Genomic DNA, 57671 nt, shown 5'->3' on the forward strand with positions numbered 1-57671 from the left:
ATAAGATATTCGCATCAAAATTACAGGCAATGGCAGCATGAATATTAGTTTTCATTATGGTTCAATATTAGCCCATACCGCAAGCAGGACATTCAGATGGAACCGAATTTGGATTTTGATTGGTCGGATTTGCCTGAGATTCAGGGTTTGCCTGTGCTTCCGAAGTAGGCTTAAAAGTTTCATTACTTTTTTTATTGCAGGATGTTACAGCCGTTTGCACTGTTACACCTACTAAAATAGCGCCCAATAAAGATTTTGAGAGTTTCATAATTGCATTTTTAAGTTTTATAAAAAAGTTTGATTATTATTTAATATCCGTAACCTCAATCCAGCCTTCATTTGAATGCAGCATCATACAGACAATTGCATCTTTGGCAGAACCGTTGCATTCAGCTAATTTCTTATAAGTTGCAGTTACAGCTGTTCTGTCCTGAAATGCAGCAACTTTTTCCAGGTTACATACCTGATAGTCTTTCCCGTCTATTTGCAAATAAGTACCTGTACAATCACGCACAACAATTGCATTTTTATTTGTCGCTTTGCTGCAACTTGTTAATACTAAATAGGAACTGACAACAACAATCAAGATTTTCTTCATTGGTTATAAATTTTAGAGTTTTTCCTTATTAGTATAGACGTAATGCATAAATGCGTTCTTAGTAAAATCGAGATTTTTTGAAATAAATAATCAGATATGAATAAATAAACTCGTTTGGCCTTTATTTTCAAAACACAAATTTGTAAAAACCGCTTAATAAATTATTTTTGCACCCTATTTGACCTTAGTGTCATTGAAAAACAACAAGCAATTATGAATTTTCAACTTTCAGAAGAACAATTAGCCGTACAAAAGGCTGCCCGCGATTTCGCTCAGACCGAATTATTACCGGGTGTTATCGAACGCGATGAACATCAAAAATTCCCTGCAGAACAAATTAAAATGTTGGGAGAATTGGGTTTCATGGGAATGATGGTAGATCCTAAATACGGTGGTTCCGGTATGGATGCCGTATCTTATGTATTGGCTATGGAAGAAATTTCCAAAATTGACGCTTCTGCTTCTGTTGTAATGAGTGTAAACAACTCTTTGGTTTGTTGGGGCCTGGAAACTTTCGGTAACGAAGAACAAAAGCAAAAATATCTGGTGCCATTGGCTTCCGGCCAAAAAATCGGTGCATTTCTTTTAAGTGAGCCTGAAGCCGGTTCTGATGCTACTTCTCAACGCACAACCGCTGAAGACAAAGGTGACCATTATGTAATCAACGGTATTAAAAACTGGATTACCAATGGTAACTCTGCTTCTACTTATTTAGTGATTGCACAAACGGATGTTGCTAAAAAACATAAAGGTATCAATGCTTTCATCGTAGATAAAGATACGCCCGGTGTAACTGTTGGTGCTAAAGAAAATAAATTGGGTATCCGCGGTAGTGATACACACAGTATTTCTTTTCAGGATGTAATTGTACCGAAAGAAAACAGAATCGGAGAAGATGGTTTCGGTTTCAACTTTGCAATGAAAACCCTGGGTGGCGGCCGTATCGGTATTGCTTCTCAGGCTTTGGGTATTGCAAGCGGTGCTTACGAATTGGCTTTGAAATATTCAAAAGAGCGTAAAGCTTTCGGAACTGAAATTATGAATCATCAGGCGGTTGCTTTCAAATTGGCTGACATGGCTACGCAGATTGAAACAGCGCGCATGCTTTGCCTTAAAGCTGCATGGTTGAAGGATCAGGGGCAAGATTACACTTTGGCCGCTTCAATGGCTAAATTGTATGCTTCTGAAATTGCACAAAGCGTTACTAACGAAGCGGTGCAGATTCACGGTGGTTATGGTTATGTAAAAGAATTCCATGTTGAACGTTTGATGCGCGATGCTAAAATCACGCAGATTTACGAAGGAACCAGCGAAGTTCAGAAAATCGTTATCAGCAGAACTATTTTGAAATAAAAATCAACGTTTTTTATAAAAATGAAAAGATTCAGGATTTAACCTGAATCTTTTTTTATTGTGCTGAAATGGGTTTTACAGATTGATAGTCCAGGTATTGGTCCCATTATTGACTGTCGCAGTTCCGTCGCAGGTGCCATCACCAAAATCAACAGTAATGTTGTGGTTATTGCGTACAATATGGGAAATGCCACTTACTATCTGATGACAAGCGTTTTTGTATAATAAAGGTGTTGTCTGATCGACCGTTCTTGAAATCTGAAGACCACTTGGTCGTTGAACATTCACTTGTCCCCATATAGTCAATGTATTATCGATAGGATGATTTGGAATTCCGACGAATTGAATACGTGTTTGGTTACCGTTTCTTGTATACACATCATTTCCGCCCGGATTCGTAATAGTTAGATGCTCCACAAGTTCAACAGTGCGAGAACTATCAGCAGCAACATGCGTAATATTCCTGGTGATGTTTCCGTCAATGTGGTAATCGTTTACATAATAATTATCGGTTGATAAGGTGCGGATAACATTTACCTGATTGAAATTTGTGGCAGTGGCTATTAATTTACCTTTTCTTGTTTTACCGTCGCTGCATACACAACCTGTGGCGCCATAATCAATGGTCAGGGTTTTCATGTTCCCGTTTTGAGTAAGTGTAACAGTAACGCAAGGCCCTAAAACCAGGCCATCGGTTGTTGCCATACCATTTTCTGCGTTGTTATAACCATCATCAAAAGCCTGCTCCATATCTGTGCTGATCTGGTCTGAACTTGTTATAAGCTGCACATTGTCTTTATCCGTACTAAGTGAATTAGTATCAGAATCCTTGTCTTTTTTGCTACAGGCAGCAAATAGAGAGATGGCGCAAATGGCGGCCATAATCGTTAATTTTGAAATAGATTTCATACAGGAATGGTTTTTTATATTTTAGAATGGCTGATTTAATAAGATGAGAGACAAACAATTGAAAAAGGTTAAAACCGTGAAATATTTCTTTTCATTTAACCTTCTTTCCTATTTGGCCTCTTATATAACTATACCGCTAAAAGGAAATGACAGCAACCGGCATTGACCAACAGATAATACAATATTGTGTGCAGAATAAGGATATGGACAAAGGCTTTGACTTGTTGATGAATGCTTATGGTAAAAGGTTATATGCACATATTCGCAGAATGGTCGCAGGCGAGCAGGATGCTGAAGATGTATTGCAGGAAACAATGATTAACGTGATAAAATCTATCAAAGATTTTAAAAATGAAAGCAAGCTTTATACATGGCTTTATACTATTGCCACGAGGGAATGCCTGAAATTTTTTAAACAGAAAAAAATAGTTTTGAAAGACTTTAATGAAGCAAACGAATGGCTCTCTAATTCGCTTTATGCGGAACAAAGTATAAAAGCGGAAACTATTTTAGTAAAATTCCACGCAGCCATTCTGACCTTGCCGGAGAAACAAAGACTTGTATTTAACCTTCGTTATTTTGACGAATTAAGTTACGAAGATATCAGCAAAATTACTGAGACGTCTGTATCAAGCCTGAAAACCAATTATCATTATGCATTTGAGAAAATTAAAAATCAATTAAGCAATGCCATATAATATAGAAGAACAGGAAGACTATTTGAAAAATAATTCACCTTATAAGATGAACGATACAGAATGGCGGGCTATGCAGGAAAGAATAAAAACAAATGTGCTTGCAGCTTCTGAAAAAGAATCCAAATCCCGTAAAGTGAAATTTACTTCCTGGAAAATAGCTGCTGCCGTCGCCGGTTTATTTTTTATCGGTGCCACCTGTTTTACATTTTGGCCTGCTCAAAAAACGATACAGTCCGGCAATATTGCCTACGATAAGGCAGAAAACCCTGAAAAACAATTGGATGCAGCCATTAATAATCTGAATGAATCGGAGTTGAACTGGGTACATCAATTAAATGAAAACGAAATAACAGAACAAAATGAATATTTTGAAAATTAAGACATGTGTCAAAGGCTTTTTCCTTTTAGGTTTGACTTCTTTATCCTTACAGACTATTGATGCACAAACACAAAGAAATCCTGTGCAACGTCAGAAAAGACAAGCTATGCGTCAGGAAGCTATCAATAGATTGCAGGAGGCTAAATGGAGCTTCATTATTTACAGGCTAAATCTGAGTGAAGAAAGAAGTAATCAGCTTTTACCTATTTATAAGGCCTTTGAAGCTGAAAAGAAGGATATTATGATGTCTGGAATGAGTCAATTTAAAGGCAATAAAGACAGTATGGACGATAGTCAGGCGGAAGCATTTATCAATGCCAGGCAGGAAAATGCACAGAAATTATTGGACTTAAGAGAAAAATACAAACCTAAATTTCTTACAGTATTGAGTGCCAAAGAATTATTGATACTTGTAACAGCCGAACAGGATTTTGCCATGAAAATAATGATGGAAAAACAACGAAGGAAAGCCAATGTAACTAATTAGGGTTATGCCAATTAATGTTTTCCACACTACGTTTAAAAAGAAATGCCTTTATTTTAGATTCTTTAATGGCCATTTCTTACTACTTTTGCGCCGACAAATAAATAAATAAAAAAAAATTTTGGATAAAGAAATAAAGGAATTACCTTTGCAGTCCAAAAAAATATTTAATTAACAGGAATGCCTACTATACAGCAATTAGTTCGTAAAGGACGTACTCAGATCAAAGCTAAATCAAAATCACCTGCATTAGATGATTGCCCTCAACGTCGCGGTGTATGTACCCGTGTATATACTACTACACCTAAGAAGCCAAACTCGGCTCTACGTAAGGTAGCTAAAGTACGTTTGACTAACAAAATTGAGGTTATCGCCTATATTCCTGGTGAAGGTCACAACCTGCAAGAACACAGTATCGTGTTGATTCGCGGTGGTCGTGTGAAAGATTTGCCGGGTGTACGTTACCACATCGTACGTGGCGCTTTGGATACTGCGGGTGTAAAAGACCGTAAACAAAGCCGCTCTAAATACGGTACTAAAAAGGAAAAAGCTAAAAAATAAGCTATCCTTAAGATAACAAGAGAAACATTTAAAAACTATATAATTGAGGCTGAGTAAAGTTTTAATACTTGAAGAAATTCAGTCTGAAATTAAAAATTAAAACCGATGAGAAAAGCGCAAGCTAAAAAACACCCTTTGGCACCGGATCCAAAGTTTAATGATAAACAAGTTACCCGCTTTGTAAATACAATGATGTGGGCTGGTAAAAAAACTACTGCTTTCAACATTTTTTACGATGCAATTGATAAAGTAAGTGCTACAACTTCAGAAGACGGTTACGAAATCTGGAAAAAAGCATTGCAAAACGTTACTCCTTCAGTAGAAGTTAGAAGCCGTCGTATTGGTGGTGCTACTTTCCAGATTCCTGCTGAAGTACGTGCAGATCGCAAAATTTCTTTAAGCATGAAATGGTTGATTCGTTTCAGCCGCGAACGTAACGGTAAAACAATGGCTGATAAATTAGCTAATGAAATCGTTGCAGCAAGCAAAGGTGAAGGTGGTGCTTTCAAAAAGAAAGAAGATACACACCGTATGGCTGATGCGAATAAAGCATTCGCTCACTTCAGAGTATAACACTCAGTTAATAAATTTTTTAGGTAGATATAAAAAATCCTGTAACGAAAGTTGCGGGATTTTTTTTGCTTTCCCGGTAAAGAAAGCTAAAACAATCTGTTAAACTTTGCTTGCAAAAGCTCCGGATTAAAGTTCAGGATGTGTCTGCCGGATATGATAAGATGTATATATTCTAAGGTGTTTTGATACCTTGCTTTCATTTGAACAGAATAGGTGCAAACGTTTGCGGGAATTTAAAAATAAGCTGAAATTTTCCTTCTCTTTTTCCAGTCAAAATAACTATTTTTGAGCCTTCAATTTAAAATAGACAATATAATATACTATGGCTGAAGTAATACGTATGCCGCTGTTGAGCGACACTATGAAAGAAGGCGTGATAGCGGAGTGGCATAAAAAGGTGGGTGATAAAGTTAAATCAGATGATGTAATTGCAGAAGTAGAAACCGACAAAGCCACCATGGAAGTGATGGCCTATGCTGAAGGTACCTTACTTTATATCGGTGTGGAAAAAGGACAGGCAGCACCTGTAAACGGCATTATAGCTATAGTAGGTAAAGAAGGTGAAGATTATAAAAGTCTTTTAGATAAAGAAGGTAATGCTCCGGCTGAAAACAATGCTCCAAAGGAAGAAGCCAAACCTGCTCCTAAAGCAGAAGAAACTTCTAAACTAGCAGAACAACCTAAAAAAGAAGCCCCTAAGTCAGGCGATGCAACTGTGGTCAGGATGCCATTGTTGAGCGATACAATGACGGAAGGCAAGATTGTATCCTGGTTGAAAAAAGTGGGTGATAAAGTAAAATCAGATGATGTACTTGCAGAAGTGGAAACCGATAAGGCGACTATGGAAGTGATGGGCTATGCAGAAGGTACATTGTTATATATTGGTGTAGAAGCAGGTTCATCCGTAAAAGTGAACGGCATCATTGCTATTGTTGGTAAAGAAGGAACAGATGTTACACCTTATCTGGATGATGATGGTGCTGCCCCTGTAACAGAGAAGAAAGCAGAAGAGGAACAACCTGTTAAGGCTGATGCTGCATCAACTGCACAACCTGTTGCTGAAACAGATAAAACAGCTTCTTCAAGCAGCGACGACCGCATGAAAATTTCTCCTTTAGCCCGTAAGATGGCTAAAGATAAAGGCATTCAACTGACGGAACTGGAAGGTAGCGGCGAAGGCGGGCGTATTATCAAACGTGATGTTGATAATTTTAAACCAAAGGCTGCAGCTCCTGCTGCTGCGAATCAAGCAAGTACTGCTTCAGTTCAAAACTTCAATACAAACTTAGGACAAGAAGGCCATACAGATCATCCCATTTCTCAGATGCGCAGCGTAGTAGCTCGTCGCCTGAGTGAAAGCATGTTTACAGCACCGCATTTCTATTTGCGCATGACCATCAAAATGGACAAGGCAATGGAGGCGCGTACTGCCATGAATGCCGTTTCCCCTGCAAAGATTTCTTTCAACGATTACATCATCAAAGCCTGTGCTATGGCTTTGCGTAAGCATCCCGCAGTTAACAGCAGCTGGATGGGCAATGCAATACGCGAGAATCATCATATCAGCATTGGTACGGCAGTTGCCATTGAAGATGGTTTAATTGTGCCTGTTATTAAATTTGCGGATCAAAAGTCATTGTCTCAAATTGCGGCAGAAGCGTCTGAACTGATTAAAAAAGCACGCAATAAAAAATTACAGCCACAGGAATTTACAGGTAACACCTTTACTGTTTCTAATCTGGGCATGATGGATATTGATGAATTTACAGCCATTATTAATCCACCGGATGCCTGTATTTTAGCTATCGGTAAAATTGAAGCTTCACCGGTTGTGGAAGATGGTGCAATCGTAGTCCGTAACTTGTTGAAGTTAACCTTGAGTTGTGACCATAGGGTAGTGGATGGTGCCGTAGGCGCAGCCTTCATGCAAACCCTGAAAGCTTACTTGGAAAATCCGGTAACAATGTTAGTGTAGGTTTTGAAAATTCAAAATAATAAAAAAAACAAATTCCAGATAATGGACAAGCCGAAGAAATCATCTTCGGCTTTGTCATTTATGTTAAGTGCTGATTCTTTGATTTTACAATCAGTAGTTGAATTTTCACCTTTAATTTTTGTTACCTGGAATTTGCAATTTGGGATTTCAACCCTGAATTCTCACATTTTATCCGTAAAAAAAGTCCTGTCTTTATCCTGGCTAAATTTTCCCTGATTAAAAGCAGAAGAACCGCCGCGGGCTATGGATAAAGTTTGCCATTCCTTGTTACGGATCATTTTTGCGAGATAAACAATTTGTCCGACATGATAGGCATAATGTGCTACTTGTCTTGTAATAGCTTCCAGTACTGTATGCCCTTCGTTACGGATATATACAATGTTCAGCATGCCTTCTGCATTCACACTATCTAATGCATTGAAAAGGCAGGCCCAGCCTTTTTCCCAGGCTTCGAGCATTTCCTGTTTGGAATTGTAGGTATCTTCAAATTCAGTGTCGCGATTGCGCCATTCCTTTTCTCCGTCAGTGGTAAGAAAATCTGTGAAACGGGAAAGCATATTACCTGACATGTGTTTCACGATAATAGCTATACTATTACTTTCTTCATTTGGTGTCAGATGAACTTCATCTTCGCTCAAAGTTGCCATAGACTTGTCCGCGAGGCCTTTGTAGTATTGAAACATCTTGCGGCTTATTTCTGAAAAATTATCTGCTGCGTTCATTGGATTTTTGATTTTAAGTTTCTTATTACATTTGGAATTTGCCTTTGGGGAAATTTATATTTTTACTGTAGGCTCAATGAATATTTCAAAATTTACGGAATTAGCCAGAAAACACATTTGATGCGCGCTGTGATGCAGGTCTATCGCAGTTTCTACCATCGCTGCTTCTGTAACTTCCACAACCGGATGTAATGTTATTTCCGAAAAATTACCGCTGCCATTTGCAAACGTTTGCATGATGCCATTTGGATTATCTGTGTAGCTTTTTACAATTACGCCATTGTCTGTACATAAGTGTAAATACCATAGCATGTGGCAAGAGGCAATGGAAGATAAAAATAAATCCTCCGGATTATACTTTGAAACATCACCCCTGAAAGGCGCGTCAGAAGAAGCCTCTATTACAATTTTATCCCCGGATTGAATAGTATGACTTCTTTCGTATGCTGTATAGCCTGAAGTGCCTGTCCCCTTATTGCCTGTCCACGTTATCTGAGTGGTGTAATGATGCTGCTTATTCATGGAAGAGAAATTTAAAATTATGAATTGGATCCTGAAGTTTGATTTTTGGAATTTGAGATTTGGAATTTTCTGACTATTGTTTGTAAACCACGCCGGGCCTGCTCATCAACCTTTCCAGCCATGGAAACATTTCAAAGCCCGATTGACGATATAAATCGTGAGCATCTTGTGTAGTCAGTAAAAACCTCCGTAATTGAAATTCATCAGCCATTTTGCAGAAGCCTTTCATCATTTCCTTGGAAAGCCCTTTGCCTCTGTGTGCCTTTATTACAAAAATATCTGCAAGGTAAGCAAACGTGGCGCGGTCTGTTATCATCCTGCCAAATCCAACCTGGTTACCGTTTTCATCATAAATGCCAATAGACAAGGAATATTGAATTGCACGTTTTACTGTTTCATAAGGAACGCCTTTTGCCCAGTAACTTTCTTTGTCTAAAAACTGATGAACAACTTCAGGTTGTACTTTTTCTTTATTGGTGGAAAAAAGATACCCCTCATATCGGTAATCAGGGAAAATGATGTCATTCTGGTGTGTCATACCACAAATTTAAAATTGTTCCTGCATTTATAAAAAAAGAAGATTAAATCAAAATTTAGTTACTGACAATTACCAATAAATAATAGGAAAATAACCGAAATAAATAAATCCGTAGCCCCTGTGGTTCAATGCAAATCGTTATCTTTGTCCTCGTTCATTATTTTACTTACTCAAAATTTTTTTTTATATTATGGGTTACATAAAGGACCTGTTTAAGGAAAAATCAACGGCTTTGAATGCAGACATTAAAAAAATGATTGCAGAGCACGGAGATTATAAAATAGGAGAAATTACTATTGCACAGGTTTATCAGGGAATGCGCGGTATGACCGGATTAATTACCGAAACTTCTTTGCTGGATTCAAATGAAGGTATCCGTTTTCGTGGCTATTCCATTCCGGAATTAAGAGAAAAATTGCCAAAAGCCGAAGGCGGAACAGAACCTTTGCCAGAAGGTTTATTTCACCTGATGTTAATAGGTGAGTTGCCTACAAAAGAAGATGTTGACCATTTGACAGCAGTTTGGGCGCGCCGTTCGCATGTTCCTAACTATGTATTTGATGTTATTGAATCATTGCCTGTAAATACACACCCGATGACGCAATTCAGCATCGGCATCATGGCATTACAACGTGAATCTATTTTTGCAAAAGAATACGAAAAAGGTATCAACAAAAAAGATCATTGGGATTTCATTTATGAAGATACAATGAACCTTATTGCACGTTTACCACGTGTTGCAGCATATATCTATCGCCGTAAATATAAAAACGGCGACCATATCCATCCTAATGGTATGTTGGATTGGGCAGGAAACTTTGCACACATGTTAGGTATTGAGGATAAAGGTTTCTGGGCTTTGATGCGTCTTTACATGACTATCCATGCTGACCATGAAGGTGGAAACGTTTCTGCACATACTACACACCTTGTTGGTTCTGCATTGAGCGATCCTTATCTGGCTCTTGCAGCAGGTATGAATGGTTTGGCAGGTCCTTTGCATGGTCTGGCAAACCAGGAAGTAATTCGCTGGATTGAAGAAATGCAACGTGAACTGGAAACAGAAGCTCCAAGCAAAGAGCAGATTGCTGATTATATCAGAAAAACTTTGTCTGAAGGTAAAGTTGTTCCGGGTTATGGTCATGCAGTATTACGCAAAACGGATCCCCGCTTTACAGCTCAAATGGAGTTCGGTAAAACCCATTGTCCTGATGATCCATTGGTTCAAACCGTTTGGAATATCTATGATGTTGCTCCGGGTATTTTAGGAGAAACAGGTAAAATCAAAAATCCGTGGCCGAATGTGGATGCGCATAGTGGTGCATTGTTGAAACATTATGGTTTGGTAGAAGAAGATTTCTACACTGTATTGTTCGGTGTAAGCCGTGCATTAGGTGTATTGGCAAGCCTTTGTTGGGACAGAGCTTTAGGTTTACCATTAGAGCGTCCAAAATCAGTTACTACAGAATATCTGAAGAAATTGGTTGTAGGTGAAGCAGTAGAAGAAGATTAAATCATTTGATAAATATAAACGATAAAGAGGCTGTCCGAAAAGGGCAGCCTCTTCTTTTAAATAAATTAAACAGTCGAAACTATTGCTTGGTAATTTTAATTGTCTGGCTTTGTTGCTCATCAGTATATTTAATAAAATAAATACCCGCTGCAAGATTCTTCACATCTATTTCCATTTCATTTTTAGTTACTTCTATAGTTTGTGACAGTTTACCGGCGACATCCATTATTGTAACTATTGCATTATTTTGGATAGTTCCATCAATTTTCAGGGCAACTTTATCTTGAGCAGGATTAGGATAAACATGAATTGCAAAGTCTGATAATGATTTTACTTCAGCGGACACAGTTTTGCTATAGATAAATGAACCATTTTCTGTCATCATTTTTAGCCTGTAGTAATTCATGCCCAATACTGCTTTTTCATCCCAATAAGTGTAAGCAGATGGCTGTCCATTAGCATTTATTTTTGCAATCTTTTTAAAGTTGCGTGCGTCTGTACTGCTTTCCAATTCGAAGTAATCTGCTTTGGTTTCTTTGGCAGTTGCCCAGTCAATTCTGTTTTTGTTACCTACATTTTTAGCTGTGATTGTTTCTAAATCTATTGCTAAAGGAGTGGAAGTTGGTATAGGAATTTCATCGGCGCCAATCGTTACAGGTGTGCCAACAATCGTACTTCTGCTATCGCCATCTATATCTGTACTAATCGTTGGTATGGCAATACCACGTCCATATACATTCCAGGCATTTACATGGTTGCCATCGATATGCAAGTCCGTAGCCGAAACAAATGTAACCGGAGCATTTATAGAATGAGCGTCTTTACTGGTACTTGCTTTCCACGATGTAAATGTATAGTATGTGTTTCCCGAAAGAGCAACAATACTATCTGCTGTAAATAGTAAGTTGTAATCACTTGTACTCCCACCCCCTATAATGGCAAAGCTTTTGAAGGACGGCGGCGCGAAGAAGCTTCCAACTCTTTTGTTGTTAAATATATTGTTCCTTAATATGGCATTTCCGCCAGAAAAAGCTGCAGACGTACCAGCATAAACAAAAGCAGAAACAGCAGAGCCAGTTATATTTACTGTATTGTTATAATAAGCATGCATTCCACTGCCTGTTTTCTTTATACCATATATATTTGCTGTCGGGCCAGATATTGCACCCAAATTAATAGTATTGTTATAAACTGTATCATTACCTCCGCCTCCTTCCTTAATACCGATAAGGTTATTGATATTGGGATTTGGAGGCTGATTATTACTATTGTATAGGTTGTAAATATAATCAATGTTATTATTGAAGATATTAGTAGTTGCTGTATTGGTGCTGATGTAGTTTATTCCTGTCACTGCAAAATAATACGCATTTATAATATTGCTTATTTTATTGTTTGAAATTTTATTTGTGGTTGCAGCTCCCGATAACTTAACGGATATTGCTATCGGTACACAACTGTCGGAAAAATTAGGATTCTGTACTGCATACACCGAACTAATGCTATCTATTACATTATGGTCAATGTTAAATTGACAACTACCGGATACAATTATTGCTCCAAATGTCGGAGGAGCAGTAACAGTGGCATTTGCTTGTCTTATTTTTCTAATAGTGTTATTGGTGATGGCGGCATTAGAAGAATTCATATTAATGGCTGCCAGATTTATAGATTCGAAACCACTAGCAGTTACAACAGTAAGATTGTTGATGAAATTACTATCTACAGTAGCATTTGAAGTTTGTAGGTTTATGCCATAGACAGAATGACCTATTATATTTGAAATCCTGTTTTGGCTAATCGATATAGGACTTGTCGCAGTTCCAGAACCGGATAAGGCAATTCCTGTTATCATAAAGTTATTAAGGTGGTCTGCAGATGCCACCTGCATTGGACCGCCACTTCTATCCGGAGCCTGCCCTCCAATATTATTTCCTGAAATAATGTGACCGTTTCCTACTATCGCCCGAACCCCATAAATGCTTGTAAGGATATTTGCTGTCGTACTTTGATAAAAAGCATTGTTCAATATCTTCCAATTGTCGCCAGTACCGGCGGCCAGGCCCATTGCTTCATTGCTCCAGTTAATAAATTCATTACCGGAGATAATGCAATTATCATTGGTGGCAGTAGTGGTTCCGACTGATCTTACCAGATTCTTTGGATAGCCTGTGGTATTGTCTTTGATGATGTTGTTCAGTATTGCTATAGAATCATTTCCTGTTCCTCCCGCAATATTGGTGGCACCGATCAAAATGACACTTTTATTAATAGTTGTATCAACTCCTTCAAAATAGCAATTCATAACAGTGTCACTTTTGCAATCATTCAGAAAAGCTAATGTATTGGCTTGTTTATTGGTACTTGTAAAACGCAGGAATTTGCCAGCTCCGGAGAAGCTACCATCGATTACGACGTTTCTTACGTTGGAAAGGTTAATCATATTTACGCCGCTTCCTGAAAGTACTCTTTCAGTTGTCCCATCAGGAACAATTCTGACCTGATAATTCCCGATGCCACTTTCAACCCATTTATTTAGAGTAACTGTGCCCGGTTCGGTAATATCAGAGGCGATCTGTGCTGTAAGATTTCCTGTAACCATACCTGTATTTATTGCATCAAACAGTCCTCCTGTTCCTGTGAGGGTTGTGTATGTTTGCCCTGTACCAATGTTTATTGTTCCGGTTAATTGGGCAAATCCCTTAGGAGCCATGAAAAGTACCGATAAAAAAAGAAAGATTCCTTTTGCGAAATTTTTTTTCATGTTGAAAGTCTCTTTATTGAATATGAGGATTGTATCTTTAAATTTAACATTCTAAATGTACTTATATTATTATTGCTAATGTAGTACAAAGCCTACATTTTCGCTATAATGGTCTTGAAAACGTTGTTTCTTTCTTGATAACGTTGAAATTAATAGAAAATGCCATTCCAATCGGAACGGCATTTTCTATTAATTTCAACACAAGATATCTAATATCTAAAGTCTAATATCTGACATCTGAAAGATTACAAATGTATCGCTTCGCCTAAAGCTACTTCGATAGCGTCTTTCACAGCTTCACTCATAGTAGGGTGAGGGAAGATAGTATCTAATTGTTCATGGTAAGTAGTTTCCAGTTTACGTGCAGTAACAGTTTCAGCAATGATTTCGGTTACGTTTGCACCGATTAAGTGCGCACCAAGCCATTCGCCGTATTTAGCATCCAAAACTACCTTTACGAAACCTTCGCTTGCACCTGCAGCGCTTGCTTTACCACTTGCAGAGAATGGGAATTTACCCACTTTCACTTCGTAGCCTGCATCTTTAGCCTGTTTTTCAGTCATGCCGACAGAAGCAATTTCAGGTGTGCAATAAGTACAACCCGGTACATTACCATAATCCAATGCTTCAGGAACATGTCCGTACTTGCCTTCTTTTTGTGCAATAGCTTCGATACAGATAACCGCTTCTTTCATAGCAACGTGTGCCAATGCTTGTCCCGGAACGATATCGCCGATTGCATAAATACCTTCTACATTAGTTTTGTAGTAATGGTCAACCGTTACTTTACCTTTATCTGTTGCAATGTTCAATGTTTCAATGCCAATATTTTCAAGATTGGTTGCAACACCTACTGCGCTTAATAAAACATCTGCTTCCAAAACGATATCGCCTGTTGCTGTTTTAACAGTAGCTTTCACACCCGCACCGGAAGTGTCAACTTTCTCAACAGAAGCATTAGTCATTACCGTAATGCCTTTTTTCTTGAATGATTTTTCCAGTTCTTTAGAAATATCTTCATCTTCTACAGGCACAATACGAGGCATGAATTCAACGATTGTTACCTGAGTGCCTAATGTATGATAGAAATAACCAAATTCAACACCAATAGCACCGCTACCCACTACAATCATAGATTTCGGCTGTTGCGGCAATACCATTGCTTCCCTGTAACCGATTATTTTTTTACCGTCGATAGGTAAAGTTGGCAATTCGCGACTGCGGCCACCTGTAGCCAGCACAACGTGCTTTGCCTGATGTGTAGTAACATTACCATCAGCACCCATTACTTCTACTTCTTTCTTTGCATTCACTTTGCCATGACCAACCAGCACATCAATCTTGTTTTTCTTCATAAGGAACTGAATTCCTTTGCTCATTTTATCAGCAACGCCACGGCTACGCTTAATTACTTTTTCAAAATCAACTTTTGAAGCGCCTACTTCAATACCGTAATCTTGTGCATGGCTGATGTATTCAAATACCTGCGCAGATTTCAATAATGCTTTAGTCGGGATACATCCCCAGTTAAGACAGATTCCACCAAGGCTTTCTTTTTCAACGATAGCTGTCTTGAAACCTAATTGTGAAGCACGGATAGCGGCAACATATCCGCCCGGGCCACTGCCTATTACGATCACATCGTATGCCATAAGAGTATAAATTGATTGTTTTTTCGAAATTTATAAAACAGGGCAAATGTAGTCAATAAAATGATAAAATCCTGTTTCCGGATGCCTTGATTCAAACTGCAGGCCTCAATGGCCTAAAACCCTAATTCATTAAAATTTCTTAAAATTAAAATATACCTCAACCATTTAACTGCTAAGGTGTTATTGTTTAAACGATAAATGAAAAATTGAACTATTCCTAAAGCTAAATATTAATGATAATTCTATGAACACACAAACACAAACTGCAGAGTTAGAGACTGTTCCTCATGTTGATCTTCAACGTTATTTGGGTAAATGGTATGATATAGCTCATTTTCCGCAGGCCTTTCAAAGTGGCTGTAGTTGTACTACTGCGGAATACAGACTGAATGATGACGGAACTCTGCAGGTTATAAACACGTGTAACAAAGACGGGAAAACAAAGATTTCGAAAGGTGTGGCAAAAGTGCAGGACAAGGGTATCAATGCAAAATTAGCCGTTACATTTTTCTGGCCGTTTGCCGGTAAATATTGGATTATTGATCTGGCGAGAGATTATAGTTATGCGGTTGTCGGTCATCCCAACAGAAATTATTTGTGGATTTTAAGCCGTACTGCTGAGTTGGATGCCAAAACCTATTCTGAGATTCTTTCAAGAGTGAAAAATAAAGGATACGACCTTTCGAAACTTGAAAAGACAATTCACATGAACAATTAAAGATGCGTTATATTTAGGTGATACAAACAAAAGAGGGGCTTTGCTCCTCTTTTTCTGTTTTACATTTCAGGTAACAGCTTCTTTCTTAAAATAATTGATAACTTTCCTGAGCAATTAAATTTAAGAATTCATCATTGACATAATAACAACATTATGAAAGTTATAATAACGGGTGCAACAGGCATGGTAGGAGAAGGTGTATTAATAGAATGCCTGGAAAATGAAATGGTAACAGAAATATTAATGGTCAACCGAAAGACATCTCCTGTTAAACATCCCAAGCTAAAAGAGTTATTGATTCCTGATTTTATGAGACCGGATGGTTATGAAGATGACTTAACAGGTTATGATGCCTGTTTTTATTGTGCAGGTATAAGCTCTGTAGGCATGAAGGAGGAAAAATATACGCTGATTACTTATGACACCACCATTGCATTTGCCGCTAAACTTGCGTCGCTGAATCCGGATATGGTTTTCAGCTTCGTTTCGGGTAGTCATACAGATAGCACAGAGAATGGAAGGATAATGTGGGCGCGTGTAAAAGGCAGGACAGAAAATGCTTTGATGAAACTACCTTTTAAGAAGGCCTATAACTTTCGGCCGGGTTTTATGAAGCCTTTTAAAGAGCAGAAAAATATAAAGTCATTTTTCAAGCCCCTAATTGCAATTTTTCCTGTACTATTTCCGAAGCGTTCATTAACCATGAAGCAAGTAGGTCAAGCTATGATAAATACCGTGAGGAAGGATTATCCTAAACAAATACTGGAGATTGAGGACATCAAAGCTTTAGCTGCGTTATAATACGATTTGAAATCAGTAAAAACCAATTCTTCATTTATCATAATAGCTGAACTTATTTCAATCTTTGAAATAAGCAAAGGATATCCCGGTAAGAGATATCCTTTACTTAAAACGAATCAAAAATTATTTTTTTGACTCTTTTGAACTGTGCTTTTCAGCATGTTTTTTAGAAGCCTCATTTGCATGTGTCTTTGCATTTTGGGCATGTCCTGTTGCAGCATGTGCATGGCTTGCAGCCGTGTCATCATTGTCTTCCATGTGAGCCTTGTGAGCGCTACGGTGATGCTTGGCTGCTGCTTCGTGATGGTTAGCCGCTTCTTCGTGGTGGCTATGTTTTGTATTAGGCATAATAAATTGTTTTTGAGCTATTATTACAACATAGCAGCGCCAATAGTTTAGACTCATTTTGTTAAATGAGAACACAATGCCCTTGTTTTATATTTAGCAATATATTATAGTTTGGTTATTAAAAGTTTTTGCTCAACAAAAAGTTCGTAAAGTAAGGCCGGGTAGAAAATTGTCCATCCAGAAACGTAAATGCTCCATTTTCTATCATCTGTTACAGTTGCAATTTTGCATTGTCAATAACAATTAAAACTTAAAAGAAATGACAAACACAAAATTCACAGTTCCTCAGAGAGAGGACGTATCAGCAAACAATCAGGTGATTTTTGACAACTTAAAAAAAGCAATTGGCTTTGTTCCTAATCTGTATGCTACAATTGCTTATAGCGATACCGCTTTGGAAAGTTATTTAAATTTTCAGAATAGTAAAACATCATTAAGCAAAAAAGAAAAAGAAGCTGTTAATCTGGTTGTGAGCCAGGTAAACAATTGTGCGTATTGCCTGTCTGCCCATACTGTATTAGGAAAGATGAATGGTTTTACTGAAGAACAAACTATTGAAATAAGAAAAGGAACCGCATCTTTTGATAATAAGCTGAATGCACTTGTAACATTTACTAAAGAAGCAACCATCAATAAAGGCAAGGTAAGTGAAACAATATTGAATAACTTTCTGGGGGCGGGTTATTCAAACGCAAGTATTATAGATGTAATCGCAGCCATTGCCGATAAAGTAATCATGAATTATATTCACAATCTTACTCAGGTTCCAATTGATTTTCCATTGGCAAGTTCTTTAAATTAATAACCAAAGGCAAAGCTGTAGATATTACTTATAGCTTTGCCCTAAATTTATAATATGAATCAGCAAAGACTTCCGATTCCACCCTTTACATTGGAAACAGCACAGCAAAAAGTACAATTAGCAGAAAATGCCTGGAACACCCGTAATCCCGAAATTATATGTGAGGCTTATACAATAGATACCGAATGGAGAAACCGTACTGAATTTATCAATGGGCGAGAGGCTGTAAAAGCATTTTTAAAAAGAAAATGGGAGAAGGAATTAGACTACAGATTGAAGAAAGAATTATGGGGATTTCGTGAAAACCGTATGGCGGTGGCTTTTCAATATGAATGGCACAATCACGAAGGACAATGGTTTAGAAGTTACGGAAACGAACTTTGGGAGTTTGATGAAAACGGATTGATGCGTAAACGTTTTGCAAGCATTAATGACTTGACTATTGCTGAAAATGAACGCACGCTCTTTTAAATAAAACAGATATGGTTACCACATTGATTAACCCGCAAAATGGAAACCTTGCCTTCAAGATCTTCGATTTTGAAAGTAATGAGCATTTTGATCATATTCAGCGCAACAATTATTATTCTTTAATTTTTGTGAAAGAGGGCGAAGGCATTGTGAAGGCTGATTTTACAAATTATGAGCTGAAAAGGAATACAGTTTTTGCTTTTTCGCCTTACCAACCCTTTATGTTTGTTCCGAAAGAAACCGTTAAAGGCTTTGCCATACAATTTCATCCCGATTTTTTCTGCATACACAGGCATCAGAATGAGGTGGCATGTAATGGTGTTCTGTTTAATAATATTTACCATCCGCCTCTTTTAGAAATCAATGATTTACAGGTACAGCAATTTGATATCATTGCCGGACAATTAAAAGAAGAAGCGCAGAACGTTGCTTTGGCACAATATGAACTCCTGGTATCTCAGTTAAAAATACTCCTGATTCATTTGTCAAGAATTAAAGTAGAACAACAACCGGACACAACTGCTGGTATTATCGATGGTAAACAGCCTTTTATTTTACAAAACCTGAAAGATGCCATTGAAAATAATTTCAAGACAAAACATTCGGCAGGAGACTATGCTGGTTTATTAAATATTTCTGCAAAAGCATTGGGCAGAATAACAAAGACACATTTCAACAAAACATTGACCGGACTGATATCAGAACGAATTATTATTGAAGCCAAACGGGAATTATATCTTACTTCAAAAACAATAAAAGAAATTGCCTATGAATTAGGGTATGACGATGAATTTTATTTTAGCCGTTTTTTTAAAGTTAATGCAGATGTGTCTCCTCAACTATATCGTGATACTGTCGGTTTTGCCGTGGCAGAGAAGTAACATATCAAGACAATCCTTTTACCCATTCATTCAGAATGCTTAATGATTGATATACATTTTTGTGTAGAAAAGGCTCTCTTAATATCAGGAGACGACAAAAAGACTGAAATTATGTTTACCTTAACATTTAAAATTCAGAAATTATATGAAACGTCTATTACTTCCTGTGCTTTTTTTAATGACCGGAGTAGCTGTCTTTGCACAAACTCCTCAAAATAAAAAACGTGTTGTCGTGTTTGATTTTTCAGACACCTGGTGCTCTCCTTGCGGTCAGTTTGGTGTAGCAGTTGCCGATACGGTTGATAATAAGCTTCAGGATGGCGACAAAGGCTATCTTATAGGAATAAAGGGATCCTTTGAGCCAAGTTCTCCTGCCTGGATCAATGCTTTGGGAGCCGGCACTCTTTTTGATAATTTCGGATTACAAGGTGTTCCCACACTTATGGTAGGTAATTACGAATCTCAGGCTACCACAGGTAACAATGCAGGTGATATTGCAGACATTATGAATGCAACCGCTACCTTCGATGCAAAACCGGTAGTTGCCAGTACTGCTGCAAATATGACCATTAATGGAAATGTGCTGACCGTCAATGCCAAAGCAAAATTCTGGGAAGATGCAACAGGTGAATACTATATGACAGCATTCCTTGCCGAAGATAATATTGTAGCAGCTCAGGCCAGCAATTTGGCTAATACCATTCACCATCATGTATTGAAAGGCGCTATGGCTACAACCGGTGCCGCATTAAACCCTGTTCCCTGGGGCGAGCAGATCGGTTCATCCTCCATTACTGCTAACACTGAATTTCCTAAAACCTATACGGTGAATATTGATACCGTATCAAACAAGGAAAATCTGGAAGTGTATATTCTTCTATTTAAAAAAAATGGCAGCACCTATGAATATATAAATGCAGAAAAAGCCAAGAAAGCTGTAACAGGTTTAAACGAAGCAATGGCAAACATAAGTCAGGTCAAGCTGTATCCTAATCCGACAAATAATGCTTCTTATTTAGAGCTGAATTTAACACGTCCTATGCAGGTAAACATAAATGTTACCGATGTATTGGGACGGCAGGTATATAAAGTAACTCAGTCTTTATATATTGGACAGAACACCATAGCTATTCCTTCATATAATTTTGAAGCAGGGCAATACAACGTTACTATTACAGACGAAAACCAGAGCCGCTTTAGCCGGAAACTAATAGTAAATGAATAACTACTCAGAAGCCCGAATTAAGGCATTGCAGTAACAGTATTTTTTCGAGTAAAAATACCGCTAAGAAATAAGCCCATAATTGAAAACTTATGGGCTTATTTCTTAGTGCTTCTTTTCTTTCCGCGCCTTATCTTCTTCCGGCGATGTTTTTTCAGCATTCTTTGCAGGATTATTAGGTAAAGGACTTGCATCCGGTTTACCCGCAGAGAAATTATCCCCGTTTTCAGGATATTCCTTTTCATATGCTTCGTTCTTCTTATTCTTTTTATCTGCCATGATCTTAAAGTTGGTTTCCTTAAAAACACAGGATAATCCTAATTGTTTCAAAATCTTTCAGATTCTCCTGTATGGGCGTTTAGAAAAATTAATTACTTGTCTAAATACAACTAATAACAAAGGCCCACAATTGCTTGTGAGCCTTTTCTGTTCGTCGGGACGACTGGATTTGAACCAGCGACCCCATGCACCCCATGCATGTACGCTACCGGGCTGCGCTACGTCCCGAACATCATTCCGTTTTTACGGGTTGCGAAAATAAATAAATTTTTGATTTTACAATGACCTAAAAAGAAATAATCTTTGCAGCTAAATCAGTTCATGCTTTCTATCAATACGCCATCACATCAAGACTTGTTTCAGCAATGCAATGCCTGCGTGCTGATACCTACTTACAATAATGCACAGACATTGGCGGCATTGATAAGCGATGTAGCGAACTATACACATAATATCATCGTTGTCAATGATGGTTCTACCGATAATACAGCAGCCATTTTAGCACAATATAATTTTATAAAAGTATTAAGTTACAGCCCCAACAGAGGCAAAGGCAATGCTCTGAAGAAGGGTTTCAGGATGGCATTGGAGTATGGATACCGATATGCCATAACAATAGACAGCGACGGACAGCATTATCCCAAAGATTTACCAAAATTTATAGATGCTATAATAGAAAGGCCGGACAGTCTTATAATTGGTGCGCGTAATATGGATCAGGCACATATTCCCGGTAAAAGCAGTTTTGGAAATAAATTCAGTAATTTCTGGTTTTGGGTGGAAACAGGTATCACCCTGCCTGATACGCAATCCGGTTATCGTTTATATCCTCTGGAATTTCTAAGAAAGATGAAATTCTTTACACGCAAATATGAATTCGAGATTGAGGTACCCGTAAGATTGGCATGGAAACGCGTGCCTGTATTTGCCATCCCCGTTTCGGTTTATTATCCGCCTGCATCCGAAAGAATAACGCATTTCAGGCCTTTCAAAGATTTTACACGCATCAGCATACTCAATACCTTTCTTACTTTTATTGCTTTGCTGTGGATTCATCCCCGCAATTTCATCCTGACCATTACAAGTCGTAAAGGGTTGAAAAAAATATGGCAGGAAATTGTTGTCAGAAGCGATGAAAGTAATTTTACCAAAGCCATCAGCATTGCTTTCGGCATTTTTATGGGTATCGTTCCTTTATGGGGTTTCCAATTGGCCATCGGTATTCCTTTGGCTGTATATTTCAGGATGAACAAAGCCTTATTTCTATTGGCCGCGAACATCAGTATTTTCCCGCCCATCTTCTGGGCATTAAGCCTTGTGACGGGCAAAATAATCTTAGGTTATGAAAACTGGAGCCTGAAATGGAATGATATTTCCCTGAATCAGGTAAAAGAAGCTGGCGCTGCCTTCTTTTTGGGCGGCACGGTTTTAGCCATTACAATGGGACTGTTTGCATTTCTACTCTCCTTTTTGCTATTAAAGATTTTCAGGAAGAAATCTTCCTTAACCAATTGAGTTGCGGCTTTTCAAAATATTAAACCCTGATAATACACATTAGCGTAGTTTCTAATCAAACTTTTAAGGCTATCTTTTGTTTGTCTGATAGATAAAACAAAAAATTATGAAACACCTTAAAATATGTGCAATGATATTTGCGCTTCTTCAAACAACGAATATCGTTATAGCGCAGACATCTTCAACAAAAACCACCGTTAAGACAATTACACAAACGGAAACTACTATAACAGATGCCGATACAACTGTGAAGGTAACGGAGAAATATGTGAGGCCTGCCGTTCCGGTAGTCGCTCCTTCGATTATGAAATACCTGGTGAATGCCTATCCGGAATACACCGTGCTTGTAAAAGCCATCAATGCCATTGAAATGAATGCAACCTTTGAAGCAAACGGCCCCGTCACTGTTTTTGCGCCACGCAACAGGGCATTCAGCAATATTCGTACATCAAACATTAACAAGATGCTGAAACCCGAAATGCGTGATTCGCTGAAAGGTATTCTTACTTATATGATAGTAGCCGGAAATTGGAAGACTGAAGATCTTACACAGAAAATAAAAGAAGGAGGCGGCAGCTATTCATTGCCTACTGTTGGCGGTACGGGTAATCTGAATTTTGTATTGAACGGAGATGTTGTTTTTATAAAAGATAACAGGGGAAATCAGTTTGCTTTAGGTAAGCCCGTTACAACAGGGACCGGAATAATATATCCTGTGGATAAACTATTGTTGCCGTAATTCCTCAAACTATTTGCAGGTAAAGGAATTCCCTTATGTAAATATGTTTGTTTCATTTAATAGCGTAATTTTGGAGAGCAGTTGTCAACTGCTCTTTTTTTATAATCCAATCAATCATTGTTGTGCAGACAAACGAATGTATTTCGGTATTCGATATTTTTAAGATAGGCATTGGCCCCAGCAGTTCGCATACATTGGGTCCGTGGAAGGCTGCATTGAGTTTTCTTAAAACGCTGGAGCAAAAATATACACTTGAAGATGTTGCAAGCGTAAAAGTTTTATTATACGGCTCATTAGCCAAAACAGGCCATGGGCATGGAACGGATGTTGCCGTTATGCTTGGGCTTTGCGGCGAAGACCCGGTTACCTTTGATGTGAATAAAATTGACAGCACCGTTTTTTCATTGAAAACCAATAAGAAGATGTTATTGGGCGGCAAAAAGGAAATTCCTTTCAATCCGCCTGTCGATATTGAATTTCTGATGAACGAATCGCTGCCTTATCATCCAAATGCCTTGACTTTCCTTTGTTCGTTTAATAATGGCGATTCTATTGCCGAAACATATTATTCTATAGGTGGCGGATTTGTAGAAAAAGAAGGTGATAAAAATAATAATTCAAATTCCGCCGATCTTTATTTTCCTATAGAAAACTCGCAGGATTTACTGCATTGGTGCATTAAAACCGGCCTGAGCATCTCAGAAATTGTAGGTGAGAATGAAAATGCCTGGAGACCGGAATCAGAAACGCGTGCAGGTATCCTTAAGATATGGCAGACGATGAAGGAATGTATCTATCGCGGTTGCCATAAAGAAGGTAAACTGCCCGGAGGGCTGGATGTGTCGCGCAGGGCAGCTCCGTTGAATAAAAGATTGTTGAAAGGCAAAACCTATTCCAACTATGATGAATGGCTGGCAGCTATAAGAGAAGGTGGCAGCAGCTTTCAGTACATTCTGGATTGGGTGAGCTGTTTTGCATTGGCTGTAAATGAAGAAAATGCTTCCTTCAGTCGCGTGGTTACAGCGCCTACTAATGGCGCTGCGGGTGTAATTCCGGCTGTACTGCAATACTTTGTTGCTTTCTGTGACGGCAATGATGAAGATAAAATCATACAATTCATTTTATGCGCTTCCGAAATAGGAAGTATATTTAAAAAAGGTGCAACAATATCCGCAGCTATGGGTGGTTGCCAGGCAGAGATCGGTGTTTCCTCAGCTATGGCTGCCGCCGCACTTACGGAATGTTTGGGTGGTAGTATTCGTCAATGCTTGATGGCCTCCGAAATTGCGATGGAACATCATTTGGGCTTAACCTGTGACCCTGTTGCCGGTCTGGTACAAGTGCCATGTATAGAACGCAATACAATGGGAGCTATTAAAGCTATTACGGCAGCTCAATTGGCTTTACAAAGCAATCCTTATCAGGCAAGAGTTTCATTGGATGCCGTTGTAAAAACAATGTGGGAAACCGCGTTGGATATGAACACCAAATACAAAGAAACCGCTGACGGTGGCCTCGCTATTAATATTCCTTTGGGGCTGAGCGAATGTTAGCCATTTGAATTTTACATGTACAAAAAAGAAGAAGCATCCCAGGTCAGACAAGCCTTTTGGAAAGCCTATGGTATGTATATGGCTTTGCAGCTTTCTGCCGAAGGCCTAAAAATAAACTGGATTAATTATAAGACAGGTGTTAAATACCTGAACTTTAAAATGGATGCGGATAAAAAGCATGCTTATATCCACATCCATTTGTCGCATCCGGATATAGAGATTCAGCAAATGATGATGGAGCAATTCAAAGCTGTTGAAAAGCTTTTACAGCTTCATATTCAGGAAGAATGGGAATGGAAACTGCATGAAACGGATGAACATGGAAATATTTACAGTTTCATCGGTATATCGATTGATAATGTCAATATATTTAACCAGGATGACTGGCCGAAGTTGATCCAGTTTTTTAAACCGCGCATGATTGCCCTTGATGCCTTCTGGAGCGAAGCTCAATATGCATTTGATTTGTTTAAATGACGTTTTAGGTATCCGGCACCTCTGAGATGCCGACACTTAAAACACACTAATACTATCGATTAAAAAATGATTGACTACGAAAACGCAGAGATAAAACATATTGCTGTTCACAAAGTCGGTAACAAGCTTACGGATGACGGCATGCATCTTTCAAAAGAAGCAGTCCGTTTTGAAGATGCTTATACGCCAACGGTTTTGCTGAAATATTTCATTCATTCTTTTAATACGGATGAATTGTTTCGTTTTGTGCATCCGACAGATTTATCGCTGAATGAAATCTATACTTTTGTTTCAAAAATATTTGAACAGCCGGAAGTATTACATCAACAATCCATCGAGATTGCGAAGCATTTATATGAGCAATCTGTGCATCCTAAAATCAGTTCGGGAGAGCTGTGTGTTGTTTATTTCGCAGGATTGATTGTTGATGAAAGAAGTGTACGTGCTATTGGTATTTTCAAATCGGAAAATAAAGATACTTTCCTGAAGGTGAATACGGAAAGCGATGATTTTAAAATAAGTTATGATGATGGCATCAATGTAAATAAAGTAGAAAAAGGCTGTCTGATATTTGATGATGAAAGATCAGATGGTTTCAGGCTTTGTATGATTGATTCGCAGCGTTCCGGCGATGCCCAGTATTGGAAAGAACATTTCCTGAATATACAGCCTATCAGCAACGACTATCATAATACCAAAGACTTTTTAAGTATAGCAAAAGACTTTGTTACGAAGCAATTGGTTGAGGATTTCGAAGTTTCAAAAGCAGACCAGATAGATTTTCTGAATCGTTCGGTAAATTATTTCAAGCATAACGAGACTTTTGAGAAAGATGATTTTGTAGAAGCTGTTTTTCAGGATAAAGGCATTATTGAGTCTTTTAATTCCTTTGATGAAACCTACAGGATGGAGCATGATATCCAGATGAATGACTCTTTTGAAATATCGCCTATGGCTGTTAAGAAACAAGCGCGTATTTTTAAAAGCGTATTGAAGTTGGATAAGAATTTTCACATTTATATTCATGGCGACAGAGATTTGATAGAGCAGGGCATTGATAATGACGGAAGGAAATATTATAAAATTTATTTTGATGAAGAGTCATGATTATCCAACAGCGGAATTGTCTTCGTTTAGTGTTAATATGTGATTGTTAAATATTATAAGGTTTGGCCTTATAGCACAAGGTTTGAGCCGAAATCGGGAATATGGGCGTATATTTGGCGACCAAAAATCATGTTATGAAAAAGATACTTGTAACCGGGGGATGTGGATATATTGGAAGCCATACTATTGTTGATTTGATTAACAATGGATATGAAGTTATTTCAATTGATAATCTTTCACGTGGATTTCAGCAAACCATTAATGGCGTAAGCGCTATCGTCGGTAAAACAGTTAAGAATTACATTGTTGATATCTGCAATCTGGAAGATGTGCGTGCCGTGTTTGAAGAAAATCTGGATATAGTAGGCATCATTCACTTTGCAGCCTATAAATCTGTTCCCGAGTCTGTAAGCCAGCCATTGGAATATTTCAGAAATAACATTACCTCGTTGTTGAATATCCTGGAATGTGCGAAGGAATATGACGTAAAAAATATTGTCTTCTCTTCTTCCTGTTCGGTATATGGAAATGCAGACGTATTACCGGTTACGGAAGCCACTCCTTTAAAAGAAGTACAATCGCCTTATGCAAGAACGAAAGTGATGGGCGAGGAAATCTGCGGGGATTATATCAAAGCTAACCCAGGGTTTAAAGTTATCCTGCTTCGTTATTTTAATCCTGTCGGCGCGCATCCTACTTCATTAATCGGCGAACTGAATCAAAAACCGGAAAATCTGGTTCCGATTATTACGCAAACGGCTATAGGCAAGCGGGATAGCATGACTGTGTTTGGAAATGATTATGATACCAGAGACGGTTCCTGCATTCGTGATTATATCCATGTAATGGACATTGCAAATGCACATACAAAAGCAGTAACAAAATCTATAGCAGATGAATTGCCTTCCGATTGTGAATTATACAATCTTGGTACAGGTAATGGCGTTACTGTTTTAGAGCTTATCAAAACCTTTGAAGAAGTTTCAAAAACAAAATTGAATTATACCATTGGTGGTCGCAGGGAAGGTGATATAATTGCCGTTTATGCAAATAATGATAAAGCCAAAAATGAGTTAGGCTGGAACTGCCAATACAATGTGGAAGCCATGATGGACACTGCCTGGAAGTGGGAGTTACAATTGGCAAGCACTGCCAAGAAAGTGTTATTAAACTAAAATGAACATACAGCAAAACGAGAATAAGGCAATCGTGCTTTTTGATGGTGTTTGTAATCTTTGTAATACCTGGGTTCAAAGAATTATCAAAAATGACGCACATGATTATTTTCGTTTTGCTTCCCTTCAATCCGATATTGGTAAAAGTATTCTGAAACAATATCAGGTTTCATTGCCTCCTGATGCTGAAAGTGTTATACTGATTGAATCCGGTAAAACATATCTCTATTCTACAGCGGCTTTGCGAATTGCAGGCAAGCTTTCAGGCGCTTACAAACTATTATACCCCCTTTTGATTCTTCCCGAATTTTTACGTAACCCGCTTTATAAATTCATTGCCCGTAACCGTTACCGCTGGTGGGGTAAACAGGAAAGTTGTATGATGCCCTCAGAAAAGCTAAAGTCTAAGTTTCTGTAATGCTTTTGTCATAATTTAAGATTTCGTCGTTTTTATTACGCTTGTTTGGTATTTTTGATGTACATAAAATACTAAATAATGATAAGGCATACAATTTTTACATGCTTCTTTTTTGCATCAGCAACCATCCTGAATGCCCAGCCCAATGCAGAACTTCCTAATAATGAGTTTGACAATTGGTCAAGTCTTTACAATCCTGATGGTTGGGGAACTATTGAAAGTGCTTTCCAGTCAGACTTTGGAATTACTGTGAAAGATACAGATGACAAAAAGAACGGAGCCGCTTCTTTAAAATTAATCACCAGTGAATTAAATGGTTCTAAGCAGTATGGGCTTGCAGCAGTTGGCAGGACCTGGTATAGGACCAATCCGCATGGTATCCGCATTCAGGGCATACCTTATACTTCAAGGCCGGATACCTTATGGCTGCTTTATAAATATACTACACCCGGGTCAGATACAGCCGCAGTTCAGATGGGACTTTATGCAAATCCGACAGGCGCTCAACAAGAATTTTCGCTGCAGGTTATTTATGCTATTTCACCAAAAACCGAATGGACATTGCGTCCATTCAAACTGTCTTCAAAATACAGCAGCACCCAAACACCTGACAGCATTATATTCAACTTGTATTCCAGCTATACCAATGCTAACAGAACCATAGGATCTACATTACAGGTGGATGGCGTTTATTTCAATAGCCCGGGGAATGTTACATCTATTCACGATATGGACAAAGCAGGTGCCGACCTTAAAATTTATCCTAATCCGGCAAACGGTAAATTTATTTCTCTGAAAACAGAAGCGGATTTAAAGGGTTGTCAATTTGAAGTACATAGTATTTCCGGTAAAGATGTTATTCGCTTTAAACTTGACGGTTCGAAACGTTCGTTTGATATTTCATCATTGAGCTCCGGTCCTTATTTATGGCTATTAGTTGATAAGGCCGGAGGAATTGTAAACAAAGGGAAACTGATTAAGACTAATTAAGTTTAAACGTATCTGTTTATTAAAGCCGTCTTCTCATGCTCGTTGTGAGAGACGGCTTTTTATTTTACAGATTCATTCTTTGTCTTTATTATTTCTGTCCGTATTTTTTCACCGAAAACTATTCACCGCTTACCTATTTGCTTATAGTGTTAGCCTAAATTCGGTTTCTCACTGTGCTGATGCGGCATAATTTTGTAATCAATAAGTTAAACACTTTAATCGCAATTTATGAACCAGGCAATTATCCACAATAACAATAAACCTATAATTTCTATACTGGCTCCGGGTGATAAGATTCAGCATTATTCAAAAGATGCCATGTTACTGGTGAATGATAAGCTTCCTAATCAAAATTTTAATCAGGATGATTTTGTATTGATAAAAGGAGTAGTAAGAAATCCGGAACATCACTGTAATGAGATGTTTCACATGTTGGAAGAGGGTAGGGTTATAGCTTTGGAGCAAGGCCGTGGCAGCTCATTTGAACATATGAAGGATGAAAGCGTATTGTTCCATGCATTGATACCGAAACAAACAAATTCTGAATACAAAGAAGTATTATTAAAAGGAAAGGAATGGTTGCGCAAAGCCTTTGCAGGTTGGCACCATGCTTACCACGAAGTATTTGCCGCTGCTCAGGTAATAGCTATTCAGGCTTTGTAAAAATCCAAACGCTATAAGGACTTTAAGCCCTTATAGCGTTGATTGTAAATTGTACTTACCACTTCACTTGGAGTTTAAAAGAATCTGTATCAATATCAGGAAACAGCCGGAATATCTTCCGCCAGCATTTCATTGCCTGCTTTATCGTAATAGATACATTTCATTTTGACCATATCCACAATCCACTTTTCAACGCCTGCATTTGCAGATTGCTGGCAAAAGGTCGGATAATCTGTTTTTCCTAACTGATGCACTTTTAAGGCATGTTCAAGGTTTTCGGGAGAAGCAGGCGCCGCAATTTCTTTTGCAAGCCATTTGGCATTTGCGTCAATACTGAAATTATCCTGCCCTTTATATAATATATGCCCGTCCGAAACATAATGCTCGTAAGAGGTAACGCCTAAGGATTTCATCTCCTGAACATACTTTGGGAAATCCGCTCCGCTTTTTACCTTGGCGTGTGCCGATTGTATTTGCTCTAATGTGAACATGGTTTAATAGTTTTATTGTTGTATGGTTGATACACATTTGATGATATAATAGTATTCAATTTTGAAGTTGTATAATCTTATAGGTTTTTAAAACCTATAAGATTTGCTTCCAGATAATGGATTGCTTCATCTATAATTTAGTTCATGCAATCTGCCATGCTCTTCAAACTTTACATACACAGGATATCTTACCGCTTTTGTATCGGTAGGAAACCAATTTCTTTCATTGCCTGAAATTACAAATAATCCTTCGCTGCTTCCCAGGGCACAGAAATTCTCTCTCGGTGGCTGTTTTTCGTAATACGGCAGATCGTAACGTTCGCTGAGTGCTTCGCCAAACTGCAATACATTTTCATTTACAAGACCAACTTCACTGATATTTAAAATGGTTGCTGTACTAAATGCATCATTGCTTTTAATATCATTATCAAATCTCAGGATAAATTCGAGTATATTTTGATTGTCGTCATAGAAATAAACAGATTTGGCATTCCAGTTTTCAAAATCTACAATGACGTTGTGGTTTTCAAAAGGTATTAATGCAATGCTGCGGCTTAACCATTCAATGGCTTCGTTCAGCTTATTGCAGGGAATTTCAAAAGCAATATGGTAAACGGGTTGTAATGTTTCTGTAATCCGGAAAGTAAGCCGGGAATGCCCTGCGTTATAGCTTATGCTTTGTTCGTCTTTATGAACCGTATTTAATTGCAGTTTGTTACTATAAAATTTTTCAATTGATTGCAGGTCTGCCGTTAATAGTTCGACTTCCAGGATTTTCATCGCTTTCAGGTTTCATCATTCTCGATTAAGAAATTGCTCTTGTTGCCAAAAAATGCCACGTTCTCCAAATATTCCATTACCATCAAGGTATTTGTCAATAAACTCAAATATAGAATTACTGAAAATTATATCTGCGCTCGATGAATGGTCATTGTTTATTATCTGATAAGAATCTTCAGAAATATTGATTTCCCACGTGTCCGAGTAAATCATATATTCTGCAAAATAAATCCTGTTACTTGGTAATTCAGCTTTGTATTCTGAGATCTCTTCAAGTGGAATAATCCTAAAAAGATAATCAAGTGTCTCAAAGCCGTTAGCTGTCAAATAGAACTCTTTTATTTCAAATGGCAATTTAATATTTACTCTTTCTTCAAATGTTTTGATTTCCTCTATTGTAGCAGGTGGATTGAGTGCTATACCCAGTTCTATACTTTGTTTTTTGTATTTTTCTAATAAGAATTCTAATTTGTTCATGATAAGAGATTATTTCAAAATTTATCTCAAACTCATCTCCATCTCATATTGCACTACCGGTTTCTGTAATCCCATATTTTCTAAAAAAGCATTGGTTGCTATATCTTTATCATCCACATTAATCATTGCCATTTCGGCCGTATAATCAACAGCTATAACATTCAAAAGTTGACTTGCTATTCGATGTCTTCTGTATTCCTTACCCACAGCCAGTTGCTGTATTCTTTTAGTATTCGGATTGTAAATGATATAACCTGTTAATGCATCTTGTTTATAAGCTCCCAATGCGATATTGCTTTCTTTCAGTTGTTCGATTGCCATAAAAGAATTGGACCAGGATGGCTGCCAGTCCCAAAACGATTGTAGTTTTTCCCTGTCATAACGTTCCAGTGTTTTAATGTTTATATCTGATGTTGTATTGCCGGTATGGACAGTTCCTTTGTAGCAATTCAAAGTTCGGGAAATCTTAAAACCGGTAGCTTCATAAATCTTTATTGCAGGTTTATTTATAGTGATGACTTCTAAAATTATTTTATCAAAACCTTTTGCTATGAGCACCGGTATAATAAACTTATACATCTGCATGGTAAGTTTCTGTCCACGCATTTCAGGAATCACTCCGGTGCCGCCGTTATAAGCGTAAAGTTGTTTATTAATGATGTCCTGACCATGTAATATATAGCCCACCAATTTCCCATCTTCAAAAGCGCCGACAGAAATTTCCGGATTCAGGTTTTCACTTTTTATTTTGCCTTCCAATTGTTCGAGGCTCAATTTGAACGGCACTACATAATCGGAGAATGCTTCGTTAAATGTATCAAGAATGGTTGTGAAAGGCACACCTTGTAATGTCCGGAAAGTCATATTAATATTTGGAGTTGATAATCTAAGCCAGGTTATGGTTGGTAAATCGTCTTATTTAAAATAATACGTCGGCTATTTCGGGTGTCTTGTCAAAAACGCTTTTTGCAAAAGGGCATAAAGGCAATATTTTGATATTGCTTTCCCTTGCAAAGGCAACTGCCTGCATTACCAGCTTTTTACCTACGCCTTGTCCTCCGAATGCAGGATTAACTTCGGTATGGTCTATTATTAACTTGGTATCGCCGGCCCATGTATAGGTCATTAAACCTGCTTCGGTGTCATTTTCTAAGGCACGGAAATAGCCGTTTTTTTCGTGATTTACTTGTTCTATATGCATTTTCGTTTTTTGAGATTTTGTTTGATTAACTGTTTTACACAAAAAATGTTTAAAGGTTTGAAAATAAAGGTAGGGCATTTCGCTTTATCTGCAAGTGTTGAAAAAACAACATAGAATAGGTAGGTGAATCGCGCTTTTAGCTTCCTCATTTTTCTTCAAAGAGGGGAACGCGTAAGAAAAAATGGTTTTTAAAAAAGCACAGATGTACCATTATTTGGCATGATTGTCCTATGGCTTACTTACATGCTTTTCCGTCTTTAGTTATAGCAATAGGTGTTTTATGGAAAACAAAGTATCTGGTCGGACCGGAAAAGTATGGAGATTATTCGCCGCCCTGTTTTTATTGATGGTTGTGGTTCCCGGAGCGGACGCACAGCAATATACATTGGAATGGCAAAAGGCTTATGACTGGGATAGCCAGATGTCAACTGGAGATCAGGCTTTTGATATTCAGGCTACCAATGATAACGGATATATACTTGCAGGCAGAACAAACCTGGATATTTTGTGGGATGCAAAAGGGCGTGTAACAAAACTGAACAGCGCAGGTGCAGTGGAATGGGATAAAATGTATGGAGACAGTACAGCCACTTGTTATCTGAATTCGATAAGGCAAACACAGGATGGTGGGTATATTGCCCTGGGAAGCATGACGGCAATGAACACTACAACCGGAATGGCAAGCGGCTGGCATGGCAGTTATGATCTTCTTGTTCTGAAGCTGGATGCATCGGGAAATGTTCAGTGGCATAAATGTTTAGGCGGTTCTTCTGATGAAGAGCCGGGAGCAATCAGGCAGACGGCTGACGGAGGCTATATTGTTTCGGGAAGTACTGCTTCCGATGATGGTGATGTTCCTGACAACAACCATTTTGATATAAATAATCCTTCTTTTGATTTATGGCTGATAAAGCTGAATGCATCGGGTAATATTGTCTGGCAGCATACTTATGGCGGCTCTTCGGACGAGATTGCGGCTGGAACAGAGGTATTGTCTGATGGCAGTTTTATTGTATGTGGTAATACAAGTTCTAATGACGGCGATGTAAGCGGCAGCCACGGTTTGTATCCCGACGGATGGATCCTGAAAGTAACTTCCAACGGAACTTTTTTATGGCAAAGATGTTTCGGAAGCTCCGGTGAAGAACGATTTTTTAATATAGTCTCCACCACCGACAATGGCTTTATGGCAGCGGGTTATACTTCTGATAACGGCGGCAATGTAACAGGCTTTCATGGAGGCTTCTATGATGCATGGGTAGTTAAAATAAATAGCGCAGGTAATCAGGAATGGCAAAGAACCATTGGCGGCAGCGGCACTGAAATGGCGGGTGCTGTAAAGCAATTACCTGATGGTGGATATGCAGTAGCGGGTGAAGGAAATTCTGCTGACGGTGATGTGCCGGCTTTATCGGGTGAAAGGGATGTATGGGTTTGCTATCTTTCCAATGATGGCGGCATTACAGGTTCGCAGGATTTTGGGGGCATTAATAATGATGGATATTACGGCGGATGGTCTGCCATGTATTTAGGTGTCAATATAACCACCACAATTGACAATGGGCTTGCCGTAACGGCCAGTACTCAGTCTCCCGACATACCCGGATTTGTTGACAACAGTGAGTTTTATGTGATAAAACTTAAAGGAAAGCCAGGCTGCGATACAACCGTAACGGTATCGGACACTGTTATCTGCAACAGCGATCCTTTTCTTGTAACACTGCACAGTACCATTATGGGCGGTGACAGTTACCGTTGGGTCAATTCGGTTCCGGGGCCGGCTATTACGGTTGTTTTACCGGGTACTTATTTCTGTAATGTATTGACAGGATGTAATTTTCATACGGATACGATACATGTATTACTGCCGGTCGCGTTGCCGCAAAGCCTGGGATTAGATAATGTCAATGTATGTAAAGGCAGCGATTTCATAATCGGAAATAAAGAAAGTATAAAGGGTATTCAGTACTTATGGAATACAGGAGAGCGACAATCTTTCATTCATCCTGAAAAAGAAGGTGTTTATACACTTTCGGTATCGAACGGCTGTGACAGCAGGGATGATTCGGCTAATGTTACGTTTATGGAATGCAATCAGTGCTTATTTGTTCCCAATGCATTTTCGCCTGATGGAGATGGGTTGAACGATGTTTTCGGTGCAAGGAATTTGTGTGAGATTAAAAGCTTTCAGATACAGGTTTATAACCGTTGGGGGCAGCTTGTATTCAACGCAAATAACATTGCTGAAAAGTGGGACGGCACTTATAATAATGGTGTTGCAGATGTCGGGGCTTATTTTTATCAGATATCTTTTACATCGGCTGATAACACGATACAGTATAGAAAAGGCGAAATTATGTTGATAAGATAACAGGCATAGTATGAATCAGTACGGGCCTGTGTTTCTACATGGGCCTTTGTTTTTCAGGTTTGAAACTTTTTGTTTTGTGAATATTAATTATCCTGACTAAAGGTTTCATTGCCTTTTATGAGTGTATAAACGGCCATGTCGCTGAATTTTTCCTTGAAATAGATACGATCCGTATAATGGGCTTCTTTTTTGAAACCCAATTGTTCAAGAAGGAAAACAGAACCTCTATTGTTTGGTGAAACTTTTGCTTCTATTGTATGTAAGCTCATTGTTCCCAATCCAAATTTGAGAATGGCTTCAACGGCTTCTATTGCAATGTTCTTGCCCCAGTAATCAACGGAAAGCTCGCCACCTATTTCTGCACGGAAATTGGGAATGTCGATATTATTAAACCCGCATGTACCGATAATCGTTTTATTGTCACGTAATATTCCCGCCCAGGCAATGGCTTGTTTATTTTGATATGCAAGTGTTACTCTTTCTACAAGTTTTACAGCGCTTTCGCGGTCTTCCATGTTGTGTCTTGCAATGAATTGATTGACACGACCGCTTGCCCTCATTTTAAAGATCTCTTCCGCATCATCTTGTGTAATAGCACGAAGCGTAAGCCTCTTTGTTTTTAAGACCGGAAATGTATCAAAAATATTTTGGTTCAGTTGCATTATGCGATCAGATAGGTTATTGGTAAATATACATCTTGTTTTGTTGCAAATCAATACGGACAATTGACTAACATTTAACTTAAAGGATACTTAAATCACAATACAATCACATAAACAAGGCAACTTTTCTGTTGTTGTTATAAGACATCCGGTAATGATTACTTACCGGTGTTTTTCTCATCTTTTAAAACTTACGATTATGATTCATTTAGACTTTAACTTTTACCGGCCGTTCAGAACCGTTTTGTTGCTCTCTTTTTTTGTTGGGGCAGTAAGTAAGACAGATGCACAACCTGTTCTGAGTCTTACGCCTGTAATATCTACAGGACTCAATCAGCCTATGCAATTTGTAAATGCAGGAGACGGCAGTAACAGAATTTTTATTCCCCAGAAAGGCGGAACTATTAGGGTTTATGATGCTACTTTCAATTATCTGTCCGATTTTCTGACTGTTGCTCCTATTGATGCTAATGGAGAGAGAGGCTTGCTGAGTATGGCTTTTCATCCGAACTACAGTACCAATGGTTTGTTTTATGTTTATTATACAACAACAGCGGGCGACCTGGAACTGGCGCGCTATCAGGTAAGCAGTGGTAATACAAATGTTGCAGATCCTGCGTCAAAGGTGGTTTTGATTACTATACCGCATCCTACCAATACAAATCATAACGGAGGCGAGTTACATTTTGGCAGCGATGGCTATTTGTATTTATCCACCGGCGATGGCGGTGGTGGGGGCGATGTTCCCAATAATGCACAAAGTACCACCGTATTATTAGGTAAAATGCTTCGTTTCAACGTAAATACAAGTGCAACTGCACCTTATTATACTATTCCTCCGGGCAATCCTTACAGTAATGAAATATATGATTTGGGTTTGCGCAATCCCTATCGCTGGAGCTTTGACAGACTTACCGGAGATATGTGGATCGGCGATGTGGGACAGGATTCATGGGAGGAATTTAATTTCAGGGCGAGCGCTGCAACGGCTAATGTAAATTACGGTTGGCGTTGTTATGAAGGCAATGCAACTTATAACACCACGGGTTGCGCACCTGCATCAAGTTATGTTTTCCCTGCTTATACTTATGCGTCTCAAAATCCTTCGGCAAGCGTAACGGGTGGGGTAGTTTACAGAGGAACGGCTTGGCCGTTATTGCAAGGCTGGTACATCGGTGCGGATTTTTATTCCGGCATCTTTTATAAAATATTGCCGGATGGGCTTGGCGGTTGGAATGTAAGCACGCAAACCATTGCCCCTACGGGTATTGTTGATTTCGGGGAAACTGAAAACGGAGAAGCTTATGCTGTTTCTCTTACAGGCAATAGTGTTTTCAATATAGGTTCCAGCACTGTTTTGCCCTTATCATTAATATCTTTCACTGCTACTGCGGAAAGGAACGGTACAGAATTGAACTGGAAAACAGCAAGAGAGGAGAACCTGATTCAGTTCGATATTGAATACAGTATGGATGGCAATGCTTTTCGTTATCTGAATACGGTTATGGCAAAAAATAGTGTAACCGGCAGCAAATACAGTTTTAACCATAACATTGCTTATTCGGGAAGTATCTTTTACAGGTTAAAAATGAAGGACAAAGATGGTAGTTTCAGCTATTCAGGTACTGTTCAGGTTAAAATGGATAACGCTGCTGCGGGTATTATAACGCCCAATTTTATTACAGATGGCATGCTGCATCTGGACTTTAAGGGAGTCAATAATTATCATACGCTGGAATTGCTGAGCATGGACGGTAAAGTGATCATGAAGGAAAGTATTGCAGGTGCAACTAACAATATTGATTTTGACATCAGTAACCTTTCCGCAGGCTTATACCTGACAAGGCTTTCCGGTGCAGGAAGTTCGCATGTTCAGAAAATATTTGTTCAATAAAGCTTGTCAGTTAAGTGAAAGAGCTGTGTCGATTTGTTGACACAGCTCTTTTTTTATCAAAATTTTTAATGGAGATAGATTGTCCGTTTCGCATTTATCTGTTCCAGGAAATATTCATCATGCGATACAACGATTAATGTGCCTTTGTATTCATTAATGGCAGCAGTCAGTATTTCTATGTTTTGGATATCCAGGTTGTTGGTGGGTTCATCTAATATAATGATGTCCGGTGATTGATTGCTGATGGTCAGGCAGCAAAGCATGAGGCGCATTTTTTCTCCGCCACTCAATGCTGCAATTGGTTTGTTCCAGTCTTCCCTGGTAAATAAAAACCTGTGCAGCCTGATTTTGATTTCATGTTCTTCCAGCGCAGCAGTATTGAATTGTTGCGCCTGTTCATACACACTCAGCTTATTGTCAACGAGTGAGTAATCCTGATCTATATATACTGAGCTGTCAGCCGCAATGAAAACTGTTCCTGTAGCCGGCTCAAGCTTCCCGAGCATTATTTTTATCAATGTTGTCTTTCCCGATCCGTTCAGGCCTTTTAATGCAATTCTTTCACCACTGTTAATTTGCAGGTTAAGATTTTCTTTCCAGAGCATGTGATTGTTATAGCTGAAATTGAGATCCCTTGCAGTAAACAATACTTTGCCGGTATGCAATGACGAATCGTCAAAACCGAATTTCATTTTATCTATATCAGGTATTTCTTTTCTTAAAGCTTGTAATTCCCTCGAAATATCTCCGATCTTTTCAGCATGAACTCCTTTTATTTTGGCGGTGCTTTTTTCAGCATTGTTTCTCAATGTGTTCATAGCAATGGTTGGAATGCCTGCTTTTTCCTGTTTCTTTTTTCCCCTTGCATCCAGCTTTTGCTGTCTTTCCAATGTTTCCCGTTCTTTTTCTTTTTCTTTTCTTAAAGCTTTTTCTTTGTTTTTTACATCCTGCTCGAGAGCGTTGTTCTCCATGAGTTTTTGTGCCGCGTAAAAATCATAATTGCCGCCATAAACGGTAATGCCTTTTTTAGTAAGTTCAAAAACTGTATTTAAAAGATTCAACAGCTTTCTGTCATGACTTACAACTATTATGGAACAGGAGGCGGAACTTATAAAATCATATAACAATTCCCGTCCTGCAATATCCAGATGATTGCTTGGCTCATCTAATAAAACGAGTTTAGGCTGATGTATAGAAATACTTGCCAGAAAGACTTTTGTTTTATGACCACCGCTAAGTGTTTCCATTTTTTGTGTCAAATCAAGATCTTTCAATTGCCAGTATTCCATAGCCTCATTGCAACGTTCTTCAATGGTCCAGTCATCTTCGAGCATATTCATATTGGCTTCGGTAACATTACCTTCCAGTATTGCTTTTAATGCATGGAGCTTGACTTCTATACCCAAAGCCTCTGCAATGGTAAGATGATTGTATTGGCCGAATAGCTGAGGCACATAAAAAGGCCGGACACCGGCATTGATTTGTCCTGCGGCAGGTTGTAATGTCCCTGCAATTATTTTTAGTAATGTGGATTTACCAACGCCGTTATTGCCTGTTAAAGCAACTTTGTCATTATCGCGAAGGTTAAGATGAATATTATCGAACAACAAATCCTTATCAGGATGCCTGTATATTATATTTTGCAGAATAAGCATAATTCCTTTCTTTAGAGATGAATAAACATAGCATACCTGTATGGGTTGCTATTTATTTTGGTCTGAAAGAAAGATTATTCTACATTAATTTGTTGTTGTGATTGAAGATTGCAAAAATAAGGTTTTTATATTTTTATGACAAAACCGGAGGATGGGATTTCATCCCGTTCTTTTGTATGTCGTCTTTTCAGGGTTTATTAATGTATTTCCCCAATCGTATATAAACAAAAGAAGTCAGGGTTTTGAAATCCTGACTTCTTTAACAATGTTACTAAATCTTATCTGCTGTAATTCGGAGCTTCTTTAGTGATTACAATATCATGCGGATGGCTTTCTGCCATACTTGCTGCTGTAATACGTATGAATTGTGCTTCTTCCTGCAATGTCTTAATGTCTTTTGCACCGCAATAACCCATTCCTGCTCTTAAGCCGCCAACGAATTGCTGAACTACTTCTTTCAATGTGCCTTTATATGGAACGCGGCCTACAATTCCTTCCGGAACTAATTTTTTGATATCGTCTTCTGCATCCTGGAAATAACGGTCTTTAGAACCTTCCTGCATGGCATCGATGGAACCCATACCGCGGTAAGATTTGAACTTACGGCCTTCGTAAATAATAGTATCGCCGGGACTCTCTTCTGTTCCTGCAAAAATAGAACCTGCCATAATGGTATTTGCACCGGCAACCAATGCTTTTACCATATCGCCTGTATAACGGATACCGCCATCGGCAATAATAGGAATACCCATTTTCTTTAATGCTGCGGAACATTCCATAACAGCTGTCAGTTGAGGAGCGCCTGCACCTGTAACGACACGTGTCGTACAGATAGAACCCGGTCCAACACCTACTTTCACGGCATCGGCACCGGCTGTTGCCAATGCTTTTGCACCTGCTGCAGTTGCGACGTTACCTGCTATAACCTGCAGGTTTTTAAAATTCTTTTTTACCAGTTTCACGCAATCAATAACGCCTTTGGAATGACCATGCGCGCTATCCATCGTTATAACATCCACACCTGCATTTACCAAAGCTTCTACTCTGTCCAGAACATCTGCAGTAATGCCGACGGCTGCGCCTACCAATAAACGGCCAAAGCTGTCTTTGCCCGCATTCGGATGGCTTTTGAACTGAAGTATATCTCTGAATGTAATCAGTCCGATCAGTTTACCTGTTTTGTCAACCACAGGTAATTTTTCGATTTTATGTTGTTGTAATATTTTTTCTGCTTTTACAAGATTGGTGCCGTGAGGAGCGGTTACCAGATTGGTTCCGGTCATTACCTCAGATACTTTTCTTTTCAGATTCTTTTCAAAGCGTAAATCGCGATTGGTAAGGATACCTGCTAATTTATGGCCTGCTTCTACAATAGGGATGCCACCGATTTTATTATCCTTCATCAACTTTAATGCTTCCGAAACAGTAGCATCAGGATGAAGTGTAATAGGGTCGAGAATAAGGCCGCTTTCGGAACGTTTTACGCGGCGCACCTGTTCGGCCTGTTGCGCAATGGTCATGTTTTTATGCAACATGCCAATACCGCCTTCACGGGCTAAAGCAATGGCCAGTTCCCTCTCCGTAACCGTGTCCATAGCAGCGGACAACAACGGAAGGTTGAGCGTAATCTCTTTTGTAAGTTGAGTGGAAATGTTTACTTCACGCGGAAGTACTTCGGAATAAGCAGGGGCAAGAAGCACGTCATCAAATGTGAGTCCTTCGCCGTAGAACTTAGATTTTGCAGCCATGTGCAAAGGTATCGCAACATTTTTAAATTATCAAAATGCCGGTGTGATTTTTTTTGCGCATTATCAATTTTGAATATAGGCAGATTGATGGATTTACAATTCTGATACGGGTAAACCTTTATTATTCGCTGCTTCTTTTATACCTGATTTCATTTGCCAATGATTCTTCTCCTTCAGGTGTTATATTATAAGAAGTGATTACCAAAGTATCGGCATCTTCCAGTTCCATCTTTGTGCGCCAGCCCCATATCTGATCTTCCTTATTATAATGTACTTCATAGCCGCCAAGGACATTGAAAAGACTATCTTCTGTTTTGTCTTTTGAAAACATAATACCGGTTCCCATGTGAAAACTGTCAATCCAGGCTGATTGGTAGGAGCGTGTATTTAAATCGTAGCCGAAAATGGTAATGCCTTCCAATGGATTTCCCGTAAAGGAGCTTTTGTATTCGTGCATCATTAAGCGGCCTCCTAACACTGGTTTTATGGTGCCTTCAATGGTTGCTTCATTGGCTACTTTATCAGGTTCAAACCATGTCCTTGCAATTCCCTTTCATCAAATTCAGTTGCCGGTGTGGCCCTTCCTCAATAGAATTTTCGAATTTGGTAATCATTTTTTGTGGCATTGATGACATGTAAAGTTAAGGCTTTCGGGAAAATCAGTTTTATAGTGCCTTTCATTATTTATTAAGCAAATGAAGGGTCATTTTGCATTTTTGGCTTTCAGAGAAATCTATCTATCCATAATTATTGGCTATTCAGGTTTTTAAACTATTTTTACGCGATTTTATAGATAAACCGTATGGCACAACTACAATTACAACGACCTATTGCATTCTTCGACCTTGAAACAACCGGTGTGGATGCCGCAAAAGATCGTATTGTAGAAATTGCTGTTATTAAATTAATACCGGATGGAAGCCGTCATTCATGGGTTAAAAGAATCAATCCTGAAATGCCCATTCCTGCTGAATCTTCGGCTATTCATGGTATCTATGATGCGGATATTGCGGACGCCCCGACTTTTAAGGATATTGCACATGAGTTGAAACAGTTTTTGCATAACTGTGATTTGGGCGGCTATAATTCCAATAAATTTGATATTCCTGCACTGGCAGAAGCTTTTTTAAGAGTGAATATCCCGGTTGATTTTAAGACGAGGAAGCTGGTGGATGTGCAGCAGGTGTTTTTTAAGAAAGAAGCACGTACTTTGAGCGCAGCTTATTCGTTCTATTGCAACAAGGATTTGATTAATGCCCATAGCGCGGAAGCCGATGTGATAGCAACGATTGACGTATTAGAAGCCCAGCTGGATAAATACGCGGATTTGGGCAAGGATGTCAATGCTTTGCATGATTTTACGGGTGGCGATGATTTTGTGGATTATGCGCGCAGAATGGTTTTGAAAAATGGTGTTCCTGTTTTTAATTTCGGGAAATATAAAGGTCAGGCGGTTGAAGATGTTTTTCGTAAAGAACCACAATATTATGATTGGATGATGAATGCGGATTTTGCATTGCATACCAAGCAAATGATTTCGGAGATACTCAATAAAATGTTATTGAAGAATAAATAGGACTTGAATTAATACGGCACATCTAAAATATAACAAAACCCGCAGCTTGGACAAGTTAGTAATAATACCCACTTATAACGAAAAGGAAAATATTGAAAATATTATCAGGAAGGTGTGTTCACTTGAAGGTAATTTTCATATCCTTATTGTAGATGATGGTTCACCCGATGGTACTGCCGCTATTGTAAAATCATTGCAAACCGAATTTTCCGACAGGCTGCATATTGCAGAAAGAAGCGGGAAACAAGGTTTGGGCACGGCCTATATTTTTGGTTTCAAATGGGCATTGGGAAAAGGCTATCAGTATATATTTGAAATGGATGCGGATTTTTCTCATAATCCGGACGATCTCATCCGCTTGTATGATGCTTGTAAAAACGGTGCAGATGTTTCTGTAGGTTCGCGTTATACTTCTGGCGGTAAAATAAAAAACTGGCCTTTCGACAGGATTTTTATTTCCTTTGGCGCCTCGGTTTATGTACGAATGATTACATGGATGCCCGTAAAAGACTGCACAGCGGGGTTTGTATGTTATAAAAGAGAGGTATTGGAAAAATTACCGCTGGACAAGGTTCAGTTTATAGGTTATGCTTTCCAGATTGAAATGAAATACCGGGCCTGGAAATTGGGTTTCAAAATAAAAGAAGTTCCCATCACTTTCGTTGACAGAAAAGAAGGGGTTTCCAAAATGTCAAAAGGAATTGTAAAAGAAGCTATTTTCGGAGTTTGGAAAATGAGAAGTTTCTCCAACTAATGTAATAATATTTAAAGAGCGCTGTCGGTATTTGACAGCGCTCTTTGTAATTTAGGAGGTTGATACGACCGATAACAAGGCCTCTTTAAAGCTGTTACCCAGCGGCACTTCCGCTTTTTCTTTGTCAAGGAAAATAATATTGCCTTCAATCGCTTTTATCGCATTCAGTGCAATGATATAAGACTTATGTACACGCATGAATTTGTCGGAAGGTAATTGCTCTTCCATTGCCTTCATCGTATAATGCGTTACAATCATGCCGGTCGTAGTGTGTATTTTTAAATAATCCTTCATGCCTTCAATGAATTTGATATCGGCATAATTCACCTTCACCAATTTACCGTCTGCCTTTATGAAAAAGTACTGTTTGTCCGTTGCCGCAGCCGGTTGTACCGCATGACTTGCATTAGGTATATGTTCTTCCGTAATATGCTGAATCTGTTTTCCGCTCAATTGCAGCTTTGCTATAGCTTTATTTACCGCCTTCAAAAAACGGTCGAACGGAATCGGCTTTAATAAGTAATCAATGACATCGAGTTCATAACCTTCCAACGCATATTCGGTATAAGCTGTTGTAAGAATTACCGCAGGCGGGTCCTTCAGGGAACGAAGAAAACTTAATCCGCTCATTACAGGCATATTGATATCGAGGAATAAAAGGTCGATATGATTCTTATGAATGGCTTCGAATGCTTCGATAGCATTGTTGCTTTTCTGAATCAGATGTAATTGAGGTACTTTGCCGATATGGTTTGCCAGCACATCCTGGGCTAAAGGCTCGTCGTCAACAATTAAGCAATTGAGTTTTTGAATGTCGGTATGCATGTTCGCAGGCTATAGTTATTTTGATCTTTTTCCAACGTAAAGTTAATGCCCTCATGAGTCAGTTGCTCCAAATCTTTCTTTATTCTTTCAAATTGAAGATCCAAAGCAGGTGAAGGACTGGCGCTTAATTCTATTGCAACCTGTATTTCATGCTGTTCTATCAGCAAATACATCAGCAATGATATATTTTCCGTTGTGTTTTTGATGTTGAACAAAGGCTCAACCAATGTTATTAATGACAGCGGAACAATCCTTCCTTCATGGATGCTGCCTTCAATTTCCAGGTTACAGCTGCAGTCCTGTTTCGACAGGTTATGTTGCAGCCGGAACAAGTTTTGAAGCTGTGTTATTTCCTGTTCAATAGCTACCAGCCTGTTTTTGCTTTTATACAACCTATATCTTAATACATCTGAAAACTGAATGACTGCTTCTGCTGCACGGTTGTCTCCGGCCTCTGCCAGATCTATAATGCCATCTAATGAAGCCGACATGAATGCAGGATTGATTTGCGTTTTAATTCTATTCAACGCTGCCATATAATGCTCTCTGTTATGTTGTTCTGTTTCTTTAACAGTGCTTATTTCCTCCAGCAGTTCACAGAAGTAAAGCATAGCTGTCAGGAGCGCAAAGCTCGACAGGAAGGAAATGTAAGTCTTTGCTATATTTTCGGGGATACCGATTCCCACAAAATCTTTGGCAAGAGAAGGCAAACTGTCTTTTATATTCCATTGTATGTAAAAGTCGATGGCAGGGAATATTAATAATAGCAGCGTGAGTTGTATCCAGAACTTTTTATAATGCTGTAATTTGAAACAATAGGGTAGCAGGTAAAGGCAGTAATAATAAAAGAATATCAAAAACGGAATGATGGTCAGGGATGCTTTTGCAACTTTAACAAAGGTGAAGTCTTTTGAACTGTCAATACATTCGGCCAGACTCACGACAGAGAACATCAGGATAAGTACGACATGCATTATCCAACGGTAATGCTTGAAGTAGATACCTTTGTTTTTGTTAATAATCTGGCGATCTATATAATTGGTCAAACTCATAATTACAGCTCTATGGATAATAAAACAAGATACTCATTCGGGTTATTCTGAATAGCAAGTTTATAACGGCCGGGATACAAAATATCCAGCCTTCTCTTCACGTTTGCAATACCGATGCCGCTGTCTTCTTTAATACTTTTGTTCTCCGTTTCAAGACGTGGCGGTTTGCTGTTTTCCATCTGGAGTATAAGCTTATTTGCTTTAATCTCCAATACGATGCTTACATAAGATTCATTGAAACCGGCTTTAACGCCATGTTTGAAAGCATTCTCCAGAAAGTTAATCAATAGTAAGGGTGCAATTTCCTTACCTTCTGCATCACCGGTTACGATTAGCCTGATATTAACCTGATCTTCCCTGTTCCTTAATTTTTCAAGATTGATATAGTTTTTCAGAAATGTGATTTCATCTGTAAGCTTCACTTTTTCTTTGGAACAGTCTTCCAGGATGTACTGCGTCATGTTCTTCAATTCCTTTGTGATAAAGACTGCGTCCGGTGACTGACTCAACAACAGCGCATAAATATTATTAAGGGTATTGAACAGAAAATGCGGGTTGATTTGATGCAGTAAAAAAGCCGTTTCTGCTTCTATACGTTTTGTCAGCGCTTCTTTATAAGTGAATAATTGCCTGCTCTGGTCGTACAGGTCTATGAAATAATAAAGTGCAAAAAAGCCGCCGGCCACAATGCCGGAGAATATGGTGGATATGAGTCCCGATAAAAACAAATTGTCTTTATTAAGCTGCTTGTCTATATTGCCATGTGTTCCCGTTGTGGTCAGGCCAAGCATCATTGCTGTGAGGATAATTATCGTAACCCAGAATGCAGCATTGCTTATCAATCCAATCCACAGGAATCTTTTCTGTTTCTTTAAACGGGCATATGGAATAAAAAATAGCAGAAAACTGTAAACCATTATAGCTGCGGTAATGACGGTAAAGATGCAGATATAAACAGCAGGGAGGCTGCTGATAGGCACGCTGTTTACCGTACTTTGTGCGGAGGCCGTTTTCATTCCGTCCTTTACACCCTTGTCAAAAACATCTCCCAATATTTCAAAGGAAAGATAACAGGCTGCGATAAGCCATATCAGGATATGAAACCAGAATCTTCCGTTTCGGAAAAGGTTTTTGCGTTGTGCGCTCAATGCCTGTTTAAGCGGCGATATATTTGCTGGTTTGGTCAAAATTCAAAAGAAATATTCAGAAAATGCAATGTTGCTCAAAACTAAGATTATAACCTGCAAAATGAAATACTTTTCGTCCAAATGAAAACAGTATCGACAAACCTTGCCTTTTGTTCGACGAATTAAATCCCGTAAAGCAAAAGCGACAGGAACATTGTGTTGTTCCTGTCGCTTTAATATTTATTTTCTTTAAATCAGATTTCCTTATTCTGTAACTACAACACCTGTAGCAATTAATTCAAAAACATTTTTCGGTGCTGTGATTCTTGCGATTTCGCCCTGGCTTGCACCTTTGTCTTCCAAAAGGTGTTTTTGCTCTTCAACAGATTGTGTTGTTTTTTTAAGGTTACCGTTTACAACAACGTGTTTGCCGTTAAGGTCTTTAGGAACTTTGAATGAGTGATCTTTCATTCTTACCATAAGCGGATCTGCGCCGTTGTCTGTGCTAAGCACCAACCAGCAACCTTCTTTCTGGCAAACTTCTGTAACTTTTCCTTCAAACTGAACATTTTCAACCACATCTTTTTCAGAAGTAACACCTGCTGCTCTGGTAGTTGATAACACCTGAGTGCTTGTAAATGCTTTACCATAAATGGCACCTTTTTTTGCCGTTTGTGCAATAACTCCCGTACTGCATAATGTTAAGGCTAAGGAAGAAAGGAATAGTAATTTTCTCATTTTTTTGATTATTTAGGAATTACGATTGGATGTTTTGAATACACAATTTAGGCATTCTTACCCAAAAGACAGTAATAAATTTGTTTTTGGTTGGGAATTAGTAACTGACGTCCTTTTTCCTTTTGAAATCGCCGCGTTTCCATGAATTGAAAAAATCGTTCCATTTTAAAGGATTGAATATATTTATCTGCTGTTGCTGGCCATAATAATAACCCTGTTTTGCCTGATTGGCCTGATAATAGCTTTGGTTTTCAGGTCCGTTTTTAGGCGTATTTGCCCTTAAATAAGCCATCGCTCTTTCGCTTGTATTCTTTTGGGCAACAGCATATTTATCGTCGGGAATATTCCAGTATTTGAAAGCATAATCAAATTCATCGCCGTAAGGCAAGGCCCTGATAATTGTTTCTGGAAGGTAAAAAGTGTCCTGAACCATTAACTGAACTACATTGAAAAAACGTCCGTTCAGGTCCATCGGCACTACATATTGTTTGTCTTTATAACCTACAGCACTGAAATTTAAAGTATCGCCTTTGCTGCATACCAGTGAAAATACACCGAACATATTGGAATAAGTTCCCTGATCTTTATGTTTTACCTCAATTGTTACATCCGAAACGGCTTTTAAGCTATCGGCCGTCATGGTGGCTCCTGTTATCTGAATAATATTGCTCCATACTTTATTTTGCGCATGAGACATCAGGAATACGGAACAACAAAAAATAGTTGCGGACAGGTATTTATACATACAGTTCATTAATTACAAAAGTAAGGCAAAGAAGGTTAAAATGTATAGAAGCATCATTATTTCCAATACAATTATTAAGAGCTAATTTCTCAAAACCGATTGTTAAAGCTTAACTTCGCTGCGCAAAAATCAAACCTCCTTCAGGAGCATATAAACGTAGCAATTGTAATAATATTATAAAGATGATAACAGAAGCAGCCGTATTAAAAGCCCTTTCAAATGTTGATGATCCGGATTTGGGTAAAGACCTTGTGACGCTGAATATGATTAAGGATATTGAAATCAGGGATAAATTGGTTTCGTTTACGGTAGAATTGACAACACCGGCCTGTCCTATGAAGGATATGATTAAAAAAGCCTGTGTAAATGCCGTAAAAATATTTGTGGACAGAGAGGCGGAAGTGGTAGTTAATATGACTGCGCGTGTTAATTCCAACCGACAGGACCCCGGTACTATTCTGCCAAATGTGAAAAATATTATAGCAGTAGCTTCCGGAAAGGGTGGGGTCGGTAAATCGACTGTGGCAAGCAATCTGGCGCTGGCACTGGCGCAGGAAGGCGCAAAAGTGGGTATTATGGATGCCGATATTTACGGTCCTTCCACGCCTATGATGTTCGGCATTCAAGGTGAAAGGCCTATGATGCGAGATGTGGATGGCAAAGGCATGATTGAACCTATTGAAAGGTTTGGCGTAAAAGTGATGTCCATAGGTTTGCTGGTTGATGAAAAGCAGGCTGTTATCTGGCGCGGGCCGATGGCTACCTCCGCTATCCGTCAGTTTATAAACGATGTTTACTGGGGTGAGCTGGATTACCTTATTCTGGATTTACCTCCGGGTACAGGCGATATCCACCTGACTTTGGTGCAGACCGTTCCGATTACAGGTGCTGTGGTTGTCACCACGCCGCAGGCGGTTGCCATGGCCGATGCCAAAAAAGGTATGATGATGTTTAAGCAAGGCCAAATCAATGTTCCTATACTGGGTGTGGTTGAAAATATGTCATATTTTACGCCTGCAGAATTGCCTGAGAATAAATATTACATTTTCGGTAAGAACGGTGGCCGGGAATTGGCAGAACAATTTGAAGTGCCGTTTCTTGGCGAAATCCCGATTGTTCAAAGCATAAGAGAAGGTGGCGATAAAGGGTTTCCTGCTGTATTGAATGACGAACCTGTTTCTAAAAAAGCATTTCTGGATCTTGCCGCAAACGTTGCCCGTAGCGTAGCGATGCGCAATGCCAATCTTGATCCGACACAGGTTTTGACAATGAAATTGTAAGAATTATTCAAGTAAATAATAAGCTGTCGGTATTTAATACCCGACAGCTTTTTTTAATGCTTAAAGGCGGATATATATTTGTTGAGGGTATATTTACAAGTCCTGTAAGGACAACACAAAATAGGATAGGGAAGCCTGAGTTTAAGATAACCATAACCCTAATTTTAAGCTTGCAGAGCCTAAGTTTAGGGTCACGAAGCCTGATTTTAGATTATGGGCCCTTGTCAGTCCCTTGACAGGCAGTAAATGCGGTAAAATATCTTTTACTTTGGCATAATTATCAGCAATTATTCATGACAGACAAAAAGAAAGTATTAGCCATCTCCGGAAGCACAAGAACAAATTCTTCCAATGAAAGATTAATTAAAAAAATTGCTGCATTGGCAATTGCAGATATTGAACTGACACTTTTTGAATCTATAAGCGAATTGCCGCATTTTAATCCTGATTTGGATAATACAGATAAACTTCCTTCAGCCGTCATTGCTTTCCGTCAACAAATTGCAGCGGCAGACGGAATACTAATCTGTACGCCGGAATATGTTTTTACCTTGCCCGGAAGCCTGAAAAATGCTTTGGAATGGTGTGTTTCAACTACTTTATTTTCTCAAAAGCCTGCCGGACTTATTACGGCTTCTGCTTCGGGGGAGAAAGGGCATGAGGCGCTTCAACTGGTGATGAAAACGATTGAGGCAAAATTCAATGGAGCAACATTATTGCTGATAAAAGGAATAAAAAGTAAAATTGATATGGACGGAAATATAACCGACGATAAAACTTTACAGGAGGTGCAGACTTTTACGGCTTCTTTTGTAAAGCTTTTGAATTAATAGTGTTGTTGAACCTTTTTATAGAAATAATGCCCTTGCTTTTCTCAGAAGACAAGGGCATTATTTTATTCAGTAGCAAGGTTCTCTTTGAGCCATTCATCCATTTTTCCGGATTCAATGCTTTTTATCAGCTCCTCCATATTTTTATCTTTTTTGATTCCTTTTCCTGATTTATATACTGTCATCAGGTCAATAAGAGCTGTTTTGTATTTGGCTCTTTTGTCTTTAGAATATTTATTCTCCAGTACAAAACGGGCCGAAGATGCCATGTATATTGTTAACATACCGGGATTCTTTTTCTCAAAATCCATTATAGCCGGGGTTATTTCCACATTTACAGTCGGACTACCGTTAATCCATTGCATCACGAATTTTGAAACTTCCGCCCTTTTTTGAGCTTGCTCATCAAGTGGTGTGGCTTTAAGCCAGTTTGCAGCCGCTATAATATCTTTTTCATATTTGGTGTAATCTTCTGCTGCCACTAAGGTGTAATTTTTAGGACATTCAAATTCCTGTGCATGTACAGTAGTCGTTGCAAGGGCAAAGGCACCGATAAGAAGAAGCCTGGTAATTTTCATAACGATAGTTTTAAAACTGTTTAAAGTATTAGTAGATGTTTATCCATAACAATATTACAATTCCAAAATAATAAATACAAGAACATTCTTGTGGCTACGATATTCAAAATAAAAAAGAAGCCGGACTTTCAAAGCCAGGCTTCTTTGTAGTTATTCAGAAAAGCTTACCTGATAAGCGTTATATCGCCTTTGTAATGGTTTTCCGTATTATTGGTACACTTGCTGTAAACTTTGAAATAGTAAGTGCCCATATCTACCGGTTTGCCGTTAAAAGTACCATCCCATTTATCGCTGATGCTGTTACCCGTATATAATAATTGTCCGAACCTGTTATAGATACGCATTTCAAAATTCAAAGGATTGCCTATTGTTTCCACACCGAATTTATCATTGACTCCATCGCCGTTAGGGCTGAAAGCATTTGGCAGGAACATATCGCAGCAAGGTCTTGTTTCTATTGTTACGGTTGCTTTACTTTCACAACCGTTGGCATCCGTTCCGGTAACTTTTATAACATTGGACGGAAGGCTGACTACTATATCCATATTGGCATCAGAACCTATATTGAGGTCATTCATTTGCCATAAATAAGCATTGACGCCGGATGCGTAAAGATGTATAGTGTCGTCGCTGCAAGGAATGTCCTGCAAATCGTTTTGAATTGCTACCTGCGTCAGAGGCCATACAGTCAGGTCAAGTGTTGCCAATGAATCGCAGCCTCCTGTAGTATTGAAATGATGCGAATATTTACCGGTCTGGTTGTAGGTCTGCCCATTCCATGTATAAGTTTGATTAGCGCAGACAGATGCTGTAATGGTATCGTTAAACGAATGGTTCACAACAATATTCACTGCCTGATAGGCGCTGTCACAGCCGTTTTGATTGAACAGAGTATCAGATAATGTTGTGTTATTTGAATAGATATTGCCTTTGTAGGAAACGGATCCGCAACCTATGGAATCTTTGTTAGGTAAATGCACAGGCGCTCCGGAAATATTCAGGTGCAAGGTGACAATACTGTCGCACAGGTTAGCTGCATTCGTGGTATAAGTATAAGTTCCGGATGCGCTGTAATTTTGTCCGTTCCAATGAAAAGGTGATTGGCCGAAGCAAATGCTTGTATCTGTTGTTGTATGCGCTACAGGTTTCACGACAAGACTTAACGTGGTAACGCTGTCGCAGCCATTAGAACCGGGACTGTAAAAATTAGCCGCATTATTGCCCGCTGTTGTAATGGTAATGCCGTTCCAGACAAAAGGCATCTGGTTTGCACATTTAGTCATGTGAATCGTATCGACTAATGCAGCCGTTACCATTAAATTCAATGTCGTAATACTGTCGCAGCCGGTAACAAACGATGGGGTAGTGAAAGTTGCTACTCCGTTACCCCCTGCCGTAACTACAATACCGTTCCATGTAAGCGGTAACTGCATGGAACAGATATTCATATTCTTTGTAGCCGTAATAACAGGATTAACGGTCAGGTTCAGATGTGTGGTACTGTCGCAGCCGGTTACAGATGACTGAGCCGTATAAGTTGCAACATTTGTACCTGCTGCATTAATGGTGATGCCATTCCAGGTAAAAGGCACCTGATTAGCACATTTTGTAATACTCTGATTGACGTTTATAGAAGGATTTACATTCAGGTTTAAGGTTGTGGTACTGTCGCAGCCGGTAACCAGTGAGCTTGTGGTATAAGTAGCCACGGCCAATCCTCCGGCATTTATAGTATATCCGTTCCAATGATAAGGCAACTGGCTGTTACAGATGGTAATCGTTTTGGTAGCTGTTATCAATGGATTGATATTCAGGTTCAGTGTTGTAACGCTGTCGCAGCCTGTAACAAACGATGTAGCGGTAAATGTAGCGACTGCAATACCTCCCGCATTTATAGTCATTCCGTTCCATGTATATGGTAACTGACTGGCGCAGATGGTTATGGTTTTATTAGCTGTTATAATTGGTTTTACCGTTAAGTTTAACGTTGTTATACTATCGCAGCTTGTTACTAATGAAGTAGTGGTAAATGTCGCAGCAGTTGCACCGCCTGCATTTACGGTTATTCCGTTCCATATATACGGCATGGCATTGGCACAGGTTGTGGCATTGACAGTTGCCGTTATAGTAGGTTTCACAATAAGGTTTAAGGTGGTGGTACTATCACAGCCTGTCAATGAAGAAGGTGAGGTAAATGTTGAAACGCCATTGCCACCTGCTGTTATAACATTGCCATTCCACATATATGGAAGCTGTGTGGCACAAATAGTTATTGTTTTGGTAGTATTTATAAGCGGATTGACAATTAAATTAAGTGTGGTAGTACTGTCGCAACCTGTTATTGTTGATGGTGTGGTAAAAGTAGCAACTGCATTTCCCCCGGCACTTATCGTAAAGCCATTCCAATGGTATGGCAAAAGGTTTGCACAGATCGTAACTGTTTTTGTTGCTGTAATCAATGGATTCACTGTCAGGTTTAATGTAGTAATACTATCGCATCCTGTAACAGCAGAAGGTTTGGTATAAGTACTTACTGCAACGCCGCCCGTTGTGATCGTTTGTCCGTTCCAATGGTAAGGTAATGCACTTGCACATATGGTTATATTCTGGCTGGCATAGATAAATGGATTAACAGTCAGATGCAAAGTGGTGGTACTGTCGCAGCCTGTAATCAAAGAAGGTGTCACATACGTACCGGTACCGGAAGCTGTATACGTTTGCCCGTTCCAATGATAAGGCAATTGGTTAGGGCATATCTGTTTATTGACCGTTACATTAGGCAAAGGGTTTACAATAAGCCTTAATACTGCAATACTGTCGCAGCCCGTTGCAAGCGATGTAGTATTATAAACAGCCGCGACGTTTCCACCTGCGTTTACAGTTATGCCGTTCCATAAATAAGGTAATTGATTCTGGCATTTAACGACTGTTATTGTATCTTTAAGCGTGTTTACAACATTCAGGTTCAGATAAGTAGTGCTGTCGCAATGAAACTGAAACGAGTTGTTAGTAAACGAATCTACATGGGTACCACCTGCTGTAAGTATATGCCCGTTCCAATGGTAAGGCAGTTGACCTGCGCATATAGTAAGGTTCTGCGTTGCAGACAAGGTAGGATTTACGCTCAGGTTTAAAATGGTAGTGCTGTCGCAACCTGTAATCAATGAAGGTGTGGTGAACGATGCAAGTGCATTGCCGCCTGACATAAAGCTTTGGCCGTTCCATACAAAAGGAAGGTTGTTCACACAAACGAAAGTATCTTTTGTAACCGTAACAGGTGGAAAAACGGCTACCGTAACATTTACAGGATTACCGATGCAACCGACATTCTGAGGTGTAATGGTATAAGTAACTGTTCCCGGTGTGTTTCCCGTAGCTGTCAGGGTCTGGGCTATTAAATTACCCGAACCATTGGATGCTCCGGAAACGCCTGCTGCTGTTGCCGTCCAGGTGAATGTATTGCCCGGTGTAGCCCCGGCAAGGCTTATAGCAGTTGATTCTCCGTTACAAATGGTATCGCTTGATGGCGTTGCGATAACAGATGCATAGTTAACCGTAATCGGCAAAGAATCCATAACACTGTTTCCGCAGGCATCGGTAATAATTGCAAAAATAGTATTGTTGACAATGTTAGGGAAAGTAATACTTGTACTCGAACCGCTTCCTAAAGATGGTGTTCCGGTAGGGTTAAAGCTCCAATTGTAGCTATAAGGCCCTACGCCATAAGCAGCGAAAGTATTGACATAAATATTGTCACCTACGCAAATGTTATTGCTTGTATAGTTTATCGGATCGGTAGGGTCAGTGAAGTCAACGGTTTTTGCCTTTACTGTCATTATCCAGGGTGATGCTGCCGAAATACAGGTGTTATCACATGCAGCCGGCCCCTTGCAGGAACGATAGAAGTGTAAGGTAAACGGCATTGTTTGAGCAGTGCAGGAAGGCGTTGGGATACAGCCTTGTATATCATTTGTAATAGGCACATTAGGAAATATAGTAGGGCCGGGCGTTGCCGAAGTGTTGGTGAAAATAGGCGTGGCGCAGCTTCCGCTTGTCAGTTTAACCCCACCGTCAGAGCCGAAACAAGGCGTTATAGCATTATAAGTAAAGCTGAAAGCAACACTTGTAACTGTTCCTGCGGCTGGTATACTTACATTAAGGTTATAATCGCATGAGTTAGTGAAAGTACAGCCCGCATTATACATAGAGCCAAGAATATTGCCTTGTATTAAGGTTGCTGTTCCTGTTACAACAGGATCAACTACTAAAGGAGAAGCGCTGATGTTATTATTTATCCAAGAAGCCGGAACTTCAATATCCATACTGCTTCCATGAAGTGAGTAGCTTGCGGTTGTAATGTTGTTTTTAGGATTATTCTGTGGGTATAAAATTGCTTCGTAGATTTTCAGAACCGCATCATTGCCGGAAATTACCTCCAGCGCGCCTACGCCGGTCTTCATGTCTTTATTACCTGCAAAAGCTATATTTACAGGATGTTCATTTTGATAGCTATCTCTGAATATTAATTTATCATAGGTGCCATATTCATTGTTCTTAACGATAAAGCTTGTTTTAATGGTGCCTCTGTAAACATGGAGTTCTGCATCAATGCCTTTAAAGAAATTGGTGATATAGACTCCATCATCGCCGGCAGTGTAATGCGTCCAGTCGGGAGCGTCAAGCAGCTTTTCACCTTGTGCTGTTAATGCAATCAGTTTCCATTGGTTGAAATAAATTCGGCCTTGCGATGTTTCGATATAAGTTCTTTTTTCTTTTGTATTGATTTCTAAGGGCTGAATGTAGTAATCAGAACGAAAAACACCGTTAGCTGTTTGTTTCAATCTGTCATCAATCGCAATCCATTTTCCGTCTTTCCTGTAATTTATATCTCCCACGGATTTCTGGATGTAAATGGATTTGGGGTCTTTAAGGTCTACGAATGCCCTCTCATCCGCTTTTCTTTTTTCAAGTATTTCTACGCAGTCGGGAGAAGGGGCTCCCTGAGGCAAAACGCCAAAGTCCGGATGGTTGTAAAATACTTTGGAATTGTATTTTTCATAAAGTGAAAGGAGCACTTTATTGCTTCCGGTAAATGTTTTAAAATTTAGTTGTTCATTTGAAATACTTCTCAAATTTGAATTTTGGCAAAAAGAAAAGTTATTGTAAAAAAATGTAATGCATAGCACGAGGCTCCACCTCAATAGATTTCGTTTCATCACTTTAGTTGATTTGTTAAATTGGTTAAATCGATTATGTAAAACTAATAATAAAATACCATCTTTTCCAACACCTGATTTTGCCTTTTTATTAAAAATGTGATTGTTTTTGCTATATGAGATTCATAATCAACTGTTTAATATTTACAAAGTATTTAGGTTAACTATCAGAAATTCAAGTGTATTTAGTATAAAGTGATAACTTTCAGTGTGGTTTTTGCACCAATCTTTTGGTGTTGGTTATCTTTCAGTGATTTTCTATTTCTTTATAAGATTTTTTTAATTAAGTATTAAATATGAATGTTTATATTTTTTAATATCTCTTTTTTTTGAAAAAATCAATAAAATTGTTTTTAGCAAATAGTTGATATTTCATCCGAAAACAGAAGTATATTTTTCTGACACCATTAACTTAGTTGAATAAAAAAAGCTGCCAAATCAATATTTGACAGCTTCCCGTAATTGTATTAAAATCAATTCTTTTTAACTATTGAGCACTCTTTTAATGTTTTCATTTTTATTCCTGAGGTCCACGCCACCTTCCAGAATGGATTTCAGGTTGCTTATAAAAAAAGTCCAGCCCATTTTGCAACCTAAATGAAATTCATGTTGGCTACGCTCGTCAGTCGGTATATTTACCTGGCTAAGTTCCATAATTGTTTCTTCGTGTTCTTCGTATATCCTGACATAACAATCCCCGGCTTTGCTAAAGGTAAATGCGAATTCATCCCCGCCATTTGCTTCTAAAATGGTACCTGATTCCGGATTTTCATATCCAAACCACCACCATGTATATTTATCGCCTTTTTGGAATGCATCAAAGGGATCTTTTTCAACTTCATTGCCGTCAAAAATTTCCGCCGTTTTCAAAAACCACAATTCAATTAATTCTTTTGTCGTCCAGGCATCATAAATGGCCTCTTTCGATGCCTGAATATTTATTCTTAATGTGAATCTTGACCAATCATAAGTTGCTGCCATGACAAAAGATTTTTGGGAATTTGTATTTTTAAATTGGAATAATTATCGCGGTACCTCTATTTTTCTGATCAGTTCTGCAATCACATCATCAGTTGTAGCTCCCTCCATTTCTCTTTCAGGCGTTAATGCAATTCTGTGACGCAATACAGCCGGAGCAACGTATTGAATATCCTCAGGCGTAACGAAATCTCTGCCACGCAATACCGCAATAGCTTTGGATGCATCCAGCAATGCCAAAGATGCACGCGGGGAAGCGCCCAAATACAAAGACCTGTCGCTTCGGGTAGATACGGTAAGACCGGCTATAAACTCTATTAATTTTGCTTCTACATGTACTTGTTGCACCAGCTTTCTGCAATCATCCAATTGTTTTTTGCTGATAACGGCTTGCAGGTTTTGCAATAATAATTTTCCTTTCTGTGCATGGTGCTCCGAAAGTATTCTTGTTTCCTCAGTAAGAGTAGGGTAGCCCACATTTATTTTAAACAAAAATCTGTCCAGCTGCGCTTCCGGCAAACGATAAGTACCTTCATGTTCCACCGGGTTCTGGGTTGCAAGCACAATGAAAGGAGGCTCGAGCAAATGTGTTTTCCCATCTACGGTAATCTGTCTTTCTTCCATTACTTCAAACAAGGCAGCCTGTGTTTTTGCCGGTGCGCGGTTGATTTCATCAATCAATACAATATTACTGAAAACGGGGCCTTCCTTGAACGTGAATTTCACTTCCTGCGGATTAAATAAAGCAGTTCCGATAACATCGGATGGCATTAGATCGGGTGTAAACTGGATGCGGCTGAAATCAGCATCGATAAGTTTTGACAATGTTTTTGCCATCAGCGTTTTTGCAACGCCCGGTACGCCTTCAATCAAAACGTGACCATCGGCTAAAAGTGCCGCCAGCAATAATTCTATAGTTTCATGCTGGCCTACAATAATATCAGAAATAGCATCCTTTATCTTGTCGGTAATGTCCTGTAACGGCTGAATTTTAATGCGTGTTTCCATGTAGCTTTCCAATGGTTGTGTGTCATTGGAAAGGTTGGTTGTTTCATTGTTTTCCATCGGGGATAGATTGTTATCCAATTCGTTATTTTCCATTATAAAATTCTTGAATTTGGGTGTATAAAGCAAATAAAAATGCCTCATCAACACCCTGACGGTCCTGAACCATTTTTATATTGTAAATCAAACTGTCTGTTTTTGCCATTTCAATGCCTGACTTGGAAGAAAGTAACCTCACAAATTCTGCATCCAGCATATTCGTATTAA

At 38.9% G+C, this 57671-nt stretch carries 59 protein-coding genes and 1 tRNA gene (2 of these 60 running past the window's edge); 29 read left to right on the forward strand and 31 right to left on the reverse strand.

Going from position 1 to position 57671, the window contains the following annotated elements; translation table 11 throughout:
• The 3 genes in view from F0919_RS10480 to F0919_RS10490 are tightly spaced (at most 36 nt apart) and all read right to left on the reverse strand, a layout consistent with a single transcriptional unit that may run on beyond the window.
• On the reverse strand, positions 1-55 hold the 5' portion of the coding sequence (locus F0919_RS10480) for a multinuclear nonheme iron-dependent oxidase (RefSeq protein WP_150032694.1). It extends 1079 nt beyond the left edge of the window; the window shows 55 of its 1134 coding nt (coding positions 1-55); its start codon is at positions 53-55; its stop codon lies off the left edge, out of view.
• A gap of 12 nt (positions 56-67) precedes the next feature.
• Complete coding sequence (locus tag F0919_RS10485; RefSeq protein ID WP_150032695.1) at positions 68-268, reverse strand: chryseobasin-related MNIO class RiPP peptide; 201 nt, start codon at positions 266-268, stop codon at positions 68-70.
• A 36-nt stretch (positions 269-304) separates the two neighbouring features.
• Positions 305-598, reverse strand: coding sequence for a hypothetical protein (locus F0919_RS10490; protein ID WP_150032696.1), 294 nt, complete (start codon positions 596-598; stop codon positions 305-307).
• Positions 599-811: 213 nt separating this feature from the next.
• On the opposite strand from F0919_RS10490, the gene F0919_RS10495 reads away from it, so the two are divergent.
• Positions 812-1951 (forward strand): acyl-CoA dehydrogenase, encoded by a 1140-nt coding sequence (locus F0919_RS10495; RefSeq protein WP_150032697.1) that lies wholly within the window; start codon positions 812-814, stop codon positions 1949-1951.
• A gap of 75 nt (positions 1952-2026) precedes the next feature.
• On the opposite strand, the gene F0919_RS10500 is transcribed toward F0919_RS10495, so the two are convergent.
• Positions 2027-2860, reverse strand: a complete 834-nt coding sequence (locus tag F0919_RS10500; protein WP_150032698.1) for a hypothetical protein — start codon at positions 2858-2860, stop codon at positions 2027-2029.
• A gap of 146 nt (positions 2861-3006) precedes the next feature.
• Here F0919_RS10500 and F0919_RS10505 point away from each other — a divergent pair, with 146 nt between their 5' ends.
• The 6 genes from F0919_RS10505 (at position 3007) to F0919_RS10530 (ending at position 7530) form a co-directional block, all read left to right on the forward strand.
• Positions 3007-3558, forward strand: coding sequence for an RNA polymerase sigma factor (locus tag F0919_RS10505; RefSeq protein WP_150032699.1), 552 nt, complete (start codon positions 3007-3009; stop codon positions 3556-3558).
• On the forward strand, positions 3548-3937 hold the full coding sequence (locus F0919_RS10510) for a hypothetical protein (protein WP_150032700.1): 390 nt from the start codon (positions 3548-3550) through the stop codon (positions 3935-3937). The genes F0919_RS10505 and F0919_RS10510 overlap by 11 nt, the downstream gene beginning before the upstream one ends.
• Positions 3918-4424 (forward strand): hypothetical protein, encoded by a 507-nt coding sequence (locus tag F0919_RS10515; protein ID WP_150032701.1) that lies wholly within the window; start codon positions 3918-3920, stop codon positions 4422-4424. Before F0919_RS10510 ends, F0919_RS10515 begins: the two co-directional genes overlap by 20 nt.
• 177 nt (positions 4425-4601) lie before the next feature.
• The gene (gene rpsL / locus F0919_RS10520; protein ID WP_118951131.1) at positions 4602-4982 is read left to right on the forward strand and encodes a 30S ribosomal protein S12; all 381 of its coding nucleotides are present in this window, start codon (positions 4602-4604) and stop codon (positions 4980-4982) included.
• A 105-nt stretch (positions 4983-5087) separates the two neighbouring features.
• A complete protein-coding gene (rpsG, locus tag F0919_RS10525; protein WP_150032702.1) occupies positions 5088-5555 on the forward strand; it encodes a 30S ribosomal protein S7 in 468 nt (155 codons plus the stop codon).
• A 322-nt stretch (positions 5556-5877) separates the two neighbouring features.
• Entirely contained in the window at positions 5878-7530 is a 1653-nt protein-coding gene (locus tag F0919_RS10530) for a pyruvate dehydrogenase complex dihydrolipoamide acetyltransferase (protein WP_150032703.1), read from the forward strand.
• 182 nt (positions 7531-7712) lie between these two features.
• Here the strand turns inward: F0919_RS10530 and F0919_RS10535 are convergent, their stop codons facing one another.
• The 3 genes from F0919_RS10535 to F0919_RS10545 form a co-directional block, all read right to left on the reverse strand.
• Complete coding sequence (locus F0919_RS10535; protein ID WP_150032704.1) at positions 7713-8273, reverse strand: DUF1572 family protein; 561 nt, start codon at positions 8271-8273, stop codon at positions 7713-7715.
• A gap of 54 nt (positions 8274-8327) precedes the next feature.
• Positions 8328-8795: an OsmC family protein gene (locus tag F0919_RS10540; protein WP_150032705.1), complete on the reverse strand. Its 468-nt coding sequence runs from the start codon at positions 8793-8795 to the stop codon at positions 8328-8330.
• Between the two features lie 73 nt (positions 8796-8868).
• Complete coding sequence (locus F0919_RS10545; protein ID WP_150032706.1) at positions 8869-9333, reverse strand: GNAT family N-acetyltransferase; 465 nt, start codon at positions 9331-9333, stop codon at positions 8869-8871.
• Between the two features lie 190 nt (positions 9334-9523).
• On the opposite strand from F0919_RS10545, the gene F0919_RS10550 reads away from it, so the two are divergent.
• Positions 9524-10846, forward strand: a complete 1323-nt coding sequence (locus F0919_RS10550; protein WP_150032707.1) for a citrate (Si)-synthase, eukaryotic — start codon at positions 9524-9526, stop codon at positions 10844-10846.
• Positions 10847-10925: 79 nt separating this feature from the next.
• Here F0919_RS10550 and F0919_RS10555 read toward each other — a convergent pair whose 3' ends face one another.
• Both F0919_RS10555 and lpdA read right to left on the reverse strand, forming a co-directional pair.
• Positions 10926-13610, reverse strand: a complete 2685-nt coding sequence (locus tag F0919_RS10555; protein WP_150032708.1) for a T9SS type A sorting domain-containing protein — start codon at positions 13608-13610, stop codon at positions 10926-10928.
• A 245-nt stretch (positions 13611-13855) separates the two neighbouring features.
• Complete coding sequence (gene lpdA, locus F0919_RS10560) at positions 13856-15262, reverse strand: dihydrolipoyl dehydrogenase (protein WP_150032709.1); 1407 nt, start codon at positions 15260-15262, stop codon at positions 13856-13858.
• A 244-nt stretch (positions 15263-15506) separates the two neighbouring features.
• Here lpdA and F0919_RS10565 point away from each other — a divergent pair, with 244 nt between their 5' ends.
• Both F0919_RS10565 and F0919_RS10570 read left to right on the forward strand, forming a co-directional pair.
• Positions 15507-15980 carry a lipocalin family protein gene (locus F0919_RS10565; protein WP_150032710.1) on the forward strand — a complete coding sequence of 158 codons (474 nt, stop codon included), beginning with the start codon at positions 15507-15509 and terminating at the stop codon, positions 15978-15980.
• A gap of 153 nt (positions 15981-16133) precedes the next feature.
• A complete protein-coding gene (locus F0919_RS10570; protein ID WP_150032711.1) occupies positions 16134-16781 on the forward strand; it encodes an NAD-dependent epimerase/dehydratase family protein in 648 nt (215 codons plus the stop codon).
• A 123-nt stretch (positions 16782-16904) separates the two neighbouring features.
• Here the strand turns inward: F0919_RS10570 and F0919_RS10575 are convergent, their stop codons facing one another.
• Complete coding sequence (locus F0919_RS10575; protein WP_150032712.1) at positions 16905-17129, reverse strand: hypothetical protein; 225 nt, start codon at positions 17127-17129, stop codon at positions 16905-16907.
• A 259-nt stretch (positions 17130-17388) separates the two neighbouring features.
• Here F0919_RS10575 and F0919_RS10580 point away from each other — a divergent pair, with 259 nt between their 5' ends.
• The 4 genes from F0919_RS10580 to F0919_RS10595 all read left to right on the forward strand — a co-directional run bounded on the left by F0919_RS10580 (position 17389) and on the right by F0919_RS10595 (position 20508).
• Positions 17389-17931, forward strand: a complete 543-nt coding sequence (locus F0919_RS10580; RefSeq protein ID WP_150032713.1) for a carboxymuconolactone decarboxylase family protein — start codon at positions 17389-17391, stop codon at positions 17929-17931.
• A gap of 54 nt (positions 17932-17985) precedes the next feature.
• The gene (locus F0919_RS10585; RefSeq protein WP_150032714.1) at positions 17986-18402 is read left to right on the forward strand and encodes a nuclear transport factor 2 family protein; all 417 of its coding nucleotides are present in this window, start codon (positions 17986-17988) and stop codon (positions 18400-18402) included.
• Between the two features lie 11 nt (positions 18403-18413).
• On the forward strand, positions 18414-19283 hold the full coding sequence (locus tag F0919_RS10590) for a helix-turn-helix domain-containing protein (protein WP_150032715.1): 870 nt from the start codon (positions 18414-18416) through the stop codon (positions 19281-19283).
• Positions 19284-19428: 145 nt separating this feature from the next.
• On the forward strand, positions 19429-20508 hold the full coding sequence (locus F0919_RS10595; RefSeq protein WP_150032716.1) for an Omp28-related outer membrane protein: 1080 nt from the start codon (positions 19429-19431) through the stop codon (positions 20506-20508).
• Between the two features lie 102 nt (positions 20509-20610).
• Here F0919_RS10595 and F0919_RS18445 read toward each other — a convergent pair whose 3' ends face one another.
• A complete protein-coding gene (locus F0919_RS18445) occupies positions 20611-20784 on the reverse strand; it encodes a hypothetical protein (RefSeq protein ID WP_190277347.1) in 174 nt (57 codons plus the stop codon).
• A 154-nt stretch (positions 20785-20938) separates the two neighbouring features.
• Positions 20939-21012 (reverse strand) — tRNA-Pro (locus F0919_RS10600).
• A gap of 75 nt (positions 21013-21087) precedes the next feature.
• Between F0919_RS10600 and F0919_RS10605 the strand changes: the two genes are divergently transcribed.
• From F0919_RS10605 to F0919_RS10645, 9 genes are all read left to right on the forward strand, one after another.
• Positions 21088-22299, forward strand: coding sequence for a DUF2062 domain-containing protein (locus tag F0919_RS10605; RefSeq protein ID WP_235903492.1), 1212 nt, complete (start codon positions 21088-21090; stop codon positions 22297-22299).
• Positions 22300-22405: 106 nt separating this feature from the next.
• Positions 22406-23038 carry a fasciclin domain-containing protein gene (locus F0919_RS10610; protein WP_150032717.1) on the forward strand — a complete coding sequence of 211 codons (633 nt, stop codon included), beginning with the start codon at positions 22406-22408 and terminating at the stop codon, positions 23036-23038.
• Positions 23039-23160: 122 nt separating this feature from the next.
• Positions 23161-24591, forward strand: coding sequence for an L-serine ammonia-lyase (locus F0919_RS10615; RefSeq protein WP_150032718.1), 1431 nt, complete (start codon positions 23161-23163; stop codon positions 24589-24591).
• Positions 24592-24606: 15 nt separating this feature from the next.
• Entirely contained in the window at positions 24607-25068 is a 462-nt protein-coding gene (locus F0919_RS10620) for a DUF4268 domain-containing protein (protein ID WP_150032719.1), read from the forward strand.
• Between the two features lie 66 nt (positions 25069-25134).
• Positions 25135-26175 (forward strand): nucleoid-associated protein, encoded by a 1041-nt coding sequence (locus F0919_RS10625; RefSeq protein WP_150032720.1) that lies wholly within the window; start codon positions 25135-25137, stop codon positions 26173-26175.
• A 134-nt stretch (positions 26176-26309) separates the two neighbouring features.
• Complete coding sequence (gene galE, locus F0919_RS10630; RefSeq protein ID WP_150032721.1) at positions 26310-27350, forward strand: UDP-glucose 4-epimerase GalE; 1041 nt, start codon at positions 26310-26312, stop codon at positions 27348-27350.
• A 1-nt stretch (position 27351) separates the two neighbouring features.
• Positions 27352-27768, forward strand: a complete 417-nt coding sequence (locus tag F0919_RS10635) for a thiol-disulfide oxidoreductase DCC family protein (protein ID WP_150032722.1) — start codon at positions 27352-27354, stop codon at positions 27766-27768.
• Positions 27769-27846: 78 nt separating this feature from the next.
• Entirely contained in the window at positions 27847-28758 is a 912-nt protein-coding gene (locus F0919_RS10640) for a T9SS type A sorting domain-containing protein (protein WP_150032723.1), read from the forward strand.
• Between the two features lie 228 nt (positions 28759-28986).
• Entirely contained in the window at positions 28987-29421 is a 435-nt protein-coding gene (locus tag F0919_RS10645) for a hypothetical protein (RefSeq protein ID WP_150032724.1), read from the forward strand.
• A gap of 95 nt (positions 29422-29516) precedes the next feature.
• Here the strand turns inward: F0919_RS10645 and F0919_RS10650 are convergent, their stop codons facing one another.
• The 5 genes from F0919_RS10650 to F0919_RS10670 all read right to left on the reverse strand — a co-directional run bounded on the left by F0919_RS10650 (position 29517) and on the right by F0919_RS10670 (position 32370).
• On the reverse strand, positions 29517-29912 hold the full coding sequence (locus tag F0919_RS10650; protein ID WP_150032725.1) for a DUF1398 domain-containing protein: 396 nt from the start codon (positions 29910-29912) through the stop codon (positions 29517-29519).
• Positions 29913-30038: 126 nt separating this feature from the next.
• Complete coding sequence (locus F0919_RS10655) at positions 30039-30692, reverse strand: VOC family protein (protein WP_150032726.1); 654 nt, start codon at positions 30690-30692, stop codon at positions 30039-30041.
• A gap of 15 nt (positions 30693-30707) precedes the next feature.
• Positions 30708-31169, reverse strand: a complete 462-nt coding sequence (locus tag F0919_RS10660) for an SMI1/KNR4 family protein (protein WP_150032728.1) — start codon at positions 31167-31169, stop codon at positions 30708-30710.
• A gap of 21 nt (positions 31170-31190) precedes the next feature.
• On the reverse strand, positions 31191-32033 hold the full coding sequence (locus F0919_RS10665) for a GNAT family N-acetyltransferase (RefSeq protein WP_150032729.1): 843 nt from the start codon (positions 32031-32033) through the stop codon (positions 31191-31193).
• 55 nt (positions 32034-32088) lie between these two features.
• The gene (locus F0919_RS10670; RefSeq protein ID WP_235903493.1) at positions 32089-32370 is read right to left on the reverse strand and encodes a GNAT family N-acetyltransferase; all 282 of its coding nucleotides are present in this window, start codon (positions 32368-32370) and stop codon (positions 32089-32091) included.
• Positions 32371-32650: 280 nt separating this feature from the next.
• On the opposite strand from F0919_RS10670, the gene F0919_RS10675 reads away from it, so the two are divergent.
• Positions 32651-34741 (forward strand): gliding motility-associated C-terminal domain-containing protein, encoded by a 2091-nt coding sequence (locus tag F0919_RS10675; protein WP_150032731.1) that lies wholly within the window; start codon positions 32651-32653, stop codon positions 34739-34741.
• Positions 34742-34824: 83 nt separating this feature from the next.
• Here F0919_RS10675 and F0919_RS10680 read toward each other — a convergent pair whose 3' ends face one another.
• Entirely contained in the window at positions 34825-35403 is a 579-nt protein-coding gene (locus F0919_RS10680; RefSeq protein WP_150032732.1) for a GNAT family N-acetyltransferase, read from the reverse strand.
• Between the two features lie 199 nt (positions 35404-35602).
• On the opposite strand from F0919_RS10680, the gene F0919_RS10685 reads away from it, so the two are divergent.
• Positions 35603-37297 (forward strand): PQQ-dependent sugar dehydrogenase, encoded by a 1695-nt coding sequence (locus F0919_RS10685; protein WP_190277348.1) that lies wholly within the window; start codon positions 35603-35605, stop codon positions 37295-37297.
• Positions 37298-37362: 65 nt separating this feature from the next.
• Here the strand turns inward: F0919_RS10685 and abc-f are convergent, their stop codons facing one another.
• The 3 genes from abc-f to F0919_RS10700 form a co-directional block, all read right to left on the reverse strand.
• Complete coding sequence (abc-f, locus tag F0919_RS10690) at positions 37363-38952, reverse strand: ribosomal protection-like ABC-F family protein (RefSeq protein WP_150032734.1); 1590 nt, start codon at positions 38950-38952, stop codon at positions 37363-37365.
• A gap of 278 nt (positions 38953-39230) precedes the next feature.
• Positions 39231-40700, reverse strand: coding sequence for an IMP dehydrogenase (gene guaB / locus F0919_RS10695; protein ID WP_150032735.1), 1470 nt, complete (start codon positions 40698-40700; stop codon positions 39231-39233).
• A gap of 121 nt (positions 40701-40821) precedes the next feature.
• Entirely contained in the window at positions 40822-41247 is a 426-nt protein-coding gene (locus tag F0919_RS10700) for a DUF1579 family protein (protein ID WP_150032736.1), read from the reverse strand.
• Between the two features lie 255 nt (positions 41248-41502).
• Between F0919_RS10700 and F0919_RS10705 the strand changes: the two genes are divergently transcribed.
• Together F0919_RS10705 and F0919_RS10710 are read left to right on the forward strand one after the other, a co-directional pair.
• Positions 41503-42276, forward strand: a complete 774-nt coding sequence (locus tag F0919_RS10705; protein ID WP_150032737.1) for a 3'-5' exonuclease — start codon at positions 41503-41505, stop codon at positions 42274-42276.
• A gap of 46 nt (positions 42277-42322) precedes the next feature.
• Complete coding sequence (locus F0919_RS10710) at positions 42323-43030, forward strand: polyprenol monophosphomannose synthase (RefSeq protein ID WP_150032738.1); 708 nt, start codon at positions 42323-42325, stop codon at positions 43028-43030.
• A 51-nt stretch (positions 43031-43081) separates the two neighbouring features.
• On the opposite strand, the gene F0919_RS10715 is transcribed toward F0919_RS10710, so the two are convergent.
• The 5 genes from F0919_RS10715 to F0919_RS10735 all read right to left on the reverse strand — a co-directional run bounded on the left by F0919_RS10715 (position 43082) and on the right by F0919_RS10735 (position 47517).
• Entirely contained in the window at positions 43082-43855 is a 774-nt protein-coding gene (locus F0919_RS10715) for a LytR/AlgR family response regulator transcription factor (protein WP_150032739.1), read from the reverse strand.
• Positions 43822-44907, reverse strand: a complete 1086-nt coding sequence (locus tag F0919_RS10720; RefSeq protein WP_150032740.1) for a histidine kinase — start codon at positions 44905-44907, stop codon at positions 43822-43824. Before F0919_RS10720 ends, F0919_RS10715 begins: the two co-directional genes overlap by 34 nt.
• Before the next feature lie 2 nt (positions 44908-44909).
• Positions 44910-46094 (reverse strand): sensor histidine kinase, encoded by a 1185-nt coding sequence (locus tag F0919_RS10725; RefSeq protein ID WP_150032741.1) that lies wholly within the window; start codon positions 46092-46094, stop codon positions 44910-44912.
• Positions 46095-46298: 204 nt separating this feature from the next.
• Positions 46299-46772, reverse strand: a complete 474-nt coding sequence (locus F0919_RS10730; RefSeq protein WP_150032742.1) for a DUF4920 domain-containing protein — start codon at positions 46770-46772, stop codon at positions 46299-46301.
• Between the two features lie 97 nt (positions 46773-46869).
• Positions 46870-47517, reverse strand: a complete 648-nt coding sequence (locus F0919_RS10735) for a carboxypeptidase-like regulatory domain-containing protein (RefSeq protein WP_190277349.1) — start codon at positions 47515-47517, stop codon at positions 46870-46872.
• 182 nt (positions 47518-47699) lie between these two features.
• Between F0919_RS10735 and F0919_RS10740 the strand changes: the two genes are divergently transcribed.
• Together F0919_RS10740 and F0919_RS10745 are read left to right on the forward strand one after the other, a co-directional pair.
• Complete coding sequence (locus F0919_RS10740; protein ID WP_150032744.1) at positions 47700-48797, forward strand: Mrp/NBP35 family ATP-binding protein; 1098 nt, start codon at positions 47700-47702, stop codon at positions 48795-48797.
• Positions 48798-49090: 293 nt separating this feature from the next.
• The gene (locus F0919_RS10745) at positions 49091-49627 is read left to right on the forward strand and encodes an NADPH-dependent FMN reductase (protein WP_150032745.1); all 537 of its coding nucleotides are present in this window, start codon (positions 49091-49093) and stop codon (positions 49625-49627) included.
• Positions 49628-49692: 65 nt separating this feature from the next.
• Here the strand turns inward: F0919_RS10745 and F0919_RS10750 are convergent, their stop codons facing one another.
• The 5 genes from F0919_RS10750 to F0919_RS10770 form a co-directional block, all read right to left on the reverse strand.
• Positions 49693-50205 (reverse strand): hypothetical protein, encoded by a 513-nt coding sequence (locus F0919_RS10750; RefSeq protein WP_150032746.1) that lies wholly within the window; start codon positions 50203-50205, stop codon positions 49693-49695.
• A 164-nt stretch (positions 50206-50369) separates the two neighbouring features.
• The gene (locus tag F0919_RS10755) at positions 50370-55337 is read right to left on the reverse strand and encodes a T9SS type B sorting domain-containing protein (RefSeq protein WP_190277350.1); all 4968 of its coding nucleotides are present in this window, start codon (positions 55335-55337) and stop codon (positions 50370-50372) included.
• 567 nt (positions 55338-55904) lie between these two features.
• Positions 55905-56402, reverse strand: a complete 498-nt coding sequence (locus F0919_RS10760) for an SRPBCC family protein (RefSeq protein ID WP_150032748.1) — start codon at positions 56400-56402, stop codon at positions 55905-55907.
• Between the two features lie 42 nt (positions 56403-56444).
• Positions 56445-57500: an AAA family ATPase gene (locus F0919_RS10765; protein WP_235903494.1), complete on the reverse strand. Its 1056-nt coding sequence runs from the start codon at positions 57498-57500 to the stop codon at positions 56445-56447.
• A protein-coding gene (locus F0919_RS10770; protein ID WP_150032749.1) for a DUF4350 domain-containing protein crosses the window boundary here: on the reverse strand, positions 57490-57671 show its 3' portion. Its footprint extends 940 nt past the window's final position; 182 of the gene's 1122 nt are visible here — the last part of the coding sequence; the start codon falls outside the window, past its right edge — the gene reads right to left on this strand; it ends in the stop codon at positions 57490-57492. The genes F0919_RS10765 and F0919_RS10770 overlap by 11 nt, the downstream gene beginning before the upstream one ends.

This window comes from Taibaiella lutea (assembly GCF_008629695.1).
Classification (GTDB): Bacteria; Bacteroidota; Bacteroidia; order Chitinophagales; family Chitinophagaceae; genus Taibaiella; species Taibaiella lutea.

Bases quoted from the DNA above. Each gene is read 5' to 3' on its own strand.
- F0919_RS10485 (WP_150032695.1), bottom strand. From the start codon at position 268: ATGAAACTCTCAAAATCTTTATTGGGCGCTATTTTAGTAGGTGTAACA.
- F0919_RS10490 (WP_150032696.1), bottom strand. From the start codon at position 598: ATGAAGAAAATCTTGATTGTTGTTGTCAGTTCCTATTTAGTATTAACA.
- F0919_RS10495 (WP_150032697.1), top strand. From the start codon at position 812: ATGAATTTTCAACTTTCAGAAGAACAATTAGCCGTACAAAAGGCTGCC.
- F0919_RS10500 (WP_150032698.1), bottom strand. From the start codon at position 2,860: ATGAAATCTATTTCAAAATTAACGATTATGGCCGCCATTTGCGCCATC.
- F0919_RS10505 (WP_150032699.1), top strand. From the start codon at position 3,007: ATGACAGCAACCGGCATTGACCAACAGATAATACAATATTGTGTGCAG.
- F0919_RS10510 (WP_150032700.1), top strand. From the start codon at position 3,548: ATGCCATATAATATAGAAGAACAGGAAGACTATTTGAAAAATAATTCA.
- F0919_RS10515 (WP_150032701.1), top strand. From the start codon at position 3,918: ATGAATATTTTGAAAATTAAGACATGTGTCAAAGGCTTTTTCCTTTTA.
- rpsL (WP_118951131.1), top strand. From the start codon at position 4,602: ATGCCTACTATACAGCAATTAGTTCGTAAAGGACGTACTCAGATCAAA.
- rpsG (WP_150032702.1), top strand. From the start codon at position 5,088: ATGAGAAAAGCGCAAGCTAAAAAACACCCTTTGGCACCGGATCCAAAG.
- F0919_RS10530 (WP_150032703.1), top strand. From the start codon at position 5,878: ATGGCTGAAGTAATACGTATGCCGCTGTTGAGCGACACTATGAAAGAA.
- F0919_RS10535 (WP_150032704.1), bottom strand. From the start codon at position 8,273: ATGAACGCAGCAGATAATTTTTCAGAAATAAGCCGCAAGATGTTTCAA.
- F0919_RS10540 (WP_150032705.1), bottom strand. From the start codon at position 8,795: ATGAATAAGCAGCATCATTACACCACTCAGATAACGTGGACAGGCAAT.
- F0919_RS10545 (WP_150032706.1), bottom strand. From the start codon at position 9,333: ATGACACACCAGAATGACATCATTTTCCCTGATTACCGATATGAGGGG.
- F0919_RS10550 (WP_150032707.1), top strand. From the start codon at position 9,524: ATGGGTTACATAAAGGACCTGTTTAAGGAAAAATCAACGGCTTTGAAT.
- F0919_RS10555 (WP_150032708.1), bottom strand. From the start codon at position 13,610: ATGAAAAAAAATTTCGCAAAAGGAATCTTTCTTTTTTTATCGGTACTT.
- lpdA (WP_150032709.1), bottom strand. From the start codon at position 15,262: ATGGCATACGATGTGATCGTAATAGGCAGTGGCCCGGGCGGATATGTT.
- F0919_RS10565 (WP_150032710.1), top strand. From the start codon at position 15,507: ATGAACACACAAACACAAACTGCAGAGTTAGAGACTGTTCCTCATGTT.
- F0919_RS10570 (WP_150032711.1), top strand. From the start codon at position 16,134: ATGAAAGTTATAATAACGGGTGCAACAGGCATGGTAGGAGAAGGTGTA.
- F0919_RS10575 (WP_150032712.1), bottom strand. From the start codon at position 17,129: ATGCCTAATACAAAACATAGCCACCACGAAGAAGCGGCTAACCATCAC.
- F0919_RS10580 (WP_150032713.1), top strand. From the start codon at position 17,389: ATGACAAACACAAAATTCACAGTTCCTCAGAGAGAGGACGTATCAGCA.
- F0919_RS10585 (WP_150032714.1), top strand. From the start codon at position 17,986: ATGAATCAGCAAAGACTTCCGATTCCACCCTTTACATTGGAAACAGCA.
- F0919_RS10590 (WP_150032715.1), top strand. From the start codon at position 18,414: ATGGTTACCACATTGATTAACCCGCAAAATGGAAACCTTGCCTTCAAG.
- F0919_RS10595 (WP_150032716.1), top strand. From the start codon at position 19,429: ATGAAACGTCTATTACTTCCTGTGCTTTTTTTAATGACCGGAGTAGCT.
- F0919_RS18445 (WP_190277347.1), bottom strand. From the start codon at position 20,784: ATGGCAGATAAAAAGAATAAGAAGAACGAAGCATATGAAAAGGAATAT.
- F0919_RS10610 (WP_150032717.1), top strand. From the start codon at position 22,406: ATGAAACACCTTAAAATATGTGCAATGATATTTGCGCTTCTTCAAACA.
- F0919_RS10620 (WP_150032719.1), top strand. From the start codon at position 24,607: ATGTACAAAAAAGAAGAAGCATCCCAGGTCAGACAAGCCTTTTGGAAA.
- F0919_RS10625 (WP_150032720.1), top strand. From the start codon at position 25,135: ATGATTGACTACGAAAACGCAGAGATAAAACATATTGCTGTTCACAAA.
- galE (WP_150032721.1), top strand. From the start codon at position 26,310: ATGAAAAAGATACTTGTAACCGGGGGATGTGGATATATTGGAAGCCAT.
- F0919_RS10635 (WP_150032722.1), top strand. From the start codon at position 27,352: ATGAACATACAGCAAAACGAGAATAAGGCAATCGTGCTTTTTGATGGT.
- F0919_RS10640 (WP_150032723.1), top strand. From the start codon at position 27,847: ATGATAAGGCATACAATTTTTACATGCTTCTTTTTTGCATCAGCAACC.
- F0919_RS10645 (WP_150032724.1), top strand. From the start codon at position 28,987: ATGAACCAGGCAATTATCCACAATAACAATAAACCTATAATTTCTATA.
- F0919_RS10650 (WP_150032725.1), bottom strand. From the start codon at position 29,912: ATGTTCACATTAGAGCAAATACAATCGGCACACGCCAAGGTAAAAAGC.
- F0919_RS10655 (WP_150032726.1), bottom strand. From the start codon at position 30,692: ATGAAAATCCTGGAAGTCGAACTATTAACGGCAGACCTGCAATCAATT.
- F0919_RS10660 (WP_150032728.1), bottom strand. From the start codon at position 31,169: ATGAACAAATTAGAATTCTTATTAGAAAAATACAAAAAACAAAGTATA.
- F0919_RS10665 (WP_150032729.1), bottom strand. From the start codon at position 32,033: ATGACTTTCCGGACATTACAAGGTGTGCCTTTCACAACCATTCTTGAT.
- F0919_RS10670 (WP_235903493.1), bottom strand. From the start codon at position 32,370: ATGCATATAGAACAAGTAAATCACGAAAAAAACGGCTATTTCCGTGCC.
- F0919_RS10675 (WP_150032731.1), top strand. From the start codon at position 32,651: ATGGAAAACAAAGTATCTGGTCGGACCGGAAAAGTATGGAGATTATTC.
- F0919_RS10680 (WP_150032732.1), bottom strand. From the start codon at position 35,403: ATGCAACTGAACCAAAATATTTTTGATACATTTCCGGTCTTAAAAACA.
- F0919_RS10685 (WP_190277348.1), top strand. From the start codon at position 35,603: ATGATTCATTTAGACTTTAACTTTTACCGGCCGTTCAGAACCGTTTTG.
- abc-f (WP_150032734.1), bottom strand. From the start codon at position 38,952: ATGCTTATTCTGCAAAATATAATATACAGGCATCCTGATAAGGATTTG.
- guaB (WP_150032735.1), bottom strand. From the start codon at position 40,700: ATGGCTGCAAAATCTAAGTTCTACGGCGAAGGACTCACATTTGATGAC.
- F0919_RS10705 (WP_150032737.1), top strand. From the start codon at position 41,503: ATGGCACAACTACAATTACAACGACCTATTGCATTCTTCGACCTTGAA.
- F0919_RS10715 (WP_150032739.1), bottom strand. From the start codon at position 43,855: ATGCATACCGACATTCAAAAACTCAATTGCTTAATTGTTGACGACGAG.
- F0919_RS10720 (WP_150032740.1), bottom strand. From the start codon at position 44,907: ATGAGTTTGACCAATTATATAGATCGCCAGATTATTAACAAAAACAAA.
- F0919_RS10730 (WP_150032742.1), bottom strand. From the start codon at position 46,772: ATGAGAAAATTACTATTCCTTTCTTCCTTAGCCTTAACATTATGCAGT.
- F0919_RS10735 (WP_190277349.1), bottom strand. From the start codon at position 47,517: ATGTATAAATACCTGTCCGCAACTATTTTTTGTTGTTCCGTATTCCTG.
- F0919_RS10740 (WP_150032744.1), top strand. From the start codon at position 47,700: ATGATAACAGAAGCAGCCGTATTAAAAGCCCTTTCAAATGTTGATGAT.
- F0919_RS10745 (WP_150032745.1), top strand. From the start codon at position 49,091: ATGACAGACAAAAAGAAAGTATTAGCCATCTCCGGAAGCACAAGAACA.
- F0919_RS10750 (WP_150032746.1), bottom strand. From the start codon at position 50,205: ATGAAAATTACCAGGCTTCTTCTTATCGGTGCCTTTGCCCTTGCAACG.
- F0919_RS10760 (WP_150032748.1), bottom strand. From the start codon at position 56,402: ATGGCAGCAACTTATGATTGGTCAAGATTCACATTAAGAATAAATATT.
- F0919_RS10765 (WP_235903494.1), bottom strand. From the start codon at position 57,500: ATGGAAAATAACGAATTGGATAACAATCTATCCCCGATGGAAAACAAT.